The following is a 56,482-nucleotide window of genomic DNA, read 5'->3' as shown; positions in this document are numbered from 1 at the left end:
CGATCGGGTGATTCGGTCCTCGAACAGCAGTTTGGAATCCCCGCGACAACCGCGATCCGCGGCGCTGGCTAGGGTGCCGCAGGTGACCGCATCGGACTCCGCAGCACCCGCCGCCACCGAAGTGCTCCCTGTGGAGCAGTACGTCGCAAGCTTGCCTAAAAAGCGCATGGCAGCCGGGGTCTTGTTCCGGGACAAGGCAGGCCGGGTGTTGTTGCTCCAGCCGTCGTACAAGCCCAACTGGGAGATTCCTGGTGGTGCGGTGGAGGCTGACGAGTCGCCGTGGGAGACCGCGGCCCGTGAGCTCACCGAGGAACTTGGATGGGAACGGCCGCTGGGCCGCCTGTTGGTGGTGGACTACGTGCGCCCGCAGGACTCTCGCCCAGAGGGCGTGGTGTTTGTATTCGACGGTGGCGTGCTCGACGAGACCGAACTGGTGGGCATGGTGTTCCCGGACGGCGAGATCCTCTCTGCCGGGTTCCACACCATGGCCGAGGCACGGGAAAAGCTGAAGCCTCTGCTCGCGGACCGTCTGGTCGCCGCGTTGCGCGCCGCTGAGCAAGGCACGACCGCGTTGTGCGAACAGGGACAGCGCGTCGCCTGATCAGACCCGCTGTCCCTGTACGCGTTGCTACGCGGTCATCGCTACCGGCTCCAACCGAGCGCGTGGAGTGGGAACCACCGGGCTCTCACCTGCCGCGTGGTGCTTCCCCGCGGTTCGGTAGAGGCTGTCGTGAATGCCGTCGGCGAAGAGCAAGCCGCTCAAGTCGCGGCGGGTCTTGGACGTCTGACAATCAGCACGGAAGCCTGACGCCCCGAGCAACAACGCGAGTTCGCCGGCGACGGAGTTGGCGGTGTCGATGCCATGGGCCTTCGTCGCCGCGCCCCACAGCTCCGCCTCGACATGGCCGGCTTCGGCGAAGCCGGCAGCCATAACGGTGCCGAGCAGAGAAGTCACGAGCTGAACGTGCGCGCTGCCAAGGCTGATCAACGCTGAATCTCGCAGGCGTGACAGCTCCCCGGAAGCCTGCCGCGCGGACAACCTCTCGACAACGGCGTCGAAGACCGCGCCCGCACCTCCCAGAGCGGTAGCGGTGACCAGCGGCCGGTACCCGGCGAAGTGCTCGCGCAGCAGGGCCATTCCATTCCCGTGCAGCACGTCCTCCTGACGAACCCTGACGGCGTCGAGTTCGAGGACACCCCACGTCCAGCCGGCCAGTCCGGTCGGCGGGATCGGCCGCCGGTGCAGACCTGGTTGGGTTGCGTCGACTGCGGCGGCAGCCAACTGCCCGTCCGGAGCCCGGAAGAACACCACGAAGACGGCTGCTTCCGTCAAGCGGCTGATCCAGGTTTTGCACCCGCTCACCAACCACGTGCCGTCCTCTCCCACAACCGCGCGAGTGCGGGTCTCTGCCGGCCTCGATCCGCCATGCGGTTCAGTGACGGCGATCCCCGCGAGCTCGCCTGCCCGGAGCCGTGAGAGCCACCGTTTCCGGGTCTTGAGGCCGCCATGGCGAGCAATCAGGGTTCCGTGCCCGAGTCCGGTGGCGTCACGCAGGTCGACGTCGCAGTAGCCGCAGATGAACTGCGCCAAGAGCTGGAAGAGAGCTGGTTCACCAGTCGAGTCCGGGCGGCCCCGAGCGGCCAGCTCCCGCCGGACTGCACCAAGCCGGCGGCTGCGCTCGATTCCAGCAGGCAGGTCCGCGCCCACTGGATGGATTGCCAGCACCTGGTCCAGCTCATCGCCCAACGCCGTCAGTCTGGCCCAGTTCATCCGCTCACAGGGGTCGAGTACGGGCCGCAACGGCTCCAGCCAGGTTGTGATCGCCTTGCTCGCGGATTCGCCGGTCACGATGCCTCCCCATGAACCCGTGCGGGATGACCGAAGGCGAGGGCACCAGCCGGAATGTTGCGGGTGACCAGGGATCCGGCTCCGACCAGCGCCTTTTCTCCGACGGTGACCCCTGCCATGACCACGCATCCGCTGCCGACCTTGGCGCCGGCCTCGAACCGCGGAGCCATGAGGACCGGTTCCCGGCTCGGGTCACGCCAGGTCAACGTCTTGTCGTTGATGGTGCGGACGCCTGCGCCGAGGAACACCTTGTCGGCCAGCACCGTCGAGCTGGTGATGTGCGAGCCGGGCGAACAGCGCACGTCACGTCCGATGCGGGTCTCGCGTTCGACGGTGAGGTGATGGCCGAGCTGGGTGTCCGCCCCGACCTGTACGGCGGTGCGCAGCAACGTGTGGTGTCCGATCAGCGAGTTCACGCCGATTTCCACCTCGGCGTACACGACAGCGCCGGACCGAACGGTCACCCCTGGCCCGATCACCGTGTCGGCGCCGGTGCCTGGGCGAAGCTTCCCGACGGCGTAGCCAAGTTCGGGCTTGCCGACGACCGCGTGCTCTTCGATCCGGGCCTGCTCACCGATCCTGGCTCCGCCGTGCACAACGGCGAACGGACCGACCACAGCTCCAGCCTGGATCGTGACCGGTCGTGGCATGCCCAGCTCGTCGAACGGCATGAAGATCGCGTACCTGCTGATCACGACATGACGGTCGACGTGCAGCAAGCCTTCGCGGTCCAGCTCGGCCGCGGTCATCTCCTGGCCTGCCGGTGGAGTTCGGACGCGACGAGCTTGTGCCTGCGCGCGGTGGGGCACCAGCTGAAGGCTGAACCAGAACTCGTTGAGCAGACCCTGGACCTCATCGTCTCTCATGATGACGAACAGGTCCTGGTCTCAGCCGCCGGCCTCATGGCGAAGGTCTTGCTCGACGGCGTGCCTCGTGACCAGCTGCGGTCACCGGTCAGGTTCCCGATGTCGTTCGCCCTCCCCGACGACCTCGATGACGAGGATCGTCAAGCGTGGCAGCAGAATGTGATAGCCGCGTCGGTTCTCGTCTCCGCGTACGCAACAGGAAACCCTGCCGCGATTGAGGCTGCCATCACCGTCCTGCACGGCGAAGGCAAGTTCGAGGTGCTCGTCGTCCTGGTTGCTGCTGCGGCCCGAAAGCTGGAGAGACATGCAGCCTGGTTCGGCGAAGCCTTGCGCTGCGCCGAGATACCCAACCAGGATCCAACGGTTCCGCGCGAGGCAGGAGAGGGCCGATGAAGCTAGTCGATCGAGTCCTGCCGATCCTCGCCTTTCCTGGAACCGCCGAGGTGGTCTAGTGCTGACGGCGATGCTGGAGCGAATCGACCACGAAGTGACGTTCACGAGGTTGGTCGAACTGACCGACCTCAGGGCCGAGGACGTGCTGAAGCAGATCCGGCGCTTCACCACCATGAGCTTGGTGGCACGGCGAGTGGACGTCGACAAGTACCCGGCCCAGGACTACTTCGAGCTGCCCGAGGCCAGCGTTGTCCGTGCGCGCTCCCTGCTGCAGTTGGCAGACGACGCGACGCTACGAGATCTCGTCGAGGAGCGAGGGCTAGACATCGACGTCGCCTACGGGCGTTTCCTTGAGCGACAGCCGTACCCGGTCGCTCTTGGCAAAGCACTGCGCGAGGCTCGCTCGGATCGCGGCTGGAGTCTTCTCGAAGCGGAGAAGGCCACACCCGTTCCAGCGCAACGCTCTCGAACTACGAGCAGGGCCTGACAGTTCCCAGCTTGATCATGTTGGCGGAGCTGGCACTTCGGTACAACGTGGACGCAGTCGACCTGATCAAGTACGCGGCCTGCCACTCACGGCCCGACAAACGAGTCCAACGGTTGAAGATCGCCGATCCAACACTTCGTGCGACGCTGACGCACCAGTTCCTGACCTATGACCAGAGCGAGCGCGCTCGGCAACAAGCGCGCCGAAACCAACCGCCTCGCAAGAAAGCCAGCTAGCTGCCGACGAGGTCCGGTCAGGTCATCTTCGGCTCGAAAGGCTCCGCCCGCGGCAACTCTGGTGGCGGCGGCTCGTGCATGCCGATCAGTTCGAGCAACCGCCTGGCTGCTTCGGCCACCTCAGGCACGGCGGTACGCACGCGCGCCATGTGGTCGGTCTCGGGGTCCCTCAGCATCTCGCAGGCGATGTAGAGAGCCCTCGTGCCCACCTCCTTCTCAAGGCTTCGCATCACAGACAGCGCATGACTGGTCAAACGTTCTTCGCGCTCATCAGTGGGCGTTGGCCTTGTCGCGATCGACGAGAGATCGGCTGGACGGCCTCGCCGGTGTTCGTCCAACGACGTCACGTCGGCGAGGTGCTTCGCATCGCGAGATCTGGTCATGCCTCCACCCTCGCGCAGGTGGCGGAGGTCCGCCGATCGCCACCCTGCGGCAGGTCGACACGCTCAACACAGAAATGCCGCACGGTTCAGCTCGACAGCCTGTTCGCCCCTCCGCCTGGTGCCGTGAGGCGCGTCATTCCCACTGGCCTCGACCTGACCGGCACGGCCAAGGGAGTGATCCACGGGCGTTTACCCGGTGCTGAGGGCGAGTGGCTCGGCGTCGCGAACTACGAAATCGGCTATGCCGACGGCCGCCGGAACAAGCTTTACGTGGTGGACCAGCTGGTGCCGTTCTGGGCGCTGACGAAGCGTTGAACCGAGTACGCGGCTGCGGCCGTCAGGCCGGGTAGGTGTGCGTTTCGGTCGCTTTCCCAGCCGCCCACAGCACCGTTGCCCTACACCGTCGTGCGCCGCCTGGCCGACCCCAGGCAGCGGTCTGTCGTGGATGCCGGCCGCAGCGAGGTGCTCACCCGCACCGACGGAGTGGACCTCGCCCTGTTCGTCGACTCGACCGCGCTGGGCGTGATGCGGCGCCTGCATCCCGAGCTGCGGCTGGAGTCCCTCGTCGCGGGGACGGACGACTGACCGTTCGTGGCTGGCGCATGAACGCGAGCGTGAACCGCGATGACCTCTCTCGCGCTGAGTCGCTCCGCGACAAGCACTCCGGGCGCACCGTCGCCGACGACCGCAGGAGTTCTGCGGTGACCCACGATCCTCCTGACGGCGTGCGGCTGCGCCCTCAGATATGTGCACCTACCAGCCGGAGCGCGAAGTCGACGTACTGCCAGACCACCTCGTTCTCCGTCAGCTCGGCGTCCTCGCGGTACCAGGTGGCCACGCCCATTCCGAGGTCGAGAATCGCATAGGACGCCAGCTTCGCGGACTGGACGCGGAACCGGCCGGCTGCCACTCCGTCCTCGATCAACGTGCGGAAAGACCGCTCGTAGGAGGCTCGCCTGTCCAGTACGGCGGTCCGGTGCGGCTCCTCCAGACTGCGCAGCTCACGGTTCCCGACGAACGCCTCCAGCCGGTTGCGAGCGTGGTAACGCACGTGCGCCTCGACAGCGCGGCGCAGCCGATCCACGTGCTCGTCGACTCCGGCGATCGCGCGGTCGTGTCCCTCCAGCAGCGCGTCCATCGTCGCGACCATGATGTCCGCCAGCAGGATCTGCTTCGATCCGACGTGCTTGTACAGGCTGGGCCCGCGCATTCCCACCCGCGCGCCGATGTCGGCCATCGTTGTCGCCTCGTAGCTTCGCTGTGTGAACAGCTCCAGCGCGGCCAGCCGGATCTCCGCCAGGCGTGCGGTGGTCGCAGCGGGCACGGAGGCCTCCTTCGTCGAATCAGCTAGTCATCGCTAGCCGTGACCCCGTGTGGGTCTGGTCTCGCGGCCTTGACTTCGCATACTAGCTCAGGTTCATCATGGCTAATGACTAGTAGCCAAGGGGGCCGTCATGGCTGTTGAACTCGTCCAGGACCCGGCGGTGGCAGACCTGGCGGAACGCACTGCGAAGTTCGTCCGGGAGATCGTCATTCCGGTAGAAGAGCGCGACGGCGGCGTCGTGCGATCCGAGGACGTGCGGGTGAGCCTGCAGCAGGCCGCCAAGGAAGCGGGTGTCTTCGCGCCCCACGTCGGCGAGCGCTTCGGCGGTCACGGGCTGGACATGCGGTCACGCGCTGCCGTTTTCGAAGAGGCCGGGTACTCGCTGCTCGGGCCGCTCGCGGTGAACATCGCGGCGCCGGACGAGGGCAACATGCACATGCTGGAGCTGATCGCGACGGAGGAGCAGAAGGAGCGCTACCTGGCGCCGCTCGCCGCCGGAGAGATCAGGTCGTGCTTCGCCATGACGGAACCGGCTCCCGGAGCCGGATCGGATCCGGCTGCCCTGACCACGACGGCGGTCGAGGTCGAGGACGGCTGGCGGATCGACGGCCGGAAGTGGTTCATCACCGGCGCGGACGGTGCCGGGTTCGCGATCTGCATGGCCCGCACGGCGGGCGCACCCGGTGACTCGGGCGGAGCCACGATGTTTCTCGTCGACGCCGGGAACCCCGGCATGAAGATGGTGCGGCACATCGACACGTTGGACGAAAGCCTTTACGGCGGACACATCGAGATTCTGTTCGAGAACTGCGTTGTGCCACCGGAGGCGGTGCTCGGTGAGGTCGACGAAGGCTTCCGCTACGCCCAGGTGCGGCTCGGCCCGGCGAGGATGACCCACTGCATGCGCTGGCTCGGCATCGCTCGCCGTTCCCAGGACATCGCGGTCGGCCGCGCCGCCGAGCGGCGGCTGTTCGGTTCGAGACTGGGCGATCTCGGGATGGCGCAGCAGATGATCGCGGACAACGAGATCGACATCGCCGCCGCGCGCGGCCTCATCCTGCGCGCGTGCTGGGAGCTGGACCAAGGCAGGTCCGCCTCACAGTCGACGTCGATCGCGAAAACCTTCACCGCCGAAGCCGTGTGGCGGGTTGTCGACCGGTCTCTGCAGCTCTGCGGCGCCCTCGGCGTCTCAGGGGATGTTCTGCTGGGCCGGTACCTGCGCGAAGTCCGCCCGTTCCGGATCTACGACGGTGCGTCCGAGGTGCATCGGTGGTCGATCGCGCGCCGTGCTCTGCGCCTGCACGAGGCAGGTGACCGGTGATGACCTCCGCCGAGCAGCTCGCCGGACTGGATCTCCCCGCCCTCCAGGAGTACTTCGTCCAGAAGGTGCCTGGTGCCGGTCGCCTCACAGCGCAGCTGATCCAGGGAGGCCGGTCCAATCTGACCTACAGGCTCACCGACGGCTGCTCGTCCTGGGTGCTACGGCGGCCACCGCTCGGCGGGTGGACGCCCTCCGCGCACGACGTCGCCCGCGAGTACCGCGTTGTCGCCGCCTTGGCGGGCAGCCGGGTTCCGGTCGCCCGCCCGACCTTGCTCGAAGAGGATCCCGGCTTGTTGGGAGTGCCGTTCGCCGTCGTCGAGTTCGTCGACGGCAACGTCATCAGGACACGGGAGCAGCTCGACGAGCTGTCAGACCAGGACGTCACGCGATGTGCCTTCGCGTTGCTGGACGTCCTCGCGGAACTCCACTCCGTCGACGTGGCGGCGGCCGGCCTCGGAAACCTGGGCAAGCCGCACGGCTACCTGACCCGGCAGCTGCGCCGCTGGCGAGACCAGTGGGGCAGGGTGGCGACCCGGCCGCTGAACGATCTGGAAACGCTGCATCGACGTCTCGAGGATGCCTGTCCTGCCGAGAGCGGAGCGTCGATCGTCCACGGCGACTTCCGGATCGACAACGCCATCCTCGCCACCGGCGACGTCGGAGACGTTCGCGCGCTCGTGGACTGGGAGATGGCCACTGTCGGCGATCCGCTGGCCGACCTCGGCCTGCACATCGCCTATTCGGATCCCGCGTTCGACCCGGTTCTCGGTGGGGCCGCCGCGTCCACGAGCACCCGGTTGCCCGGCGTGGCGGCCACCGTCGAGCACTACGTCGCCACGTCCGGGCGAGCCGTACCCGCCATCGAGTTCTACATCGGACTCGGCTATCTCAAGGCGGCTGTCATCGCAGAGGGCATCCATGCCCGGCACAGGCAGGGACTGACCGTGGGCAAGGGTTTCGAGACGGTCGGCGACGCCGTTCCCCGACTCGTCGCGGCAGGGCTGAGGGCGCTGTCGGATCGAGCCTGAGGACGCGCCTGTCGATCTGCCGGCGTGTAGCGCCTTGGGACAACCTCACCGCCTCGCCTGCTCCTAGGTTCAGGTCACCGGGAGGTTTCACCCCCTGACGAAACGGGAGCAGTCGCCACATGAGGTCAGCAGTGATCGTCGACGTCGTGCGGACGGCGTCGGGCAAAGGCAAGCCCGGAGGCGCGTTGTCGAGCGTGCACCCGGTCACCCTCCTCGCCGACACGATTCGCGCGTTGCTCACACGCACGAACGTGGACCCGGCGAGCATCGACGACGTGATCGCGGGCTGCGTATCGCAAGCCGGAGACCAGGCCTTGAACATCGCCCGCACCGCCGTCCTCGCCGCGGGCATTCCGGAGGCGGTGCCGGGCACGACCGTCGACCGGCAGTGCGGTTCGAGCCAGCAGGCGGTCCACTTCGCCGCTCAGGGAGTGCTGGCCGGTGCTTACGACATCGTGCTGGCCTGCGGCGTGGAGTCCATGAGCCGGGTCCCGATGGGGTACAGCTCCGTCGACCAGCACCCGACGGCACCGCTGGCGACCCGCTACCCGGAGGGACTCGTCGGCCAGGGCGTTTCCGCCGAGCTGATCGCGGCCAAATGGAAGCTCGACCGAGAAGTGCTCGACGCCTACTCGGCTCGCTCACACCAGCGAGCGGCGAACACGGCTGCCGAAGGTGGCTTCGCCGGCGAGATCGTTCCGATCGAGGTGGACGGCACCGTTCACGACACCGACGAAACGCTGCGGGCCTCGACCACGGTCGAAAGCCTGGGCGGGCTGAAGCCGTCGTTCGTCGACGACCGGCTCGCGCGGCGTTTCCCCGAAATCGAATGGCGGATCACGCCCGGCAACTCCTCGCCGCTGACCGACGCCGCCTCGGCCGTGCTGATCATGAGCGAGGAGAAGGCGGTGCAGCTGGGCCTGCGGCCCCGTGCACGGTTCCACGAGTTCGCCGTCGTCGGCAGCGACCCGCTGTTCATGCTGACCGGGGTCATCCCGGCCACGCAGAAGGTGCTGGCCCGCGCCGGCCTGAAGATCGACGACATCGACGTGTACGAGGTCAACGAGGCGTTCGCTCCGGTGCCGCTCGCCTGGCAGCACGACCTGCAGGCCGACCCGGAGAAACTGAACCCGCGCGGGGGCGCGATCGCCCTGGGCCACGCGCTGGGCGCCTCCGGGATCCGGCTGCTGGGCACGATGCTCAACCACCTCGAAGCCACCGGCGGTCGCTACGGGTTGCAGACGATGTGCGAGGGCGGCGGCATGGCCAACGCGACGATCATCGAGAGGCTCTGATGGCAACAGGCACCGTCAGCGCGGACTTCGCCGGAGCCAGCGTTCTCGTCACCGGCGGCGCCCAGGGCATCGGGCTCGAGATCGCCCGGTACTTCGCCGGCGCCGGTGCGAAGGTCTCCGTGCTCGACCGCGACGCCGCACAGCTCAAGTCGGCCTGGGACGGCGTGACCGGCGTGCGGCAGGTATCCATCGACGTCTCGGACGCCGAAGCGGTCGCCGACGCGGTCGCCGGCATCGTCGGCTGGGCCGGGGGGATCGACGTCGCGGTGAACAACGCCGGCATCACCCGGGACGCCGTCGTCTGGAAACTGACCGCCGAGCAGTGGCGGGCAGTCCTCGACGTACACCTCGGCGGCACCTTCGCGGTGACGCGGGCCGTCATCCCGCACATGCGCGCCGCCGGCTCGGGCCGGATCATCAACGTCACCTCCTACACCGGCATGCACGGCAACGTCGGACAGGCCAACTACGCGGCGGCCAAGGGCGGGATCATCGCCTTCACCAAGACGGTCGCGAAGGAGGTCGCCCGGTTCGGCATCACGGTCAACGCGATCTCGCCGAACGCGTCCACCTCGATGGTCGCCGCCGTGCCGTCCGAGCGGCTGGCCGAGATGACGGCGTCGATACCGCTCGGCCGCTTCGCCGATCCCGCGGAGATGGCCCCCGCGGTCGCGTTCCTCGCCTCGGAGCAGGCGTCATACGTGACCGGCGTCGTGCTGCCTGTCGACGGCGGGGTGGCGATGTGACCCGCCTGAACCCGTCCTCCTCCGCGGTCGACCCGATCGTCGTGCTGGGACTCGCGGCGACTCCACTGGTTCCCGAGTCCGACGCCGTGCTCGACGAACTCGTCTTCGACGCTGTCTCGGAGGCCTTGCGCGACGCCGGAATCCGCAAGCACGAGCTCGGGTTGTCGGTCACCGCGTCGCTGGACGTCTACGACGGCCGCAGCATCTCCAGCGGACTGACCAACGCCGCGTCGGGCGGCTACCTCGCGGAGTCCTACCGCATCGAGGGCGACGCAGGCCAGGCGATCATCGCCGCGGCACAGGCGATCGCCGCGGGCGACGCAGACCTGGCGTTGGCGGTGGGTGTGTACAACCCCGAGGTGTCAGCGCCGGATCGTCGCGCGTTCCTGCAGCAGATCTCGAACCACGGCTTCGAACCGCACGCCGACCGTCCCGTCGGCCTTTCAGCCGAGACCGTGCTGGGGTTGCACGCGGCGCTCACGGTCGATTCGGGCGAGCTGACAGAGGAGCAGCTCGCCGATCTGGCCGCCCATGCCATCACCCGTGGCGCGAGCAGTGCCCGTGCTGCTCGACGGACACCCGTCACCGCGGCCGACGTGCTGGCGTCCACTCCGGTCAACGGTGTCCTGCGCGAGCTGATGCTTCCCGCTGAGTCGACCGGGGCGATCGCCGTCGTCCTCGGGTCCCTGGCGCGAGCCCGCCGGGCTCTTCGCCCGCGCGCGGTGCTGACCGGGTGGGGTCAGGCCACCGGCGACACCACTGCCGGTGGGCAGTGGCTCCACGATCCGGCGGCCGCGGCCCGGCGAGCCGCGCACGAGGCGTACCGGCGGGCAGGAGTCACCGATCCTGGTGGCCAGGTGGCGGCGGTCGAGCTGACGGCCGCCACACCGGCTCTGCTGGCACCGATGCTGGACGCACTCGGACTCGCCAAGGGCGGCATCGAAGTGTCGCCCTCCGGCGGAGCTTTGAGTTGTTTTCCCGGCATCGCCAACGGCGCACTCCGCCTGCTCGAAACGGTGTCCTGGTTGGAGATCCACGGCGGGCAGGCGGTTTCGCACTCGACCGACCTGCTCACCGGCACCGTCGCGGACACCGCGACCGTCCTCGTGGTGGAGGGAGTCTGATGGCGACTCGAGCACTGATCGCGGGTGCCGGAATCACGTCGGCGACCTCCCCTCGCAGACAGCAGTCATCCTCACTCGAGCTGGTGCAGGAGGCGGTCTGGGCGGCACTCGAACACTCGGGCGCTTCGCCCTCCTCGCTCGACGGAATCGTCATCGGGAACATCGACGGCTTCGAGGGCACCGTCCTCGGGGCCAAGCACGTGGTCCGGAGGCTCGGGCTCGGCAGCGAGCTTCCCGCGTCGATCGTGAACACCGGCGGCACCACCGGCGGCAATCTCATGCAGGTGGCAGCACGTCAGGTGCGTTCCGGTGACCGCCATCGGGTGCTCTGCGTCGGCGGGCCGACCTTCTTCGGCGTCCAGGACCTGCAGTCGGCGATCAACACCAACTCGCCGATGGTCGTCGAGCAACCGCTCGGCATGGGGGCCTACCACATGGGTGCGTTCTACCCGAGCGCGTACCAGGAACGCTTCGGTGCGACGGTCGAGGACTTCGCCGTGAGCGCCGTCCAGGACCACGAGCACGCGTCGCGCAACCCCTATGCGCACCTGCGCAACGTCATGACCATCGAGGAAGTCGTCGCGGCGAAGCCGCTGTCGACACCCATGACGATGGCCATGGTGTGCCCGGTGTCGACGTCGGCCAACGCGCTGCTCGTGACCTCGGAGTCGGGTGCCGAGGGCCTGACCCCGGTTCCGGTGGTCATCCGGGCCATGGGAACCAGCAGTGACCCCTACCTCGGCGGTGGCAAGAACGACTTCGCCGCCATGGAGAACCTCGCGATTCTCGCGCACAAGGTTTACCGGTTGGCCGATGTACGGGATCCTCGCAGCGAGATCGACGTGGTCGAGGTCTTCTCGCCCTACGCCCCCATGCAACCGATGCAGCTGGAAGCGCTCGGATTCGCCCCGCCCGGCGGTGGCATCGACCTCATCCGGTCCGGCGCGACCCGGATGGACGGCGATCTGCCGGTGAACCTCTCTGGAGGACCGTTGTGCACCAACGCCGGCGTCGCCGGAGAGCTGGCACCTTACGTCTACGTCGCCCTGCAGCTGATGGGTGACGCACCGGCGGAGATGCAGGTACCCGGTGCGCGCAGGGGCCTCGCCCATGGGACCGGTGGCACCTTCTTCCAGTTCGAGAACCTGGCCATCCTGGAGAGGCAGGACCGTTCATGACCACCACTCAACGGGTGCACTGGGACCTCGTCTACGACGTCCATCTCGGCGCGACCTGGGGCCGCTTCATGGCTGGGCTCACCGAGCAGAAGATCCTGGCCAACCGCTGCCCGGATTGCTCGCGTGTCTTCGTTCCCCCGCAGGCGTACTGCGAAGCGTGCTTCGTGCGCACCGACGAGTGGCTCGAGCTGCCGTCCGAAGGCGTGGTCGAGGCGTTCACCGTCGCCTGGCAGGGTTTCCGGGGTGGACCGACACCGCCGTACGCGATCGCCGGGATCAGGCTGACGGGCGCGAGCACGCTGCTGATGCACTACGTCCGCGGCCTCGACCTGTCCGATCCGGCCGGGGTGCGTGAGCAGTTGCCCACGGGGACCAGGGTGCGGGCCGTCTGGAGCGAGGAGCGCACGGGACAGATCCTCGACATCGCCCACTTCGAAAGAGCCTGAACGACGAAGACCGCTGTGCGAAACCGGCCTGGGACAACGGTTCCAGGCCGGTTTCGCTTGTGCGGCTGATTCGGACGGTGACCGGCCGAATGTAGCGGGATGGGACAACTCTGCCCCCTTGTTCGCTGCGACTCTGTTCTCGCACCCGGCACCGTGAGGCCGATCACACGACCGGGACGCCGGCGGGGTCTCCGCCGCGGCCACTGCGGCGGAGACCACGGTCGTATTCCTACCGAGAACCGGCGTGTGTCGTCGGAGTGAAGAGGAGGACACGTGAAGGTCCACATGACCAACCTGATCCAGAACTACAACAACGCGTCGTCGGACTACGACATCTTCAAGGACCAGATCGCGCTGTCCGTCCGGGCCGACGAAGACGGGTACGAGAGCATCGGCTGCGTCGAGCACCACTTCGACCCCGGCTACTCGATGTGTCCCGACAACACCCAGTTCCTGTCCTACCTGGCGGCTCTCACCAAGACCTCCAAGCTGCACACGACCGCGGTGATCCTGCCGTGGAACGACCCGTTGCGAGTCGTCGAGAAGATCGCGCTGCTGGACAACCTGTCCGACGGGCGGGCGATGTTCGGCATGGGCCGCGGGCTGGCCCGGCGCGAGTACGAAGGCTTCGGGATCGAGATGGGCGAGTCGCGCGAGCGCTTCGACGAGGCCGCCGACATGGTGATGCGAGGGCTCGAAGACGGTTTCGTGGAGAACGACGGCAAGTTCTACCCCCAGACCAAGGTGGCGATCCACCCCAAGCCGCTCGGGACCTTCAAGGGCCGCACCACCATGGTCGCGATGAGCCCCGACTCCGCGATCGTCGCCGGCAAGCTCGGTCTGCCGATGATGGCGTTCATCCAGGGACCGATGGAGCTCATGCACATGCCCATGATCGACGGGTACCGCAAGGCCTACCGCGACACCCACGGTGGCGAGGCCCCGCCGCCGCTGATGATCGACCTGACCTACTGCCACCGCGACTCCGAAGAAGCGCGGCGGGTCGCCTACGAGGCCTGCGTGAACTACTACCTGTGCTGTGTGGAGCACTACGAGTTCGGCGGCCGGCATTTCGAGTCGACCAAGGGGTACCAGTCGTACGCGGCGGCCAAGGAAGCCATCGACGCGATGGGCATCGAGGCCGTCTGCGACACCTACGCCAACGCGCAGATCTGGGGCACCCCGGACGAGCAGATCGCCAAGCACGAGGAGCGCAAGGCCATCGTCGGCGACTACGAGGTGATCTCCGTCTTCCAGTACGGCGGTCTCAAGGGCGAGAAGGCCGCAGCCAGCTACGAGCTGTTCACCCGTGAGGTCAAGCCCGTGCTCGAGAAGCTGTGACTGATCAACGACGATCCACAGGAGACTTTCATGGCGAGTCCTGAACTGGGCCGCGCCCGCGAACTGCTGGCGCATCTGGTCTCTGAGCCCGAAGCCACAATGGACGACTACCGCAGGCTCTACGACGAAGTCCTGGCCAACTTCACGTTGCCCGACGACGCCGAGGTCGAACAGGTCGACGCCGGCGGCACTCCGGCGATCTGGATCGGCGCGCCGGGTACGGCACGCGACCAGGTGGTGATCCTCGTGCACGGAGGTGGGTGGTGCATGGGAAACGCGACCGGGTACCGCGAGTTCGGCTACCGCATCTCCAAGGCCGCCGACGCCAGGGTGCTGGTCGTCGACTACCGCCTGGCACCGGAGAACCCTTTCCCCGCACCACTCGACGACGTCGTCGGTGCCTACCGGTGGGCGCGTCGACAGGAAGGCGTGCGGCGAGTCGCGTTCGTCGGCGACTCCGCGGGCGGCGCCCTCGTCGTCTCGGCTCTGGTGAAACTGCGCGACGACGGGGACCAGCAGCCGGACGCCGCGGTCGCCTGCTCGCCACTCGTCGACCTCGCCGGTGAGGGCGCGTCGCTCACCGAGCGGGCGAGCGTCGACCCGCTGCCGGCCGCCGCGCTGGTCAGTGCCATGGGTGGTGCCTATCTGGGCGGCAAGGAACCCAATACCCCACTGGCTTCGCCCCTGTACGCGGACCTGCACGGGCTACCTCCAGTGCGGGTGCTCGTCGGTACGGACGAAGGCCTGCACGACGACTCCATCCGGCTGGTGGACAAGATCCGCGCGGCCGGTGGGGAAGCCGAACTGGAGATCGGCGAGCAGATGGTGCACATCTGGCCCATCTTCAACTTCCTGCCCGAGGCTCAGGCTTCGACGAACCGGTTCGGCGAGTTCCTGCGCAAACGGTTCGCCTCCGCGGACTGACACGATCGGCCGGAGCGCCTGCCCTGGTTGTCGCGCATTGCGACAACCAGGGCAGGCGCTTTCTCCATACGGTCAAAGGAACCGTGGTGCTGACGCACCGCAAACCCTGCTTCCCCAGAGAAGGGCGACCGGTGACCACCACCAACGCGACGAACCGCACCGCGGACGACATCGCGTCCCAGGCTCGCGAGTTCCTGAAGTTCACCCCTCCGGCCACGACCGGCCGCATCGAGTTCCTCCGCGCCCGGTTCGACGCCGGACTCGCCTGGGTGCACTATCCCGAAGGGCTAGGCGGAATCGGTGCCGACCCGGCTCTGCAGCCCGTCGTCGATGCGATCTTCAGCGCTGCGGGCGCACCCGGCAACAAGCCTCACACCAACATCATCGGCCTTGGCATGGCCGCTCCGACGATTCTGCGGTTCGGCACGCCCGAGCAGAAGCGGCGCTTCCTGCGTCCACTGTGGACCTGTGAGGAGATCTGGTGCCAGCTCTTCAGCGAGCCGGGAGCCGGGTCGGACCTCGCGAACGTCGCCACGAGCGCCAAGCGCGACGGAGACGACTGGGTCGTCAACGGCCAGAAGGTCTGGACTTCGCTGGCGCACGAAGCCACCTGGGCCATCGTTGTCGCGAGGACCGATCCGGCTCAGCCCAAGCACCGCGGCCTCACCTTCTTCGTGTGCGACATGCGATCCCCCGGCGTGGACGTCCGCCCGTTGCGGCAGATCACCGGCGAGAGCGAGTTCAACGAGGTCTACCTGGACGACGTTCGCATCCCGGACGACCAGCGCCTCGGCGAGGTCGGGCAGGGCTGGGCGGTCACGCAGAACACGCTGATGAACGAGCGCGTCGCGATCGGAGCCGGCACCGTCCCGCGAGAAAGCGGTGCGATCGGCGAACTGCTCCGGGTGTGGCGCGATCGGCCGGATCTCCGCACGCTGGGGGCTTTCGACGAGGTCATGCGGTTCTGGGTCGAGGCCGAGGTTGCTCGCCTGACCGCTGAACGGCTGCGCCAGCAGCAAGCCGCGGGGCTGCCGGGACCGGAGGGCTCCGGTGCGAAGCTCACCTACGCCCGGCTCAACCAGGAGATCTCGTCACTCGAGCTCGACCTGCTCGGCACCGAGGCTCTCCGGTACACCGACTACAGCGCCAGGCGGCCCGTTCTGGTCACCCATGCCGAGAACCCGGCCGGATGGCGGTTCCTGCGGGCCAAGGGCAACTCCATCGAAGGTGGCACCTCGGAGATCATGCGCAACATCATCGCCGAGCGCGTGCTCGGGCTGCCCGCCGAACCGCGTGCCGACAAGGACGTCGCCTGGAAGGACCTGCCGCGATGAACCAGACGCCGGCGACGCCGGATACCGGTGACCTGCTGTACTCCGAGGTCGAGGAGGACCTCCGGGCCAGCGTCCGAGCACTGCTCGAGAAGCGCAGCCCGTGGGACGTGGTGCTCGCCAGGACGGAGAGCGCGGAGACCACGGACCGCGAGCTCTGGGCCACCCTCGCCGGTGAGATCGGTTGTGCCGCGCTCGCTGTGCCCGAGGCGGTCGGAGGTGCCGGCGCGAGCTGGCGTGAAGCGGCCGTGGTGGCTGAAGAACTCGGCCGCGCCGTGGCACCTGTCCCTTTCCTCGGCTCGGCCGGGATCACCGTGGCCCTGCTGCTGGCACTCGGCGAGCACGAACTGCTCGCCGAGGTCGCCGCGGGTTCCGTCGCGGCTCTGGCGCTGCCCTTCGGGACCGCGCCTGGCGACACCATCGGCTTCCTCGACGTCTCCGGCGGCCGGGTTTCGGGTGCGGTCGACGGTGTCGCGGATGCCGCGGCGGCGGACACGCTCCTGGTCGTGGCTGAGGACGGGGTGTACCGCGTCGACGCGAACGCGACCGGCGTCCGGCGAACCGTGCTCGTCTCGTTGGACATGACGCGGCCGCTGGCGGACCTGGTCTTCGACGGTGCCCCCGCGTACCGGCTGGAGTCGAGCCGGCCAGTCGGTGAGGCCGTCACAGCGGCTTTGCGCACAGGGGCGGTTCTCCTGGCCGCCGAGCAACTGGGCGTGGCCGAGCAGTGTCTCGCCATGACCGTGGACTACCTGGCGATCCGTCGCCAGTTCGGCCGGATCCTGGGCTCGTACCAGGCACTCAAGCATCGGCTGGCCGACCTGTGGGTGCTGATCACTCAAGCCAGGGCGGCCGCCCGGTACGCGGCGGACTGCGTTGCGGCGGGGTCGCCGGACCTGCCTGTAGCCGCCTCGTTGGCGAAGGCTCACTGCTCTGCGGTGGCGCAGCTGGCGGCGGAGGAATGCATGCAGATGCACGGCGGGATCGGCTTCAGCTGGGAGCACCCGGCGCACCTCTACCTCAAGCGGGCCAAGAGCGCGGCCATCGCCCTGGGCACACCGGGCCGGCACCGCACGATCCTGGCCGAGCTGGTGAACGTCCCGCGTCCGACATCGGTGGAAGGGTGATCATGGATCGCACACTGTCCGGCCTCACGGCCGTGGTGACCGGCGGCAACAACGGCATCGGCAAGGCCATGGCCATGGGCCTGGCCAAAGCCGGCGCGAATGTGGCGATCTGGGCGCGCAACACCGAGCGCAGCGCCGCCGTGGTTGCGGAACTCGAAGCCGAAGGAGTGCGGGCGACGGCGGTCGCGTGCGACGTCGCCGATGAACCCTCGGTCGCCGCGGCCATGGACCGCACCGTCGATGAGCTGGGACCCCTGGGCTGCTTCATCGCCAACGCCGGCATCGCGGAGGCCGCTCCACTGACCGAGATGAGCCTTGAGACCTGGCGCAGGGTGCTGCGGACCAATCTCGACGGTGGCTTCCTCTGCACCCGTGAGGCCGCCAGGAGGTTCGTCGCGCAGGGCTCCGGAGGGTCGATCATCGTGGTGTCCTCGACGATCAGCCGCTACGGCGCCGCCGGGCAAGCCGCCTACTCGACCAGCAAGACCGGTCTGCTCGGGCTCGGACGCACGCTCGCCGTGGAGCTGGCCCGGCACCGGGTGCGCTGCAACATCCTGATCCCCGGCTGGACCCGCACGTCGATGAACCTCGATCTGCAGGCGGACGAGCGCTTCGTGAAGGCGACGACCGCTCGCACACCCGCCCGCCGCTGGGCAGACCCCGAAGAGTTCCACGAGGTCACCACCTTCCTGGCGAACCCGGCGCTGACCTACCACACGGGCAACGAGGTCGTGGTCGACGGTGGCTACACGGTCTTCTGACCGTGCAGCCACCCAAGCTCGACCGGCTCGGCTCAGGCTCGCCAGAGATGCGGGCCGGGCCGGGTCATCACGATCTGCGGGATCACGGCTGATCCGCCGAGCCGGGTCAGCGACACCGCCACCTCGGCAACGTCGACGGGGTCGATCATGAGCTCCGTCGCGACCTGATCGGCCAGTGGAGCGGTCATGTCCGTGGCCACATAACCGGGGCAGACCGCGGTCGCGAGAACACCGCCCTCCGACTCCTCGGTGTTGAGCGTCTCGCACAACGACGTCAGCGCGGCCTTGGTGGCGCCGTAGGCCGAGTTCAGGGGTTCTCCCGCGATGCCGGTCATCGACGAGACCGCGATCACGCGGGCAGTCCCGTGCTCCGCGGCGGTCCTCCGCAGCAGCGGCAGGGTTTGCTGGATCAGCACATAGGCGGAGCGCAGGTTGACCGCGAACAACTTGTCAAGCCGCCTCGGCGGGAAGTCGGCGAACGGGCCGATCGCCCCCATCCCCGCGTTGAGGACCAGCGCGTCGAGCCGGCCGAACGAATCGGAGTGCGCCTGGGCGAGGTGGCGCAGTTGGTCCTCCTGCGCCATGTCCGAGGCGACGGGCCGCACGGTCGATCCGTAGTCGGTTGCGAGTCGGCCGGCGAGTTCCTCGAGCGGTCCGGTGGATCGCGCGGCGAGCGTGAGATCCCAGCCCGCGGCGGCGAACCGTTGGGCGATAAGGGCTCCGATGCCTCGCGAGGCCCCTGTGACGAGCGCAGCACGTCGCTGAGATGTCGAGGTCATCGTGGGGCCATCCGCATCGCGCCGTCCAGCCTGATGACTTCGCCGTTGAGCATGGGGTTGGAGACGATGTGCTCGACGAGAGCCGCGTACTCGTCGGGCTCGCCGAGCCGTGACGGGTGCGGAATCTGCGTCTCGAGCGACGCACGTGCCTCATCGGAAAGGCCACGCAGGATGGGAGTGGCGAACATGCCGGGTGCGACGGTCATGACGCGGATGCGGGAGCCAGCCAGGTCCCGCGCGATCGGCAGGGTCATCCCGACGATGCCGCCCTTGGAGGCGGAGTAGGAGGCCTGGCCGATCTGCCCGTCGAACGCGGCGACCGAGGCCGTGTTCACGATGACGCCGCGTTCCCCGTCGATCTCGTCGGTCGCGGCGATGGCGGCCGCCGAGAGGCGGATGACGTTGAACGTGCCGATGAGGTTGATCTCGACCACCCGCGCGAACCTGGTGAGTTCTTGGGGACCTCGCCGGCTGAGCGTGCGGACCGGATCGCCGATTCCAGCGGCGTTGACGACGATGCGCAGCGGGCCGCGATCAGTGGCGGCCGTCACCGCGGCCTGGACCTCGTGGGGGTCGCGAACGTCCGCCGGAACGAAGGTCACCGAGCGGCCCAGCTCGGCTGCCACCGCGGCGCCGTCAGAGGTGGGGAGGTCGAGGATCACCACCTCGGCGCCGGCTGCTGAAAGCCGCTCGACGGTGGCCCGGCCGAGACCGGACGCTCCACCGGTCACGAGCGCGACCGATCCTGCTGTGCGCATGGAATTCCTTTCGCGATGATCAGGCGAGAAAGCGGTAGACCGGACGAGCCACGCACGCGGGCTTCGTCTTGCCCTCGATGCTGAGAACCGCGTCGGCCACCAGTTGCACGCCGCCGTCGACCTCGGTCACGTCAGCGACGGAAGCGGCCAGCCGGACGCGAGAACCGACCGGAACCGGCGCGGGAAAGCGCACGCGGTCGAGGCCGTAGTTGACCACCATCGCCGCCTTCTCGACCACGAGCAGTGGCGCGAACAGCGGCCCCACGAGAGCAAGGGTCAGGTAGCCGTGGGCAATCGGGCCGCCGAACGGACCGGCTCCGGCACGTTCGACATCGACGTGGATCCACTGCTCGTCACAGGTGACCCGTCCGAAGTCCTTGACGTCGCCCTGGCTGATCTGGTGCCACGGGCTGGTTCCGAGCGACCGGCCGACGAGGTCCAGCAGGTCGGCCGGCTCGTCCACGGTTGTGGTCATGAAGTTCTCCTCGGCAGAGCGTGAGCCGGCACTACTGGGCTGTGTAGCCGCCGTCGACGGGAAAGACCGCGCCGGTGACGAACGCGGCGGCGGGCGACGCGAGGAAAACGGCGACCGCGGCGACTTCCGCCGCCGTTCCCAGACGGCCGAGTGGATGTGCCGCTGCCAGCCGGTCACGCGTCACCACGTCGGGATCCCGCAGCAACGGAGTGTCGATGAAGCCCGGTGCGATCACGTTGACTCGGATGTCCTTCGCGGCGTACTCGAGAGCCGCGGTCTTCGTCAGGCCGAGCAGGCCGTGCTTCGACGCGACGTAGGGGCCGGCACCCGCGGTGGCGACCAGGCCCATCACCGAGGCCACGTTGACGACGGCACCTCCCGCGGCCATGACGGGCAGTTCCGCCCGCATGCACAGGAATGTCCCGTCGAGGTTGACGCTGAGGACACGCCGCCACTCCGCCACGTCGGTCCGGCCGGTCGGCGCCTTGACCGGCATCCCCACCCCGGCACTGTTCACGGCGATGTCGAGCTGACCGAACTCGGCCATCACCGTGTCCACCATCGCAGCCACGTCGCCGGGGCTCGTGACGTCGGCACCGAGCGGAAGTGCCTCTTCCAGTTCGGCGGCCACGGCCGTCGCGGAGTCGAGCGAGATGTCCGCTACCACGACCCGTGCGCCCAGCGCGGCGAGCTCCCGTGCACAGGCGGCACCGATGCCCGAGCCGCCTCCGGTGACCAGAGCGATCTTGCCCGCCAGGTTCAAGTCCACGTTCGCTCCTCACAGGATTAGGCGCGTGGTCGTCGGACGGCGCCTTGGTGTGTCGAGGCTAGGACGGACTTTCGGCGTCTGGATGTCGCTTTTCGCTACGGCTCGCGGCTGCCGGGCGTTGCCACGGCGCGGCCTCGGATCTGTCCCCGCTTGAGCCGTTCGTAGAAGAAAGGGGCTTCTTCGAGGGAGCACTGCTCGACCTCGACACGAAGGTGACCGGAGCGAGCGAGTTCCACGACTTCCCACAGCTCGTGCCGGCTTCCCCAGAACGGCGCGCGGATGGAGGCGTCGAACGGCAGCGTCCGATAGCCGACGGGAATCGCACCGACGCCGGCACCGACGACGGTGATCTCGCCTTCCGTGGCAATGGCACGCGCGGCGAGTTCGATCGTCTGCTGGGCGCCGACGAAGTCGAAAACCGCCATGGCACCGAATCCGCGGGTGAGTTTCCGGATCACCGCCGGTGCGTGCTCATCACTGGGAACTGCCTGATGTGCACCGACTTCGAGAGCGAAGCCGAGCTTGTCCTCGCTGACGTCCACAGCGATCACCGTGGCAGCGCTGAGCGCGCGGATGATCTGGATCGCGATGTGACCCAGTCCACCGGCCCCGATGACGACCGCGTGACTGCCCGCGGTGAGCTTCGGCAACGACTGTTTGACGGCGTGGTAGGAACTGAGGCCCGCATCCGTGAGGGACACGGCCTGCACAGGGTCGAGGCCGCCGAGCGGGACGAGGTGTCGTTCGGCGTCGACGAGCACGTAGTCGGCCAAGGCGCCGGGCACGGCGATGCCAGGCGGGCGCACTCCGTCGGGGTGGGTGCAGTAGTTCTCCTTGCCCTGGGCGCAGTGAGGGCACTGGCCACAGCCCCACGGCCCGTACACGAGCACCTGGTCACCGACCGAGAACTTGTCGGCGCCCTCTCCCAACGCGGCCACCACACCCGCGGCCTCGTGGCCGAGGGTCAGAGGTAGCGGACCGAACCGGTATTCGGACTCCGTGGCCTCCATGATGTGGAGATCGGAGTGGCACAGACCCGCGGCGGAGACGCTGAGCAACACCTGCCCGGGCTCCGGTACCGGCACGGGTACGTCCACGACCTCGGGGAGCGCACCGAACCGACGGTACTGCAACGCCTTCACAGCCGAGCCAGCCCGTGCGCACGAGATGCGGACGGGCCGAGCGCGAGCAGCACGTCCAGCAGCCAGTCCACGGTGTCCAGCTCGATCAGTTCAGCGGGCAGCACCCAGCGGTATTCGTCGTGTTCCCAGTTGAGGCTGAGACCGCTGTGGGTGGCGTGGAAGAGGAAGGGGTGGACTCGCCACACCACGTCGTCGTCCGGGCACGGCAGATCCAGGCAGGCGCCCCGGCGGACGAGCAGTACGTCCGGGCCGCCGAGCCCGGTCTCCTCGCCGATCTCGACCCGCGCGTGGTCGAGTGGATCGGTGCCGGCAGGCAGGTAACCGGTGATGCAGTGCCAGCGTCCGGGGTCGCCGGCGACCAGGTGGCTCCGTTTGAACAGGCCGATCCGGTCCTCGTTGATGAGGATGCCCGCGACGACGTCCGGCATCAGCGGTACGCCTTCTTCAGCGTGGGCCGGTCGATCTTGTTCGTCGCGGTGCGCGGGATCGCGTCGACGATCTCTATGCGCCGCGGACGTTGCAGACCGCGCAGGTTCGCGTCGCCTTCGCAGTAGGCAGCGATGTCCTCGGCGGTCACGGTGGCATCTCTCGGGACGACGATGGCGGTGACCTGCTGGCCGAACCGCTCGTGCGCGGTGCCGATCACGGCGACTTCACGGATCAGGGGACACGTTGCGAGGTGGCCCTCGACCATCTGCGGATAGACGTTCTCCCCTCCGCTGATGATCATGTCATCGGCGCGGTCGACGAAGTAGAAGTAGCCGTCGGAGTCCACGCTCACGAGATCGCTGGTCCGGAACCAGCCGTCGGAGGTGATCCTCGTGGCGTTCACCTCCGGAAGCTGCCAGTAGCCCGGGGTCACGGCGTCGCCACGGACCCACAGCTCACCGACCTCGCCATGTTCGGCGTCCCGCTCCTGGCCTTCCAGCACGACCCGGGTCTGGACGATCTGCTGCAGCGGCGTGCCCAGTGAGCCCTCCCGGCGCGGTCGGTCCAGCGGTTCGGTGATCGACAACCCGCTCTGCTCGGTTTGCCCGTAGATGTTCACCGCGACGATCCCGGTCGCGGTGGTCAGGGCCCTGAGTTTCGCTTGGGGGAGGGCGGAACCACCGATCGCGCAGACCCGGACCGAGTCCAGGGACATCTGACCGTCGCCGAGTGAGTTGACGATGTCGAACATCATGGCGGGGACCAGCGCGAGAACGGTGGGCCGCAGCGCCACGACGTCGTCGAGCCACTCCTCGACCTGCCACCGCCGCAGCGTGACCGATCCGCCGGCCAGGAGCAGGGGCAGCGTGAGCAGCTGCAGGCCGCCGACGTGGAACAGGGGAGTGCAGACGAGAGCGTGATCGTCGGGCGTCAGCGACCACGTGTCGATGGTCGCCTCGCACACCGCCGTGGTGTTGCGGTGGGTCTGGCGCACGCCCTTCGGTTGCCCGGTCGAGCCGCTGGTGTACATCAGCAGCGCGTCGTCGTCGTCCATCCGCGGCACGATCGTTGCGGCCGGCGCCGTGGCGACGGTGTCCTCGAACGACAAAGCGGCGCCTTCGGCCCTGCCCACCGAGATGATCCGCTCGGTCACGGCGAGCCCGTCGAGCGTGTCGCGCAGCTTCTCGACGTCGGTTGCCGGGGTCACGATCCACAGCGCGTCGGAGTCGACGGCGGCGTGACGCAGGGCAGAAGGGTGGAAGAGGTAGTTGAACGGGACCGCGACCGCACCGGCCTGCCAGATGCCCAGCAGGGCGATCATCCATTCGGGCTGGTTGTGCATGTAGATGCCGACCCGCTGACCAGGCTCCACCCCCTCCGACCGGAGGAAGGCGCCGAACCGGGCGCCCTGGTCGAACAGCTCGGCATAGGTCAGCACAGCTCCACGGTGGCTCAGCGCAACCTTGGCAGGCTGGCGTTCGGCGACCCTTCTCAACGACGTCAGAACGTTCATGGTGACCTCCATCGGCCGGCGAACCTCGGAGCGCGGAGCAGCTATGGGCCGAGACGGTAGGTCTTCCCGAGCGGGCCTGGTTGTCGCAAGGTGCAACAGCTCGGGAGATGCCAGGCAGCTCGCGCTACCGTCGGCGTATGACACGTTCCGCAGGGGTGCGAAGCATGAGGTCGGACGGGGAGGCGCGGCGCGAGCAGATCCTCGCGGCAGCCCAGCTCCTTTTCGCCAAGCGGTCGTACCACGAGGTGTCGACCTCGGAGTTGGCAGCTGCTGCGGGCACCACACGCACGAACCTGCACCACCATTTCGGGACCAAGCGCGATCTGTACCACGAAGTGGTGCGGCGGTTCGCCCAGCTGCGTGAACCGCCTTCGATCTCCAGCGAGACCACCACGACCGAGGAAACCGTCAGGCGCATGTTCGACCGCTGGCTCGACTCGGTGGAACACAACCGCGAGACCTACCTCAGCATGATCGACATGACCTCGTCGCGACGGGATCCAGAAGTCGAGGCCGCCCTGCACACCGGGATGCGCGCGTGGGAAGACCGGCTGCTGGCGTCGCTGGCAGTGTCCGAGACCGAACGCAACAGAGCACTGGTCCGTTCATTCCAGGCCATGGTCAGCGCCGCGACCGACGAGTGGTTGCGACGAGACACCCTGACCCGGTCAGACGTTCTCGGTCTACTCACTCGGGCCCTGTTGTCCCTGCGTACAGGCCTGGACGCCTTAGCTTGACAGGCTGTCAGTCTTCGGTCATCCTCGCCTGACGGCGACGGTGCCGAGCTTCGCCACGGCTCCGCTGACCGGTGTCGAACCCAACGGAGGGTGCGCGGTCTTGAACACGATGCCTCGTCATGCGCGTGGAGCTTTCATTCCCGGTCCGTCCGCGCCGCAGGGGTTGGTCCAGCGCGGCGATCTTCGTCCGGATCGGGCCCGGCGAGTCCGCGACACCTTTCTCACCACCGGGACCGCCGACTTCGCCGCGGTCGAGGCCGCCGGAATCTCGCCTCACGTGTTCGACTCCTGGCGTCGCTGCCTGCGCTACGGCCTCGCTGGGGATGATGTCCGCCCCGTGAGGCGAACCGCGATCGATCTCGAAAGCCAGTTGACCACGGTGGTTGACGCGGTGGTGAGCCGGCGTGACGCGGTGCTCGAGCAGTCCATGTGCGGGCTCTCCCTCACCGACGGGGAGGGCACGGTGCTGCGGCAGTGGGTGCGCGACCGGCGGATCGGCCGCTGGCTGGAGCGCAACGACATCGTGCCGACGTTCGTGGTCGACGAAACGAGCGTCGGCACCACCAGCGGCATGTGCCTTCTGAGCGGCAAGCCGACCATGGTGCGCGGGCCCGAACACTTCTTCGAGAAGTACGACAGCGTGACCTCGGCCGGCGTACCTGTCGTGCACCCGGTCACCCACCGAGTCGTTGGTTCGCTGAACCTCACGAGCCGCTTCGAGGACACCAGCCCCGTTCTCCTGTCGTGGGCGATGGACCTCGTTCGCGATGTGCAGTGCGCCTTTCAGGAGTCCGCCACGAGGCGAGAGCGGATCCTGATGAACGCCTACCTGTCCGAGAACCGGGACGTTCGGCACCCCTTGGTCGCGCTCAACGAACAGACGATCATCACCAACGCGACCGCGGCGAGGCTGCTCACCTCAGTCGACCAGGCACTGCTGTGGGAGCACACCTCGCGAGCGATCCACGATGGTGGTCAGGAAGCGCGCCGGCTGGTCTTGAACAACGGAACCGTCGTGTCCGTCGAGTGCAAGCAGATCACCGACGGCGGTGTAGCCGCGGGCGCGGTTCTCAGCATCCGGCCGGTCGTGGAGCGGTCGACCCGCACGGAGCCCGCGCCGCCGGTTCCCGCACTGGGACAACTTGCCGGAAAGGGCCCGCGGTGGCGCGAACTGTGCCGCCGGGCCCACCACACAGGGACAGGGCCGGTGCTGGTCACCGGCGAGCGCGGTACCGGCAAGCTGGCGGTGGCACGCGTGCTCGCGGGCGGGATGCCCGTCGCCGTGGTCGATGGCACCGACGCGGCGGCGGACGGTGGTCGTTCGTGGTTGCGCGGACTCGAGGACCACCTGAGTCAGCCGGCTCCCGCCGTCGTGGTGATCCGGCACTGCGACGAGCTGGACCTCCCGACGTCCACGGCGGCGGCCAAGCTCGTGCGGGCCTGTCACGACGGGCCGGTACGGGTGATCGCCACGGCGAAGAACTCGGCACGGCACGGTGATCTTGCTCCACTGCTTGCCGAGTTCACCGCGGTCCTGGAGGTTCCGACGCTGCGTGACCGGCTTGAGGACCTTCCCGACCTGCTGGCCGCACTGACGAAGCCGGCCTTCGAGCGCCTTGGCCGCACCCCTCACCCGGTCCGGTGGATGCCGGATGCGGTGCAGACGCTCGCGCGACTGGACTGGCCCGGCAACGTCGCCTCCCTCGAAACTGTCGTGGTCGAGGTGCTCCGCACGAACAGCAACGGCTACATCAGCGCCGGAGACCTGCCCGTCGACGTCGTCTCCACCGCTTCACGGCGGAAACTCGCGGGTTTGGAGCAGGTGGAGGCGACCGCCATCATCACGGCCCTGCGCGAAGCGCGAGGCAACAAGAAGAAGGCCGCGGACGCCCTCGGAATCGCCCGTTCCACCTTGTACCGCAAGACTCGCGCGCTGGGAATCGACCTCTCGACAGCGGCCTACTGAGCGCCTCGCGGTCCTCGGTCACGTCGACCAGCCACCGCCAGATGTGTTCCACGATGCGACAACCACAAGGCTTGCACCACCTCTAGCGTTCGGGAAGAACGAGGAGGTGAGGCCGGTGCCGGCCAGCGAAGACGGTTCAAAAGCCAGGATCGTGGCCCCAGCCACCATCGCGGAAGGCGATGTCGGCTATGCCGTCGACGGCCCGGTCGCGCTCATCACGCTCGACCGCCCATCGGCGCACAACGCGCTCACCATCAAGATGATCAGGCGGCTGGCCGAAGCCACCGACGCAGCGCGCCAGGACGACGACGTCCGTGCCATCGTCCTCACCGGCGCGGGCGAGAAAGCCTTCAGCGCCGGCGGCGATCTCGGAGAGCTGATTCCCCGGCTCACGCGCGGCGAACTCGACATCCTCATCCCGGACCCGTCCAAACGCTTCTTCTCCGACGTGTTCAAGCCCGTCATCGCCGCCGTGAACGGTCTGTGCCTCGCAGGTGGCCTGGAGATCCTCCTCGGCACCGACATCAGGATCGCAGCCGACCATGCGATCTTCGGGGTACCCGAAGTCCGTTGGGGACTTGTTCCTGGCGGCGGTACCCACGTTCGCCTTCCCCAGCAGATCCCCTGGGCCATCGCGATGCGGTTGCTCCTCACCGGTGACCACCTCGATGCCGGAACGGCCGCTCTGCACGGGTTGGTCACCGAGGTGGTCCCCGCTGCCGCAGTGCGGGAACGAGCGTTCGAGGTTGCGCGCGGGATATCCCGCAACGCGCCGGTAGCGGTCCGCACTGCCAAGGAGATCGCCGTCCGCGCACTGGGCAACGAATCCCGCTTCGCGCTGGAACTCGCGCTCAACGAACGCGTGCTCCGCACGGACGACGCTGTCGAAGGGCCCCGGGCGTTCGTCGAAAAGCGATCTCCCATCTACCGCAACCGATGAGCACCCGGGAGGCAGACATGAACGACACGCACCTGCGTACAGTGCCGCCCGACAGCCGCGAGCTCGTCGCATCGATCTACGAAGCAGTCCGCGGTGTGGCCGCGGCATTTCCACGCTCACTGTTCCTCCAACGTGCTCGCGAAGGCGGCCACGCCAGGGAACTGTGGGACGCGCTGGTCGCCGCCGACCTGCTCGCCATCGGTGTTCCCGAATTCCTGGGAGGAGCCGGCGGCGGGCTGACCGGCACCACCGCGGTCATGGAAGCGCTGGCGAGGGCCGGGGTACCTCCGCTGCAGTACTCGCTCACCACGTTCTCGCGCGAGGCGATTCTGCGGCACGGTTCCGAGCAGCAGATCAAGGACCACGTCATCGCCACCATGACGGGCAAGCGGAAGATCTGCCTTGGTGTCACGGAACCGGAAGCGGGCACGAACTCCTTCGCGTCCAGGACGACCGCGCGACGCACGGCGGACGGCGGCTATCGGATCTCCGGTCAGAAGGTCTTCATCTCCGGTGCCGACGAATCGGACCACATCCTCCTCCTGGCACGGACCGCTCCCCAAGGAGAAGAGGTCGGTCGCCGCAAAGGCTTCGGACTGTTCATTGTGGACATGTCACTACCTGGCGTCGAGCTGCGCCGGCTCGACATCGAGTGGTACGCGCCGGAGAACCAGTACGAGGTGTTCTTCGACGACGTCGAGGTGCCGGCCGAGGCGTTGGTCGGGCAGGAAGGCGCCGGATTCGACCATCTGCTGTCCTGCCTCAACCAGGAGCGCGTGACAGTTGCCGCGTGGGCACTCGGACTGGGCCACTACGCACTGCAAAAAGCTGTCGACTACGCCAAGGTGCGCGCTCCGTTCGGCAAGCCGATCGGTGCGCACCAAGCGGTTCAGCATCCGCTTGCGCTGGCGACGGCCGAGATGGAGGCGGCGCGACAGGTCATGTACTCGGCTGCGGCCGGCTACGACAGCGGCCACGATGCGGGCGACCAGGCCAACATGGCCAAGCTCCTCGGCAGCCGCGCCGCACTGGCCGCCGTCGAAGCTGCCATCCAGGCACACGGCGGCTCGGCCTTCGTGTACGAGACGGACGTCGTGACCTTGTGGCCGATGGTGCGCGTGCTCCAGATCGCGCCGTTGAACAACGAGTCGATCCTCAACTACATCGGCGAACGAGTGCTCGGGTTGCCACGCAGCTGAGACCCTCCTGGAGGCTATCGTGATCATCGTCCAATCGATCGACGACCGTGCGACGGTCCTGCGCCAGGCCTTTGCCTGCTTTCCCAGCGGCGTGACGGCGATCTGTGCGTTGTCCGTCGACGAACCGGTCGGGATGGCCATCAGCTCGTTCACCTCGGTGTCGTTGGATCCCGCGCTGTTGTCGATCTGCGTGCAGAACACTTCGGCCACCTGGCCGAAGCTGCGGGCATATCCGCGGCTTGGCTTGAGCGTCCTCGCTGAGCACCAGACCGCTGCGGGCCGCCGGCTGGCCATGAAGAACGGTGATCGGTTCGCCGGGGTGGAATGGCAGACGAGCAACGACGGCGCGCTTTTCGTCCTGGGCGCCTCCGCCTGGTTCGACTGTTCGATCAAAGCCGAGGTTCCGGCGGGCGACCACACCGTCGTGCTCCTGGAGGTCCACGGGTTGCAGGCGAAGCCCGACGTTCCTCCACTGGTCTTCCACGGCAGCAGGTTCCGCCGTCTGGAAGTCGACGAACTCACCGTGGGGGCGTGATGGATCTCCGGCTCATTCCCGACCCGCCCGCGACCGAGTCGCCGATCGGCCGGGCACTCACCGCCATGGCCGCGGGCGAACCAGTCGTTCTGATCGACGATCGCGCGAAGGTACCGGCTGGTTTCCTGGTGGCGGCCGCCGAGGCGGTCAGCACCAAGACGGTCGCGTTCCTGGTCCGCCACTCGTCCGGGCTGCTGTGCGTGGCACTTTCCGGCTCGGAGTGCGACCGTCTGGACCTGCCGCCGATGCCCGGCGCCGGACAGTCGCCGACACAGTTCGACGCGTGTGTCACGGTCGACGCGGCCAACGGCATCGCGACGGGTATCTCTGCTCACGACCGCGCTCGTACCGTAGCGCTGCTCGCGGCCGCGGACTCGTGTGAAGGCGATTTCACCCGTCCTGGCCATGTGATTCCGGTGCGCTACGCCGCAGGTGGTGTGCTCCGGCGCATCGGTGTGGCGGAAGCGACGGCCGACCTGGCTCAGGCTGCCGGAAGGCGCCCTGCCGCGCTCTTCGACGCCGTCGTCGGTCTCCGTCGGCCCACCGAGCTCGCCGACCCGTGCGAGCTCCGTGAGTTCGCCGAGTCCCACGATCTTGTGACGGTGTCTGTCAGCGAGCTGATCGCTCACCGGCTGAGCCTCGAGCCGCTGGTATCGCGTCGCGCGACGACTCGGTTGCCCCTGCGCGCGGAGACGATGCACGCGATCGGCTATGCCACCGTGTTCGGGGAGGAGGAGCACCTCGCCCTGGTCACCGGCGACCCCGCCGGGCTCGACGACGTTCCTGTGTACGTCCACCGCGAGTGCCTCGTGGGAGACGTGTTCGGATCGCTGCGCTGTGAGTGCCGCCACAGGTTGGACAACGCCTTGGCGACCATCACGGCCGAAGGTTCCGGCATTGTCGTCTATCAGAAATCCAACAGCCGCCACACCGCAGACGCTTCGTCACCGGCACAACTGTCCGAAGAAGAGCTCTTTCCCTTCCTTGCGGCGAACATCGTCCAGGACCTCGGCGTGCGATCCGTGCGGTTGCTGGCCGATCAAGAGCCGCATCGGAACGCGTTCCGGCTCCGAGGCCTGCCGACCCGTATGCACCGGCTTGCCGTCACCGCGATTTCCTGAGAGCCGATGGAGGCTGTTCACCGATGACACGTCAGGACGCGTCGTTGCCACTTCGCCCCAGCGAGGAAGAGGTCGCTCTGCGGACGACCGTGGCGAGCATCGTGGGGAAGTACGGCCACGAGTACTACCAGCGCTGCGCCCTCACTGGTGATCCCATGGCGGAGCTGTGGTCGGATCTCGGCCGCAGTGGCTTCCTCGGGCTCAACATCCCCGAGGAATACGGCGGCGGCGGCGCCGGATTGACCGAACTGGCGATCGTTCTCGAGGAACTGGCAGCCGGAGGGTGCCCCGAACTGGCCATGGTGCTGTCCCAGGGCATCGGTGGCAGCGTGCTGGCCCGCCACGGCAGCGCCGAACAGAAGGAGCGCTACCTGCCGGGGATCGCGGACGGCAGCGAGAAGTTCGTCTTCGCCCTCACCGAGCCGGACGCCGGATCGAACTCCCACAACGTCACCACGTCGGCCAAACGGGACGGTGCCGACTGGGTCGTGTCCGGGACGAAGTACTACATCTCGGGTGTCGACCACTGCGACCATTTCCTGCTCGTCGCGCGAACCGGGACGGATGACAGCACCGGTCGCGGCAAGCTCAGCCTCTTCATCGTCGATGATCCCAACGGATCCGGCCTGAGCCGGCAGCCCATCCCCACCGCCCTGCAGGCGCCGGAGCGTCAGTTCACGCTGTTCTTCGACGACGTCCGGCTACCGGCAGATGCCATCGTCGGAGAGGTCGACCACGGCCTGACCGCGCTGTTCGACGGGCTCAACCCCGAACGGGTCCTGAGCGCGGTCATCTGCACAGGAGTAGGGCGCTACGCGCTCGAGAAGGCGGTTCGCTACGTCAACGCACGCAACGTCTGGGGCGTACCCGTCGGGACGTACCAAGGAGTGCAACACCCTCTCGCCGAGGCGGCGATCGACCTGGCCGCCGCGCGTGACATGACCTGGCGTGCCGCCGCCGAGTTCGACGCCGGCCTGCCCGCGGGTGAAACGGCGAACATGGCCAAGTTCCTGGCGGCTCGGGCCGGTCACAAGGCGCTCGACACCGCCATCCAGATGCACGGCGGAAACGGGATGGCGCACGAGTACGGGCTGGCCGATCTCTGGGGCATCGTGCGCTTGCAGCAGGTGGCTCCGGTCTCGACGCAGATGGTGCTCAACTACATCGCACAGCACACGCTCGGCCTGCCCAGGTCCTACTGAGGAGCGACATGACTGTAACGCTCGACCACCTCAAGCTCTTGGAGGGCAAGGCACTTCCGGGCGCTGAGCTGGTCATCGAAGCGTACGAGAACTCCATTCTCGAACACGCCGTCCGCGCCCCCGAGTGCGCCGAAGAGTCCGCGCATCCCGTGTGGTTCGTGGTGATCTCCCTGCGCTGCCTGGGTGTCAGCGTGGACGAACTGTGCCGACTGGCCGGGAAGTCCGATGGCGACACCCTGCTGTTCGGTCACTGCTCGATCGAGCAAACCTCGGCGCTGCGGGTCGGAGCGCGCTACCGGGGCAAACCCGCCATCGTCACCGTCGGATCGCGAACGACCCGTGACGGGGCCCGGCTGGACAACGTGGACGTGCGCACCGAGGTGATCTCCGAGGATGGCGATGTCGTCGGCGCTGTGACCAGTACCTACCTGTTCAAGAGGGTTGATCGATGACGGCGCGGCAGATCCAGGTCGGCACCCGGCTTCCGGAGCACAGGGTGGTGGCGGTCGATGCCGAACACATCAGGCAGGTCGCACTCATCCTCCGCGACACGAACCCGATCCACTTCGACGTCGGCGCCGTCTCGGCAGCCGGGCTGGGCGATCGGGAGATCAACCAAGGTGGCACGACCATGGCCTACGTGCTTGACCTGCTGACCAAGTGGGCCGGTTCGCGTGAAGCGCTGCGGACGATCTCGTGCTCGTTCCGCGCCAATGTCTTCCGAGGAGACGATGTCGTGGTCGGTGGCGAGGTCACGGCAGTGACGCGACGCGACGACGAACTGCTCGTCGAGTGCGAGGTCTGGGCGGATGCGAACGGGCGGCGGGCCATCAAGGGCACCGCCACCGTCGTCCTGGCGAACTACGCCTGATCAGTCGGGACGAGGCTGGTGCGGGGCCCTCGGGAGGTGTGGTGGCCCGAGGACCCCGCATCGTTCACAACACTCCCAGCTTGCCGTTCCCCGCGGGCAGCGACCGCAGGACGGTAGCTGCCAACGGCTCTGCCAGCAGACCGCCGACAGCGGCGGTCAAAGCGGCGAAAGCCTTCCCCGCCCCGTGAGCCTGCAGCTCATCCGCCGACGACCACTTCTCGATCACCACGAAGCCTGCTTTGCCGCGGATGCTGCGATGCGCGGCGTAGAGCTCACACCCGCGATCTTGTTCGTGGGTTGCGGCGACCGCTTCGAGCAGGGCCGTCTCGACTTTCTCTTCCTGTCCGGGAAGAGGCACGAGGGTCGCGACCACGACCACCGATTCGAGGTTGTCCACAGGAACTCCCGATTCCGCGCCGCGAGCATGGCGGCGATGGTGTGCTCGCCCCTGAAGCTACCCGGGTAACGGGTGGCCTGATGTCGCATTCCGAGACAGTGCCTTGTGGCCACGCGTCCTCGCCGCTCGATGTCGTTCGCGATAGGTGACGGCTTCTGTTGGAGGTGCGGGTGAGCGTCGACCCTGCATCAGGCCAATGCCGGCCATAACTTGTCCAAAGCGGATGGCACAGACTGTCCACATTGGAACTTCTGGGCATTCTGGAGGCATTTGGCGTCGGGGACCAATGGGCTCTATGGGTCCGAACAGGCAAACATGCCGATGAGGCCGCCTCCAGGAGATATCCCGAAAACAGCCCCATCCTGACCCGTCAGGTCTGGTCGGACCACCACTTCTGGCCGGCCTCGCCGAGCGTGGAGATCGGGTCGTAGTAGGTCTTGACGGCGTCCGTGGTGGGCGACATGTGCCTTCTCCTGACGTTGAGGCGGTCGGCCGGCGCGGAGCGCGGAGGCCGGGCTGGGTAAAGCTGTCCGGGCACAAAACCGGTGCGGCGACTGCCCATCGCGCAGTCCGCAGGGCTCGCGTGTGCGGGTGGTGCGCAAGGGCGGGCCGTGTTCACAGCAGTCCAGCGCGCCTTGCGGGGCTGTGAGGTGGCCGGCCGGGGTGTCGGCCTGGCCGAGCGGAACGCTCAGGCGGGCAGGTTCGTCTCGGGGGCGGGGATGTCGAACGCGTTGAGCATGGCGGCCTGCGCCGCGTACATGGCGATGACGTGGACGGGATCGATGACTTCGTCGCGCCCCAAGGCTTGCAACGCGTGGTTGTACGTGGTGTCGCTGATGCGGTGCGTGGTGAGGAGCTCGGTGGTGAAGCGGTGGGTCAGTTCGTGCTCGCCCTCCAGGGCGACGGAGTCGCCGGCGAGGAGGCTGGTGACGGCGGCTTCGGAGAGACCGGCCGATCGCGTCAAGGCGACATGCGCATAGGTCTCGTAGTCGCAGTTCCAGTGCGCGCAGACGGTGAGGATGGCGACTTCACGGGATCGCCCTGGCGACGCACCGTGCGGCTGGCGTGATCTGGCTCCGGCTGGAGGTGGCAGGGACCGAGTCGGCCCTGCCGGACGGTCGCCCCGCGCCACGCTGGCATGCCGACGTGCTCTACTCGCCCGCCGCACTCGGCAAGCACGATGCCAAGGCCGTCGACGACCGCCGAGTCTTCTTCACCTGCGAGTCGCTCCCGTTCGAGGAGATCATGCCCCGCTGGTGCGAGGCGCACGGCCGTCTCAAGGCTGCGACCAACATGATCCTTGGGCTGCGCTACGCGCCAGCCAGCTTCGTCGAGAACAACCTCCTGACCGCGGTGGGCGCTGCCGAGGTGCTGCACCGCAGCCTCCGCATCGACGAGAAGCCGTTCCCCAAGGAAGAGTTCAAGGCGATGCGCGACGCGATGCTCGCGCAGGTCCCCGAGGAGTTCCAAGACAGGTTTCGTGGCGCGATCCGCAACGATCCGACGCTGCGGGACAGGCTCCACGCCCTCGCCGCGCGCCCAGACCAGGACGCGATCGCGCTGCTCATGCCGGACGTAGGCCACTGGGCGAGGAGGACAACGCGAGCCCGCAACGACCTCGCGCACGAGGGCAGGACGCCGAACCACCCGGTCGAGGAGCTGATCGCCATCGTTGAGGTAACCACGGCGGTCGTAATCCTCAACGTGCTGCACGAGCTAGGCCAGCCGGCTGGGCGGCAGCGAGAAATCGTGCAGGAGCACCCTCAGCTGAGAGCGACTTCGCGGACCGCGAGCGAGTCGCTGATCGCTCCGAGGAGCGACCTCTGAGCTTCGCCTTCTGCCACCGTCTGCAGAACATCCCGCTACGGTCTCGCTGTAGCGGGACGCGCCGTTCTCCCAGCGCATTCCTGACTTCGCCTTTCTCGGCGCATCGCAGCGACGCGTGATCGCATCTGATGACAACAGGACCTGGACGACCACGGCATGCAAGAGGTACTGGTCGTCAGGCCAACAAGATCGGGTCAACGGTCTCTGGTTGTCTGGACGCGTCGACACCCGTTCCACGCGCCTGCTGGCTCTGAGCCTCAGCACGAACGATCTTGACGAGCTGGCGAGCGGCAGCAGAGCCGATTGCCAGCCGGGCGCGGAGTACTTCGGCGGAGATGGGCTTCTGGAGTTCGGCTCGGTGAGCTGCATCCTCCTGTCGCGCTTGGTTCAACAGCTGCTCCGAAGAACGTCCCCGAGAACCAACACGACGACGAACCGACAAATCCTCCGGCACGTCGACATGTCGGCGATCGAGGGTTGCCTTCAGCGACACGGTGGACCCGATCGCTTGCAAGAGTCCGGGGCCGACCTCGGCCCAACCGATCAGCAGCAAGGGACCAACCGCGTCGAACGCGGCCTTGCCGTACTCGCCGGCAACGATCGGATCAGCCACGTTCAGGGCGAGCGTGACCAAACTTGCAAACATCAACAACCGACGCGCCGGTCGCAGCACTTCGAGGGGAGCCCCGGCGAGCGCGAGGTGCCGGATACCGAGCAGGAGGCCGAGGATCGACAGGTCCACCGCGGGCGCGACGAGCGGCGCCACCCAGACGGGCACGCCCAGCCGGAGACCCAGGCTCAGCACGTTGCCGAACCCAAACAGGAAGGTCAGCCCCACGACCGCGGCCATGATCACCGTGACCGCGCGGACGACCAGGTCGCCTGCGCCGCGTTCCGCCTGGCCGCTCATCGCCCACCACGCGGTTCGTCCACGACGAAGCTGCTCTCAAGCACCAACTTGCCGGTCAGACGCGTGGCCGAAGTGGTGAGCAGGTCTGCGTGGTGCCTTGCCGGGGGCACCCAACACGCCCGAGATCTGTCCGCGGAAAGCGCGGACCGGATCTCGGGCGTTGTGGTTTTCGGGACCAGGCTCTCAGACCTCATGCTGCGGCATACACCCAGGACCCCAATCGGTGACCAGGATCGTCTCCGGCCCGAAACGACGCAGAACCGCAGGAGTGCCCGTGAGCGACGCGACCTGGATCTCAATCAGTGGGACGGGTGACGGACACCGCTGTTGGGCGACCACGCCGTACACCTGGTGGCCTGAGGACGAACACGCGAAACCGACCGCCCGCCGGCCACACTTGGCCGCTGAGGTCGGCTCAACCTGGGACCAGCACCGGCAGCTGACTGAGCGGCAATCACGATCTTGGCGATCGCATCTGACAGACAGGCGCGGGTCAGGGTGTCGAAGAGTTCTTGTCCCAGTTCGGTTGTGGCAACTGCCAGCGCTAGCCGCGTCTTGACCGGTAACGTCCTCGGTGCGGCGTATGCCCGGTTGGGATCGGTGGGGACGGATGGCTGGCGAAGCTGTGCGGTTGCTGGACGGGTTCGGCCGCCGTTACGCCGTCGCCGTCCGCGTCGCGACCCTGCCGCCCATCGGAGCGGTCGCCCTGCTGCAGGCCTCGGGCGGCAAGTTCACGGCTACGGCGCTGGCGGTTGCCGTCGCCGTGATCTGGACGTGTGCGCAGGGGTGGCTGGGGCGGACGACCACGGTGCCGGTTGCCCTGGATGTGGCTGTGTTGCTGGGTTTGTGCGTTAGCTCCTTCTGGACGGGCGCGGTTGAGGACGGCAACACCGCGTGGCTGCGGCTGCTGATCACGTTCGCGTGCGTGACGTGGCAGTGGTACACCGCGCCGCTGCACGGCATCGTCGCGGCGCTGGTGACCGGCGGCTCGATGCTCGTCGTCTTTGCCGTGGCCGGACAGAACCCGACGTCGTCGCTGATATGGGTGCTGGTGATGGCGGGCATGTCCAGGGCGGCCTGGACGGTCGTCGTTCGCGCGGCGGAACGCGCCGACCGCATGGGCGCCGAGGCCGAACGGGCACGTCGCGAGGCTGCGGTGGTTGCGGCCGTTCGTGCCGAGGAGCGTGAGCTCGCGAACTCCCTGCACGACACGGCGGCCACCACGTTGCTGATGGTCGGTACCGGGCAGGTGCCGGCGGGTGCCAGTTGGCTGGCGCCCCAGGCCCGCCGTGATCTGGCCCGGCTGCGTTCCTCCGCCGGTGGGCGCAGGCCGGAACAGGCCGATCTCGTCGACCTGTTGCGCGCCGGTCTCGACGCCGGCCATCTGACCGTCGAGCTCGACGCGCCGCGGACGTTGCCGTTGCCGTTCGACGTGGCGGGTGCGATCACCGGCGCGGTCGGAGAGGCCCTCAACAACGTGCGCCGCCACGCCGGGACGGACCGGGCGCAGGTCCGGCTGCACGGCGATCCGAGCGCGCTGCGTGTCGAGATCTCCGACGACGGCAAGGGGTTCGCGGTCACCGAGGGGGCGTCGGCCGCCCGCCGCGGGCTTCGTGAGTCCGTGCACGGCCGGATGGAACGGGTCGGCGGCAAGGCCACGATCATCTCGGCTGAGGGGGCGGGCACTGTGGTGTGGCTGGAGTGGCGGTCCGATGAGTGACGACGAGACGAGGGCACAGCTGCAGCGCGGTCTGCGGATCGCCACCCTGATCCTCGCCGTGCTGACGGTGAACGTGCTCGGCCTGATCCACCTGGTGCACGGCCTGGAGTTCCACGACTACCCGGCGGCCCAGTTCGCCGCCTACGCGGCACTGACCGCGGTGCTGGCGACCGAGGCGGTGCTCGTCGTGCGGCGGCGACCTTGGCGTAATGGGCGCCGGATTGCCATCGCCGTGGTGCTCGGCGCGTCCGCGCTGTCCTACCTGACCTTGCCGGACGGCATGACGTCGACCACGGTGGACTGGCTGTTCGGAGCAGCGAACTGGGCCGGGGCCGTGGTTCTGCTCGATCGTCCTTTTAGGACTTTTCTGGCGTTCCTGGTGACGCACGAACTGCTCGCGCTGGCAAACCTGCTGGTGTTCCACGAGGTGGACCGGGCGGCGCTGGTGCGGTTCACCACGGGGTCGGTGACGGTGTTCGGGTTGCCGCTGCTCATGGCCGTGGTGGCGGCCGTGCTGGGCGGGATCGCCGCCGAGGCGGCCAGGGCCGCCCGTGAGCTCGAACTGGCACGGACCGCGGAGGCTGCCGCGTCGGCCGCGCATCGACGCCGCGCCCAGCGGTTCGCCGAGTTGAGCGGCACGGCCGTGCCGCTGCTGACCGGTCTCGCCGACGGGTCGCTCGAGCCGTCGGATCCGGTGGTGCAGCGCAGTTGCGCCACCGAGGCGGCCCGGATGCGCCGGCTGTTCGCCGAGACGGACACGGTCGGCAACCCGCTGCTGCACGAGTTGCGCCACTGCGCGGAGATCGCGGATTACAAAGGGGTCGAGGTCGAACTGGATGCGCGCGGCCAGTGGCCGACGCCGCCGGTGGCCGTCCGGCGAGACCTGACCGACGCCGCGCTCACCGCGCTTGCGACGGCGGGCTCGTGGGCGCGGGTCACTGTGGTCGGCAGCGCCGATTCGGTGTCGGTCAACGTGGTCGCGGACTGCGCCGAGTACACGGTGCCGTCGCCGGCGACGCCGGACGTGCGGATCGAGATCTTCGGCAATGGGGGAACGGTGTGGATGGAGGCCCAGTGGCAGCCGAGTTGATCAAAGCCGTGATCGTGGACGACCACGCGGCGATCGCGGCGGGCGTGCGTTACTGGTGCGATCAGGCCGATCCGCCGATCGGTCTGATCGACGCGGGCGACCGCCTCGCCGGTGTGTGGACCGGCCAGGGCGCCGACGCCGACGTGGTGATCTTCGACCTGGAACTGGTGCCGGGCAAACCGGACTTCGGTGAGCTGCGCCGGCTCGTCGACAGCGGACGGCGTGTGGTCGTGTACTCGCAGCACGCCGACAACGTCACGGCGATCAAATGCATCGACCTCGGCGCGTTGGCGTATCTGACCAAGCGCGAAGGCCCCGAGCACCTCGTCCCCGCGGTCAGGGCCGCCGCCGAGGGCCGGGGCTACACCGCGCCGTCGCTGTCCGGCGCGCTCGCCGCGGACGACACCCCGGACCGGCCGCGTCTGTCGCCGCGCGAGACCGAGGTGCTGCGAGCGTGGTTCGCCTCTTCCTCCAAAGAACTCGTCGCCGCGAAGCTCCACATCACCGCGAAGACCGTCGACACCTACATCGCCAGGGTCCGGGTGAAGTACGCGAGCGCCGGACGTGCCGCGAGCACCAAGAGCGAGCTCATCACCCGAGCGCTGGACGACGGCGTCATCACGCTGGCCGAGCTGAACGAGACCGCGCCGTGAGGCGGGTCAGGCGGCGGGCGGAACGGCCGCGCCCCGCACGTTGAACTCTATGCCGAGCTGTTCCGCCAGGCCTGGCACGGCGATCTCGGTGACCAGGTTTCCGGTGGCGCGGTCGAACTTCTTGATCCTGATGGGCGTCTCGCCGTCGAACGTCTCCTGGATCAGGTGAATCGACCGGTCCGTGAAGATCGCCTGACTGGACGAATCGCTGCCCGAGACGAACCTGGTGTCGAACCGCGGCCTGGTGATTCCGGAGGCGATTTCGGTGCTCATGATCCGGCCATCGGCGGCGAGCCATTCGAGGTGGCCATCGAGGACCGCCAAGTCGTCGTAGGACTTCTGGGAGAACGTCTCGGGGTCGATCAGTTTCTCGGCGATGGGTCGTCCTTGGACGTCGACGAGAGGCTGTTCGGTGTACTCGCCATTGCCGGTGTTCCACGACACGATGGTCAGGTGGGGCTTGCCGTCGGCGTCGGCATAATCGGAGAGGAACGGGATGACACCGTCGTGGCATGGCACGTGACGGTTGTGGTCTCCCGCATCGAAGACTCCTCGCCAGGCGAGGGCCTTTTCCTGTCCTTCGGTTGCCGGATACAGCTGGGAAAGCAACTCCGGCTGAGCACCGGGCTCAACCTTCGAGCGCATGCCGGGAATCTTGGCCGAGTCGGCGAAATGAGCGCCGCTGTCGGTGGCGATTCCATTGAGGACGCCGTCGCACAGCGCGTTCATGAAGTAGTTTCCTTCGACGTTGTAGAGCAGTGAACCGGTCGAAGTGGTGACGGCTACCTGGTTGGTGTAGCCGGATTCGGAGAAGCCTTCGTTGTAGACCGCGACAAAACCCTTGTTGCCGGGCAGCGCGAAAGCCGACTGCTGGTGCCCTGCCTTCTTGTTCTCGAAGCGAGCCAGACCGTCCTTGCCGAGGATGTAGTCGCGTGCGTCGTCACTGAAGAACAGCCCGGCGTCCGACCACGCGATATGCGGCTCGGCCATGCCGCTAGTCTCGATCAGGCGTGTGCTGCCGTCTGCCTGTACCAGGACCAGGTAGGCGGGCCGCTTTTCCTTCGGTTTGTCGACGGAGGTGTCCGGGCTGAGGTAGAACGCGACGACGGTTTCGCCGAGCTTCACGACATCGGGATCTGCGATGTTCACCTCTGCCCCACCGCCCGGCGAGGTGCAGGCCGTCACGGCCAGGATTGCGCAGGCAGCGAGCGCAACGAGTCGGGGAAGGCGCACCGGGCCGAATCCTCTCAGGCGGTGGGCGGTGCGGCCCGCACCCGGCAGGCCGCACCGCTCATCGAAGGTCGTTACTTGATGGTCGCGTAGACCACGGTCTTGCTGTGATCCTTGATGTTGTTGGGGTAGACGCCTTCCCCGCCGTTGCTGTCCAAGTCGATGCCCGCACCGTGCTTGTACGCCTTCCAGACCAGCTCGGAGCAGTTCAGCTTCCCGTTGCTGTTGTCCTTGTTGTCAAGGAAGTTCCCGTCGTACGGCAGGTCTCGGAACTTGTTGTAGGCGTGGTTGGCGGCCTTGTCGCGGTTGGCCTGCTTGGTGTCGACGTACATCTTGTAGATCGGGCCACACTTTTTCAGCGTGGATGCCGTGACGGACTTGCTCTTCTGGTCCTTGCCAGGCGCTTCCACGATCGTCTTCGTCGTGTAGTAGATGCCGACGTGGTTGTGTGCGACCACGTTCTTGGCGTAGGAGTGGAAGATATCCCCCTTGTTCCTCGCGTTTCCGACCGCCTTCTTCGTGCAGTCGCCGCCACCAGAGGAAGCGGTGCCGACCTCACTCGTCGGGTCCGTCTCTGCGGCTTGGACGGGCGCGACGAGCAGGCCGGCCATTGCCGTTCCTGCCACGACGGTGGCCACCATGGACGAGGCGAGAATTCGCCCGATTCTGGACATGCTTGACCCCACTCTGTAACCGGTGGACAGTGACCCCAAGGAAAAGGCGCGAAACGCGCACAAATCCACTGATCGTGACCACATGGGTGGCTACGATCAGACCCCTCTAGTCCTGGAACCTGCAGTCCGTTTACAAGGATTACATTAAGACGCCCGGCCGCCCTCGCATGTCGGGTGTTCACCTGACACGGCCACCTGCGTTATCTCAGCCCGCAGCCCGATGACGTTTCAGTCGTGGGCGAACGTCCGGCCTGTCTCCGGGCAGGTTCGCTAGGCTTGATCGGCTCGCCTCAACCACCTTGCCCGGGAGAACAGTGCAACGTTTCGCGGCCAGTCCTGCCCTGGCGCGGCTGGAATGGATTCTCGACGGCCTGGATGGGAAACCGGGCTGGGGAACTGACGCGTCCGACGTGCTCGCGGCTGCGTTCACCGCTGTCGTCCCGCCCGAGCGGTACGTCGAGGTCACCCGCGGTCGAGCTGCCGACTACGCGCCGGTCGTCGTGGTCGGTCTCGACGTCGGCGAGACCACCGCGCGGGCACGGATCCGCCATCACGACGGCACCGTTGATGTCGTTTCCTGCGTCGTCGAGGCCGCACGGCCGTATCGAATCGCATCCACGTGGGTTGCCGGACTGGTGCCGACCGATCTGACACCGAGATTGCCGGCCGATTTCACCGACTACGACCTACCGTCCGTCGCCACGGATGCCCGGCTGGTCGTGTTCTCCGGGTTGCCTGGCAGCGGAAAGAGCACCCTGGCCGACGCCGCGGGCGCCGAGCTGGGGATTCCGGTCTTCGCCACCGACTGGCTGCTCGGCGCGCTGACCCCGTTCGGCGGCCGTCATTTCGAGGATCCACTGGCGATAGCCGAAGAGGTACTGACCACGCTCGCTCTCCGGCAACTCGTCGCCGGACAGTCCGTCATCCTCGATCACCCCACCGAACAGGTCGCGACCAGGGAACGCTGGCGTAGCCTGGCCCGCCGGGCCGGTGCGGAGTTCCGTGTGGTCGTGTGCCGATGCTCCGACCCGCAAGTCCACCGTGCCAGGCTCGAAGGCCGCAGCCGCGGCATCGCCGGCTGGCACGACTCGGGCGACTGGCACAACGTGCAGCAGCGACTGGCAAGCTTTCCCTGCTGGGCCGGGGAAGCGCTCTCACTGGATACCGTTCAACCACGTGAGCGGTCCCTTGCCGCAGTCATACGGCACATCATCGCCTGACGGCAGCCCACGCAGGATCTGAGACATCGTCAAAGCCTCACTCGCGCTGACGCATTTCGAACACGGCCGGCTCACCTGAAATCCGTTGAGATCAACCCGCTGGACGAGGGGTAGTTATGATCGTCGATCGTGTTCACCGCACGGCCGACGGCCGTTCCTGATGCCGCCGTCGATCCCGTTTGGACCACGCGCCGACCCGAACGAACGGTGCTCGGCGTGGTGCACAACGTCACCTCCGCGACCAGGCTCTTCGACGTACTGCCCTTGCTGGCGACGGACCATCGGGTCGAGGTGATCTTCGCCTGCACGGGCTCGTCCCCGTTCGGGAGGGATGTCGACCCGCACCTCGACAGGAATCGAGTGCACCAGGTCGGGTGGTCAGAGCTCGCGGAGCGCAGGGTCGATCTCACGATATCGACAAGTCACGGCGGTCCCCTGCACGAGCTGGACAGCCCTGTTGTCATTTTGCCCCACGGAATGGGGTACAACAAATATCTGAGTGCGGAAACGCGGAAATCCGAGAATCCGGTATTCGGCCTGGCACCTGAGTGGTTGCTGTCAGGGGGCGTACCCATCGCCTCATCACTGGTGTTCTCGCACGACGAGCAGGTCGAGCGGCTGAGAGACTCCTGTCCGGCAGCGCTCGACGTGGCCGTTGTCGCGGGTGATCCGTGTTTCGACCGGATGCTCGCGAGTGCGCCGCTGCGCCGCACGTACCGCGACGCGTTCGGTCTGCAGCCGGGACAACAACTGGTGTTCGTCTCGTCCACCTGGGGTCCGGAGTCGCTGTACGGCACCGCACCGAAGTTGGTGCGCGAGCTGCGCGATGAACTGCCGCTGGACGAGTTCGCGGTCGCGGTTGCCTTGCACCCCAACATCTGGGCGCACCACTCCCCCTGGCAGGTCGAGATGTGGCTCGACGACTGCCGTCGTCGCGGGGTGGTGCTCGTTCCTCCGGAGGAGGGCTGGCGTGCGGGATTGATCGCATCCGATCTGGTGGTCGGCGATCACGGCTCAGTGACGTTCTACGGAGCCGCGCTGGGCAAGCCGACGTTGCTGGCCACGTGGCCGGAGGATGCGGTCGATCCTGCTTCCCCGGTCGGCATGTTCATCGCCGCGGCGGACCGGCTCACCCCTCGTCGGCCGTTGGGCGAGCAGGTGCGCGCCGCGATCGAGCGCGGCCGGACCCACCAGGAGATCACCAGGTTCACGACGTCGGTGCCCGGTGAGGCGGCGCGGTTGCTTCGCGCGGAGTTCTATCGCCTGCTCCACCTACCAGAGCCCGAAGCGCCGGCTCTCACCCGTGTCGTTCCGCTGCCCGAACTGTCGCCGCGACCTCCGGCCGTCGAGATCGTGCGGGCGGACCTGCGGATTGCCGAGGATCAGCTGTCCGCTGCCCTGGTGCGGTACACCGCTGACGTGGCGCCGTTGCCGGCGGGCGCGGGATTGATGGTCAGCACCGGCGAACCCTGCTCGGCTCAGTTGGAACTGGCCGACATAGTGGTGCACGACCAGCCGGGCGACGCGCATGGCTGGATCGCGGACACACTCGACGCGTTTCCGGGTGCTGTGCTCGCCACCATGCCTGTCAACGGGAGCACCTGGGTGGTGGGTACACGGGACGCAGGGTTCGTGGAGTTCACGTCGGCGGGTGGTGACGGCAGGGTCTGGTCGGTCGTCGTGCTGGCCTGGTTGCGGGAAGGCCGGCGGGTCGCCGACTTCCCTGCTCTCGTTCGCCTGCAAGCAGGTCAAGCCGGCTCGGCCAGCCTCTGCCGGGTCGCCAGCGCGGAATGGAGCAGCCCGCGCTCCTCGTAGATCGTCAACGCTTCGCGGTACAGCTCGACTGCGACGTCGCGGTCGGTCTCGAGCTGCGCCAGTGCTTCCAGGATCTCCGCCCGATCGACCTGGTGCTTGTGCTCGGTCGCCAGGGCGAGTGCTTCCCGCAACCGCGGACCACCTTCGGCGCCGAGCTTGCGGCCCTGCCACAGCAACACTTTCGCCAAGTTCTGCGGCTCAGCCACAGGTAGCGATCGGAATCCCTCGTAGGCTCGTTCCAGCAGCACCAGCGCCTGCTCGGACGGTTCAGGCTTGGCTCCGTGCAGGCACGCCAGCGCAATACGTCGCGGGTCGCGGGTCGTTTCCGCCAGCTCCAGGTTGCGCCTCAACCACGACGCCGACCTGGTGAGATCGCCGCCGTCGAACGCGGCCAAGCCGGCGCCTTCCAGCGCCGTGGCAACCAGTTCCACGTTGCCGGCCGCCTCCGCGAGCTGGATCGCCGCGGTGCACGAGTCGACCGCGTCACGGAACCGGCCGAGGCTGCGATACGCGAAACCCTGTTGCACCAGCAGAAGTGCCTTCTCCCGATCGGCGCGCAGGTGGTCTGCGGCGCGAAGGCCGAGCGCGTGGGTGGCCACCAGGTCATCGGCGTACTTCTCCGCCAGGAACAACCACCACTGCGAGACACACAACCGCAGAACGGATTCGAGCTCACCTAGCTCGAACGCGACGGTCACCGCCGCCCGCAGGTTCACCCGCTCGGCCCGCAGCCACGCGCCAGGATCGGCCGAAGCTGGATGTGCTCCGTCCACAACGGATTCGGGAAGGAACCCGCCACGCCACGACCGCGGTGGCAACAACCCGATGGCCGCCGTGACCGCTCCTGTCACGTACCACCCGACCATCGAGCGGGTAGCGGCAAGACGGTGCGCTGCGTCGTCGACGGTGTCGGCCACCAGACGCGCGTGCTCGTGCACCAGCTTGTGGACGGTCAGCCTGCCGGTGCGAGGCTGGTCGATCGTTCGCATGTCCCGAAGTTCGCGGATCACCGGACGCAACTCCGCCGGGGAGATCCCCAACGCGGCCGCCAGCACCGCCACAGACAGGTCATCGACGTACGGATGAAGGCCGATCGCCCGGTAGCAGCGCTGGCCGAGGCGGCTGAGCCTGCGGTATCCGGCGTCGAACACGGTGCCCAGCGACGGCTCGCCGCCCACGGTCACGCGCGTGATTCCCGTCGCCGGGTCCTTCAGTTCGTCCAGCAGTTCCGCCAGCGGCATGTCCGGTGACTCCGCGAGCAGCACGCCGACCACGCACAACGCGGCAGGCAAACCCGCGCACATGGCCACCAGGGCATCACGAGCGGAGACTTCACCATCGACGCGATCCCCCGCGAAGACGCGCAGCAGTTCTACGGCCATCTCGGCTTCGAGCGGCTCGACGTCCACGAAAGCGGCGTTGTTCTGCAACAGGGTGCCGAACGCCCCGTGACCGGTGACCACGACCAGCGAGGCGCCCTTGCCCGGTAGCAGCGCGCGCACCTGGGCAGGCGTCACGGCGTCGTCGAGCATCACCTGGAAGCGCTTGCCGTGGGTCAATGTCCGGAACATGTTGTGCCGCGCCTCGAGGTCCGCGGGGATCTGTGCCCGGTCGACCCCGAGCGCGCCCAGGAATCCGGCCAGCACCTCGCTCGGCGCGCTCACCTGATCGGTCCACGCACCAAGGTTCGCGTAGAGCTGCCCGTCGGGGAAACGATCCGCGCGGTCGTGCAGCCAACGCACAGCGACTGTCGTCTTGCCGCTACCGCGCTGGCCGCGCAGCACCCTGATCACCGGGCCCTCGGAGGTCACCGCGGCCAATGCCTCGTCGAGCGCACGGAGTGTCCGCTTCTGGTTGACCAGCTTCGTGATCGCTCCAGGCAGCTGACGCGGTCGTGGCAACGTCGATCCTTCCACCATGTTCGTCACGTCGGGCTCGCCCGCCATGCCGCGCCTCCCACGCTCCGGCAAAGATCGATCCAGTCAGCCTATCGCTCGCGTGACGACGACGGCACGCGTTGTGATCATTCGCTGGCGAGGTCGTTGCGCATGAGATCGCGCATGGTGCGGACAGCCTGGTGGAACTCCTCATCAGCCTCTTTGATCACCGGAGCGGTCGCCGGACTGGTCAGCACGAGCTCAGCCCACCGTTCCCCCGAGTCGAGCACCGCCGCGAGTGCCCTGTCGGCGAGTTCGGGAGCGTTCAGCTCGATGTAGGCGGCGGCGTCGCGGAGTGCGGCCAAAGCCGCTTCGCCGGTGCCGGCGGCGGAACGCAGCGCAGGACGCAGGGCTCGGGCCGCGACCAGGAACTTCGCATAGGTGTCTTCACGGTTCTGCTGGTGGCGTTCCTCGCGCTTGGCGCGTCGTTCGATTTCGGCGAGACGGAAGGCGCGCATCGTGTTGAGCCACTGGGCGCCAAGCGCGCCGAAGACACTCAGCACGGCCACGAGCATCGTCACCCAGATCGGAGTCACGTGAGCACCGTACCGATTTCGTGATCACGTCGTGGGATGCCAGGTACGGTGAGCGGGAGTTGAGCCTCTGCGGGAGTGGATTGTGTCGTCAAGCCGGTGGCTGAAGGTGCCGCTCGGACCTCACGGTCCCCGGTGGCGGACGGTGGCCGCCGAACGGTCGGTGCTGGCCGTCGCCCATACCGTGACGGCCCTCAACCGCCTGGCCGACATCGTGCCCGTGTTCGACAGCGACCAGCGGGTCCAGATCATCTACACGTGTCCGCAGGCGTCTGCGGTGACCAACGGCGTGGAGGAACACCTCGCCGCGATGGGTGCGCTGGTCATGCCTTGGGAACAGGCGACCGTAACCGAGTTCGACCTCGCACTTTCGGTACACAATAGTGGGAACCTGCACGACATCACGGCTCCGCTCGTGATTCTTTCGCACGGAATTGGCTACACTAAATACTCACCCGGAAACCGGAAACCGGAAACCGGAAACCGGAAACCGGAAACCGGAAACCGCTCCGTCTACGGCCTGTCACGCGACGGGTTGGTGCGTAACGGCGCGGTAGTCCCCCGCGCTGTCGTCCTGTCGCACGACGAGCAGTACGCCCGCCTGGCCGATGCGGTTCCCGAGGCGCTGGACGCCGCGATAGTGGCAGGCGATCCGTGCTTCGACCGGATGGCGGTGAGCGAACCGCGGCGCCGCGAGTACCGAAGCGCGCTGGGCGCGGACGACGACATGACGGTCGTCGTGGTGTCGTCGACCTGGGGCCCGGACTCCCTGCTGGGGCGAAACCCGAATCTCATCGCGCAGTTGCTGGCCGAGCTGCCGAGTGACCGGCATGTCGTGGCCGCCGTGCTCCACCCGAACGCGTGGTTCGCGCACGGACCCGCGCAGATCAGGTTGTGGCTCGGCGACTGCCTGCGCGCGGGTCTGCGGCTGGTTCCTCCCGCCGAAGGCTGGCAGCAGGCAGTGCTGGCTGCCGACGTGGTGGTCGGAGATTTCGGCGCGGTAACCGGATACGCGGCCTGTGCTGGGCGGGCGACGCTGCTGGCTTCGTTTCCTGAGGACCAGATCGCCGAGAGGTCCGCGATGGGCGAGCTGGGACGCACAGCGAGGCGGCTCGACCCCGTCTCGGCCTTCCTCCCGCAGTTCGACGCCGCGCTCGCAGACGCCGGCCAGCTCAGCAAGGTGCGCGAGCTCGCGACCTCGCTACCGGGCTCATCGGCAGCCGTGCTGAGGAAGGCCTTCTACGACCTCATGGCGCTGACCGAGCCGCCGCGAGCGCCGTTGGTCCCACCGTATGCCGCGGACGCACTGCTGCCCGAGCGGATCCCGGTCGCCGCGTGGTGGGCCGCCGTACAGTGGCACGGCGACCACGAGGCCGAGGTGACGAGGTGGCCGGCGGACGTCGACGCCCGTGACGAACAGCCCCCGAACACCACCGACCGGCACCTGGTGGTGGAGCAGGCGCATCCCCGCCGAGATCTGCACGGCAACGCGGCCATCGTGATGCTCAAGGATCTGGGCGAGGCCGGCGAGACGTTCACTCGCCGGCCGACGTGCGGGTTCGTGGTAACGGGCGAAGAAGTCGTACACCGCGACAAAGGCGTTGTCGCACACGGTCTGTCCGATGTGGACGAATCCGTCGCCTGCGCGTCCGCGATCTATGCCTGGCTCTCCGCCGGCCGCACGTGGGAGGCACTACCCGGCAGGGCAACGCTACGGATCGGCAGCCGCCAGATCGAGGTAGCGCTCAGCCCTCCCGGCCTTCCTCCTCCACCTGCCTCAGAAGTGCGTCCACCGCATCCGTCTCGGCGTCCCCCAGCATGATGTACAGCTCCATGGCCGACCGGAGAGCTTCGGCAGCGCCCCGGAAGTCGCGCCCGGCCTGCAAGGCAGCACCGAGTTGCCGCAGGGCGCCGGCCTCGGCACGAACGGTCTGGTCGTGGGAGAACAACCTGGCAGCCTGGCGGTAGTGTCGTGCGGCTTCGGCAGGGTCACCGGTGCCGAGGGCGGCGTCCCCGAGTACGAGCAGGCACTTGGCGTGGTTGTCGGTCTCGTGGGCCGACTCGAAGTGCTCGATCACCGCGGCCGCCACGCTCGCCGCGCGGTCCCAGGCCCGCAGCTTCACCCATGCCCTCGCGCGGTGCAGGGCCAGCAGCGCCCGCATCCGGATCCGTTGCTGTTCTCCGATCGCCTGCCCGGATCGGTCGACAACCGCCTCGGACTCGTCGAAGCAGCGGAACGCCATCTCCAGATCGCGCTCCGCGGCAGCGGTCTTGCCGAGCCACTCCCACGCGCTCTGCTCGCCGTGGCTGTGTCCGGCCTTGATGGCAGCACGCAGCGAGGCCTCGAAGTCCTGTCGCGCGAGCGTCGTGTTCCCGACGGCGAGCTGTGCGGCGCCCCGCTGTGACGTGACCTGCATCAGACCCGCCACATTTCCGCTCGCCTCCGCGGAACGCACTCCGAGCTGATGGCTGTCGAGCCACACGTCGACGTGCCCGTGCAGGTGCAGATACTTGAAGACCGCGACACAGAGCTGCCACGCGACGTCATGCAGATTCTGCTCGTGTGCGGCGCGCACGCACGCAACGACCGAAGGCCATTCGACATCGAACCAGGCCGTGGCGTCTTCCCGCGGCAACGGAACCGGCTTGGCCGCGACATACCTGTCGAACTCGGGACCGACTCGCCACCGGTTCGCCAGTGCCGCATCCCGCGGGATCGCCTCGCGGAGATACCACGTCGTGATCCTCTCGACCGCCGACTTCACGACCTCGGGACCGTCGACCTCCTGCGCGAGACGCAGAGCGTGCGCACGCACGACCCGGTAGAACGAATACCTGTCCCGATCCCCGTCGTAGACCAGCAGGTTGAGATCGGAAAGCTCGTCGAGCACCTGTTCGGCCCGATCGCGGTCGACGTCCAGCGCCACCGCCGCAGCGTCGGCCCCGAACCTCGGGCCGGGCAGCAACGCCAGGCGGCGCAGGGCGAGCTGCAGGTCGCGCACCAGGCTGAAGGTGGCGTTCAGGAACCTCGTCACACGCTGCGAATGGTCCATGGCCAGCAGCGCTTCATCAGAGGTTCGCAGTTCCCGCAGATACCGTTCCACGGCGCGCTGCGGCCGCCTCGTGAGCTGCGCTCCGAGGATCCGGATCAACAACGGGAAGCCGTCGCAGATCTCGGTCAGCTCATCGATGACCTCGGCAGGCAACTCGGCCGCGCCCGGACCGATGGCGGCCAGGAGCAGTTCCCTCGACTCCGCACGCGGCAACCTGTTCAACGGCACGTCCGCGAAGTCGTGCTGGAACAACTCGCGCAACATCACCCGAGCCGTCACCACCACCGCGGCCTCCGGTGACGAGTTGGGGATCAGCCTCGTGACCTGCTCCGCACTCGCCACGTCCGTGATCAGCATCAGGAACCGCTTGCCCGCGGACAGCCGCTGGAACGCCTCCGCACGGGCAGCGTCCGAACTGGCCAGGTCCGCGTCGGCCACACCCAGACCTCGCAGCGCCTGTCCGAGCATCTCCCCCTGCTGCACCAGCTTGCCGTCAGGCTGACGAGCAGCGACCTCGATGTAGGCGTCGTCGAACGCCGACCGGTGCTCGTGGAAGAACTCGCTGGCCAAGCTCGTGCGCCCGATTCCGTCCGGGCCGTGCAAATACACCAGGCAGGGGCGTCCCTCCGCCCGCCGCTCGTCGAACAGTTTGCTCATTTCCGTCCGTGCGCCGACACGGTTCAGAAACGGATGCGCACGACGCGGACCGACTACGACGCTCCCCACTTGGCCCTCCCCTGAGCAACATCATCAGAACGGCCACAGTAACGTCCGAACGGAGTCAGCGTCTTTTCGCCGCGGAGCTGCTGTTGGCCGTCCGGGTGAAGAACAGGTCTGGGTCGGCGTGTTCTGGCAAGCGGTGATCACGGTCGTGATGGCTCCTCCCCGGACGAGCTCCTGACCTTCACGACGACCTTGCCCTTGGCGCGTCCTGTTTGGACGTACGCCAAGGCGTCGTTGGTCGCCTCGAAGGGAAAGATCCGGTCGACGACCGGTTCGATGATCGCGGCGTCGACGAGCGAGGTGATCTCACCCAGTTGCTTCCCGTTCGCCCGCATGAAGAGGAACGAGTAGCTGACCTGGCGGCGCCGTGCCGCTTTCCGGACGCGGTGGCTCAGGGCGCGCATCACCGGTCGCAGGATCCACGGCTTGCCGAGCTGCCTGGCGAAGGCGGGGTCCGGCGGGCCGGAGATCGAGATGAGTTTTCCGCCGGGCTTCAGTACGCGCAGTGACTTCTCGAGAGTCTTGTTGTCCAGGCTGTTCAGCACCACGTCGTAGTCGCGCAGGACGGTTTCGAAGTCGTCTTTGCGATAGTCGATCACGACATCGGCGCCGAGCCGCTTGACCAGGTCGACGTTGGCGGCGCTGGTCGTCGTGGCCACGGTGGCGCCCAGGTGCTTCGCCAGTTGGATCGCGAACGTCCCGACCCCGCCGGCACCGGCGTGGATGAAGACCTTCTGGCCCTTCTGCAGGTCGGCGATCTCGACCAAGGCCTGCCAGGCGGTCAGGCCGACCAGTGGGATGGCGGCCGCCTCCTCCATCGTGAGCCGGCTCGGCTTCAGCGCCAGGTCGTCCTCGCTGATGGAGATGAGCTCTGCGAAGGTGCCGATCCGGTCCTTGTCCGGTCGCGCGTAGACCTCGTCACCGGGCTTGAACTTCCGCACTCCGGCACCGATACGGAGCACGACGCCGGCGACGTCGTTGCCCAGGACGAACGGCGGGCGGTAGGGCAGGACGAGCTTGAACTCCCCGTCCCTGATCTTGAGATCCAGGGCGTTGACGCCCGCCGCGTGGACCTGGACCAGCACGTCGTGCTCACCCACCTCCGGCTCGGGCATGTCGCCCGCTCGGAGGGTGTTGCCGCTCTTCCCGTAGCGGTCGACGATGAACGCCCGCACGTCAGCCCGCCATCCGGTTGAGCTTGCGGACGCTCCTGTCGAAGGCCCACGCGGGGGCGACGCGACGGAGCACGCTGACGCGCGCGGCGGTCGAGCCCGCGGTGTAGCGCCGCTTCGGCTTCGCGTCGGTGGCCGCCGTGGCGATCACCCCGGCGACGAGCGCGGGATCGTCGCCGCCTCGCATCGACTCCGCCATGACGTCGTCGTAGACGCGGCGCCGGTGCGCGTAGACCGGCAGCGGGCTGTCCGCCTGCACCATGTTGGCGTCGAACGGGCTGTTGGTGGGGCCGGGCTGGACGAGCGCGACATGAACGCCGTGTTCGCGGACCTCGTGGTCCAGGGATTCGGAGTACCCCTCGACCGCGTGCTTGGTCGCGACGTAGACCGCCATGAACGGGTTGGGGACGAACCCGGCCACCGACGAGACGTTGATGATCCGGCCGCTGCAACGGGCGCGCATGTGCGGCAGGACGGCCCTCGTCATGCGCATCAGGCCGAAGACGTTGACGTCGAAGACCGTCTGCGCCTGGGCCACGGAGATCTCCTCCGCGGCGCCGTTGGCACCGACTCCGGCGTTGTTGACCAGTACGTCGAGGCGCCCGAACCGTTCGAGCACCTGCCCGACGACGGCGGCGACCGACTCGTCGCTGGTGACGTCGAGGTCCAGGAACGTCACGCCGTCGGCGGGGGTGATCCTCGAGGTGTCGCGACTCGTGCCGACCACACGGAAGCCGGCGTTCGCCAGTGCGAGCGTGGCGGCCTTGCCGATGCCTGAGGACGCGCCCGTCACGAGCGCCACCTGCGGTGCTGCTGTCATCGTGAGCTCCTTTGCATTATGACCGTACGACCATAAGATGGGACTTGGGTCCGAAGCAAGAGATCCGGCAGATTTAGATTATGATCGTACTAACATCGAGGCCGGAGGAGCACATGGCGCGGTACGGCAAAGAGCACAAGCTGGCGACGAGGCAGCGGATCATCGAGACGGCGGGCCGCCGGTTCAAGCGCAGCGGCATCGACGGCTCCGGCGTCGCCACGCTCATGGCGGACGCGGGACTGACCAACGGTGCCTTCTACGCGCACTTCGAGTCCAAAGAGGACTTGGTCGCGACCGCGGTCTCCGACCAGCTGCGCGACCAGCGCGAACAACTCGCGGCCGGCGCACCCGGCCGCGCCGGAGTGGAGCAGATCGTCCGCGCCTACCTCTCCCCCGAGCACCGCGACAACCCGGAGGAGGGCTGCCCGTCCGCGGCGCTGCTCGACGAGATCGGCCGGTGCGGAGAGCCGACCAGGCAGGTCTACACCGACAGCATGCTCGCGATCATGGACGACTTCGCCGCCCGCCTGGCACCAGCGGATCCGCAGTCGGCGCGCACCACGGTTCTCAGCGTCTACGCCCTGATGGTCGGCACGTTGCAGCTGTCCCGCGCTCTGACCGACCGGCAGCTCGCCGATGACCTCCTGGAGCAGGGCATCCGCAACGCGCTGGCGGTGCTGGACGGCGAAAGCGCCACCTCCGGGAAGTGACGCGCCTCCATCCCGTACCACCACTGAGTGCACTTGGGCGTGTGCGGCGCCACGCGACCGGCGACTGCCAACAGACTGGGGTGCGTGGACACCAGGAAGCGAGTCGATCCCGTCCGGCGCGGTCGCACCATCCTGGGGGCGTCGTTGCTGCTCACAGCCGTCGCCGCGGGGACAAGGGCCGCCGTCGGGTTCAGCTACGCGCCCGAACTGGAGTCCGTGATCCGCGCGGACGACGGGCTCGACGTCACCATCGCGCTGCACACCGGGCTGACGTACGCGTGGCTCGTGTTCGCGGTCCTGACTGCGGCAGCCGCGGTGCCGTTGTTGGTCAACGGTTCGGGCCGGACGTTCGCGGCCGGCGTCTGCTACGCGCTCGGCATGCCGTTGCTGCTGTTCAGCATCGGCGTGATCGCCCCGATCTCGACGGTCCAGACGCTGACGTGGCTGACGTGCGGCACCGTGCTGCTGACGGGGTGCTTCGTGATGCTGACTTCCGGACCGGTTCCCCAGCAGCGGGTAGCTCCGGACCGGCGGAGGCCGGCCCGGAGCCGTCACCGCTAGCGGCCGGTCACCGTGCAGGTCGCGGTCGCGGACCTGCCGGGGTTGCTCTCCGACACAGCCGTCAAGGTCACCTTGGACATGATCGGCCCACCGTTGCGCTGGGCGTGCACCGGAACGTCGACCCGCCCGCCGAACCTGGCCGTGGCCAGCGCGTTCGGCACCGAGACCGTCCAGCCGTCCGCAGCCTTCGCCGTCACGCGGTAGACGTCACCGTCGAGGTACTGGTCGACGGGCTCCGGGTGCTGTCCACCGGGAGGTGCCGTGCGGCCGGTGTTGGTCAGCGGGAAGCGGCAGGTCGCCACACCTGACGAGTCGGCACGCGCCGCGGTCGGGTTGACCCGCACGCCGCGCTGCTGCGGTCCGGCACCGTCGAGCGACCGGATCGCCACCGTGTACGACAGCACGCCTCGAGCGTCGCGTTGCAGCTCCAGCACGTAGAAGTGCAGGCGGTTGGCCGTGTCGACGAACTCGAACTCGCTGCCGGAGTTCGTGCCCGCGTGGAACAGCGCGTCGGACAGCTGGCGGTAGTCGCCGATCGTGATCGGGACCTTGGTGCCGTCGGGCAGGACGTAGTCGGTCATGCCGATGTCCTGCGGGTTCGCGTCGATCACCCACGTGAACGGTGCGGCGTCGACGTTCTTGGTCTTGGCCAGCATCACGCCGGAGTCCGGGGTGAACGAGTCGGCGCCCATCCGGTCCACGACTTCGAGCGTGTAGTTGTGGTAGCCGCCGCCGTCGCAGAACGGATTGGTGGAAACGTTGCAGGACGGGGACTTGTCGCCGGTGCCCAGCGCGAGGTTGATGCCGGTCAGGCCGGTGGCGCCGGGGTTGACCTCGCGGGCGGTGATCTTCGCGATGACCGTGCCGGAACTGGCGAGGGCCTCGCGCGACAACCGCAGGACGTTCTTCTCGTCCACGATGCCGAGCTTGATCTTGTTGCGCAGGGTCTGCTGCGCACCGAGCGATCCGCCGCCGGTCGCCGGGATCGTCCACCGGGAGTGCGGGCCGCCAGGGCCGTTGAACGAGCCGCGCGACAGCATGTCCCACGGGCCGCTGTAGTCACGGCGCGGCGGGCTGCCGTAGGGGTTGTTGTAGTTGTCGCCGATGCCGAGGATGTGGCTCAGTTCGTGCGCGTACACGCCCTGGCCGGAACTCTCGGCCTGGGTGGACGAGCCGCCGCCCGCGTTGGGCCAGATCGACGAGCCCGCGGCCCACGACGTCCAGTCCACGTAACGGGTCTTCGACCAGTTCGGCAGCGCGGGATCCGGCGGGCCGAAGGCGTCGGTCACGTCCTCCTTGGTCCGGAACTTCATCATCCCGAACTCCTGCCAGGTGCCGGACTCGTCCTGGCCCGCCGACAGGTAGTAGACGAAGTCGTAGCCCGCGGGCACTTCCGCGCCGACGTCGGCCACCCACGCGGCACGGCCGTCGGTGCGGATGTTGCGGTTGCAGGAATCGCCCGCGGGGCAACCGGTTCCGCCCTGGAACTCCATGGCGTACTCGTGGTCCTTGCCCGGCATCAGGTACGGGCCGAACGCCTTCAGATCGACGCCGTAGCGCCCGCCCGAGGTCTCCATCCAGTACTCGTGCACCGTGTGACCGCGGTTGAGGCCGTTCGGCTTGTTGAGGAAGTCCTGGTAGAACTGCCCGACCTGCGCACGCGGCACGTCGCCGGCCTCGGCGCTGGGGTTGCCGAACACCGTGGAGTTCTTCGCCTGCGTGACGACGAACGGCTGGTTCGGATAGTCCAGCAGGACCAGCGCGCCCTTGAAGGTGCGCACCGAACCCTTGACCGACGGGTCGGCCCAGTTCGTACCGGGAATCTTCTTGTAGTCCCGTTCCCACGTCATGTGGTCGGGGTTGACCCAGTTCTGCGGGTCGATCGGGCCGGGGAAACCGGCCTGCGCGAGCACGCGGGCGGAGTCCCTGGACTCCTGCCACGGCTGTTGCTGCGGCCAGTGGTTGTACTGCCAGTGGTTCGACGGTTCTTCCGGAGGAGCTGCGGCCGAGTTGCCGGCGTTGAACATCGCGATCGAGAGGAGCGCGGTGATCAGCAAGGCAGGGCGCCGGTGTGTGCGTTCCATGCCCTCACCGTGGTGCAGAGCAGGCCACGGCAACCACCGTCGATCGTCTGCCAGTCAACGGATTTCGGGCAGATCGACGCGAACGGACGCACCGCGCGGCCTCGGCACGAACCGCACGCTGCCTCCGTGCACCGCCACGACGTCCGCCACGATCGCCAGCCCCAGACCGGATCCGGGCAGGCCACGGGCGTCGGGCGCGCGCCAGAACCGCTCGAAGGCCGAGCTCCTGTGCTCGAACGGCACTCCGGGCCGCTCGTCGCTGACGGTCAGCCAGCCAGGCTTCGAGCGAACGGTGATCGTGGAGCACGCCGGGGAGAACTTCACGGCGTTGTCGAGCAGGTTGAGCACGCTGCGTTCCAGCGCGCCCGCGTCACCGACGGTCGACCACTCGGCGCGGTCGACGTCGAAGAGGTGGTCGTGGGCACGGCTGCGGGCGCGCTCGACCGCCCGGTCGATCACACGGGCCAGGTCGACGGGTTCGCCGGCCAGTTCCCGGTCGTCGCGGGCGAGCACGACGAGTTCGGTGACCAGGTCGCTGAACTCCTGGCTCTGGGCCTGCAGGCGGTCGAGGACCTCCGCGCGCTGCGGTAGCGCGCGGCCGGTGCGTTCGCTGCGCACCAGCAGGTCGATGTTGGTGCGCAGGCTGGTCAACGGGGTGCGCCTCCGTTCTCGCCGTGGGCCTCGTGGTCGCGCTGGTCGCCGGGATCGTGTTCGTCGCGGCGGTTTCGGTGCAGCGCCTCGGTTCTGTCGCCGCCGG

General features: G+C 67.8%; 59 protein-coding genes. 36 read left to right on the top strand and 23 right to left on the bottom strand.

Going from position 1 to position 56,482, the window contains the following annotated elements; translation table 11 throughout:
- The first annotated feature begins 82 nt into the window (after window positions 1-82).
- Window positions 83-601, top strand: coding sequence for an NUDIX domain-containing protein (locus IG04_RS0139885; protein ID WP_245815951.1), 519 nt, complete (start codon window positions 83-85; stop codon window positions 599-601).
- A 27-nt stretch (window positions 602-628) separates the two neighbouring features.
- Here IG04_RS0139885 and IG04_RS0139880 read toward each other — a convergent pair whose 3' ends face one another.
- Together IG04_RS0139880 and IG04_RS0139875 are read right to left on the bottom strand one after the other, a co-directional pair.
- On the bottom strand, window positions 629-1,747 hold the full coding sequence (locus IG04_RS0139880) for an acyl-CoA dehydrogenase family protein (RefSeq protein ID WP_169746038.1): 1,119 nt from the start codon (window positions 1,745-1,747) through the stop codon (window positions 629-631).
- A 98-nt stretch (window positions 1,748-1,845) separates the two neighbouring features.
- On the bottom strand, window positions 1,846-2,544 hold the full coding sequence (locus IG04_RS0139875) for an LbetaH domain-containing protein (protein ID WP_159460437.1): 699 nt from the start codon (window positions 2,542-2,544) through the stop codon (window positions 1,846-1,848).
- A 3-nt stretch (window positions 2,545-2,547) separates the two neighbouring features.
- Between IG04_RS0139875 and IG04_RS47455 the strand changes: the two genes are divergently transcribed.
- The 3 genes from IG04_RS47455 to IG04_RS0139860 are packed head-to-tail and all read left to right on the top strand — an operon-like array spanning window position 2,548 to window position 3,831.
- Window positions 2,548-3,108, top strand: coding sequence for a hypothetical protein (locus IG04_RS47455; RefSeq protein WP_159460436.1), 561 nt, complete (start codon window positions 2,548-2,550; stop codon window positions 3,106-3,108).
- Window positions 3,109-3,166: 58 nt separating this feature from the next.
- Window positions 3,167-3,595 (top strand): hypothetical protein, encoded by a 429-nt coding sequence (locus IG04_RS0139865; protein WP_030481947.1) that lies wholly within the window; start codon window positions 3,167-3,169, stop codon window positions 3,593-3,595.
- An 11-nt stretch (window positions 3,596-3,606) separates the two neighbouring features.
- Complete coding sequence (locus IG04_RS0139860) at window positions 3,607-3,831, top strand: hypothetical protein (protein ID WP_030481946.1); 225 nt, start codon at window positions 3,607-3,609, stop codon at window positions 3,829-3,831.
- A gap of 17 nt (window positions 3,832-3,848) precedes the next feature.
- Here IG04_RS0139860 and IG04_RS46985 read toward each other — a convergent pair whose 3' ends face one another.
- A complete protein-coding gene (locus IG04_RS46985) occupies window positions 3,849-4,214 on the bottom strand; it encodes a hypothetical protein (RefSeq protein ID WP_144065222.1) in 366 nt (121 codons plus the stop codon).
- Window positions 4,215-4,337: 123 nt separating this feature from the next.
- On the opposite strand from IG04_RS46985, the gene IG04_RS0139850 reads away from it, so the two are divergent.
- Both IG04_RS0139850 and IG04_RS0139845 read left to right on the top strand, forming a co-directional pair.
- A complete protein-coding gene (locus IG04_RS0139850; RefSeq protein WP_051771834.1) occupies window positions 4,338-4,529 on the top strand; it encodes a hypothetical protein in 192 nt (63 codons plus the stop codon).
- Window positions 4,530-4,619: 90 nt separating this feature from the next.
- On the top strand, window positions 4,620-4,799 hold the full coding sequence (locus IG04_RS0139845) for a hypothetical protein (RefSeq protein WP_211257901.1): 180 nt from the start codon (window positions 4,620-4,622) through the stop codon (window positions 4,797-4,799).
- A 154-nt stretch (window positions 4,800-4,953) separates the two neighbouring features.
- On the opposite strand, the gene IG04_RS0139840 is transcribed toward IG04_RS0139845, so the two are convergent.
- On the bottom strand, window positions 4,954-5,538 hold the full coding sequence (locus tag IG04_RS0139840) for a TetR/AcrR family transcriptional regulator (protein ID WP_030481942.1): 585 nt from the start codon (window positions 5,536-5,538) through the stop codon (window positions 4,954-4,956).
- Between the two features lie 130 nt (window positions 5,539-5,668).
- Here IG04_RS0139840 and IG04_RS0139835 point away from each other — a divergent pair, with 130 nt between their 5' ends.
- From IG04_RS0139835 to IG04_RS0139775, 12 genes are all read left to right on the top strand, one after another.
- Window positions 5,669-6,859 carry an acyl-CoA dehydrogenase family protein gene (locus tag IG04_RS0139835; RefSeq protein ID WP_030481941.1) on the top strand — a complete coding sequence of 397 codons (1,191 nt, stop codon included), beginning with the start codon at window positions 5,669-5,671 and terminating at the stop codon, window positions 6,857-6,859.
- Window positions 6,859-7,887, top strand: coding sequence for a phosphotransferase family protein (locus IG04_RS0139830; RefSeq protein ID WP_030481940.1), 1,029 nt, complete (start codon window positions 6,859-6,861; stop codon window positions 7,885-7,887). The genes IG04_RS0139835 and IG04_RS0139830 overlap by 1 nt, the downstream gene beginning before the upstream one ends.
- Window positions 7,888-8,006: 119 nt before the next feature.
- Window positions 8,007-9,182, top strand: coding sequence for a thiolase family protein (locus tag IG04_RS0139825; RefSeq protein ID WP_030481939.1), 1,176 nt, complete (start codon window positions 8,007-8,009; stop codon window positions 9,180-9,182).
- A complete protein-coding gene (locus IG04_RS0139820; RefSeq protein WP_030481938.1) occupies window positions 9,182-9,928 on the top strand; it encodes an SDR family oxidoreductase in 747 nt (248 codons plus the stop codon). The genes IG04_RS0139825 and IG04_RS0139820 overlap by 1 nt, the downstream gene beginning before the upstream one ends.
- The gene (locus IG04_RS0139815) at window positions 9,925-11,052 is read left to right on the top strand and encodes a beta-ketoacyl-[acyl-carrier-protein] synthase family protein (RefSeq protein ID WP_030481937.1); all 1,128 of its coding nucleotides are present in this window, start codon (window positions 9,925-9,927) and stop codon (window positions 11,050-11,052) included. Before IG04_RS0139820 ends, IG04_RS0139815 begins: the two co-directional genes overlap by 4 nt.
- Window positions 11,052-12,230, top strand: a complete 1,179-nt coding sequence (locus tag IG04_RS0139810; protein ID WP_030481936.1) for a thiolase family protein — start codon at window positions 11,052-11,054, stop codon at window positions 12,228-12,230. Before IG04_RS0139815 ends, IG04_RS0139810 begins: the two co-directional genes overlap by 1 nt.
- Window positions 12,227-12,676, top strand: coding sequence for a Zn-ribbon domain-containing OB-fold protein (locus tag IG04_RS0139805; RefSeq protein WP_030481935.1), 450 nt, complete (start codon window positions 12,227-12,229; stop codon window positions 12,674-12,676). Before IG04_RS0139810 ends, IG04_RS0139805 begins: the two co-directional genes overlap by 4 nt.
- Before the next feature lie 273 nt (window positions 12,677-12,949).
- The gene (locus IG04_RS0139795) at window positions 12,950-14,017 is read left to right on the top strand and encodes an LLM class flavin-dependent oxidoreductase (RefSeq protein ID WP_030481934.1); all 1,068 of its coding nucleotides are present in this window, start codon (window positions 12,950-12,952) and stop codon (window positions 14,015-14,017) included.
- 30 nt (window positions 14,018-14,047) lie between these two features.
- On the top strand, window positions 14,048-14,941 hold the full coding sequence (locus IG04_RS0139790; RefSeq protein ID WP_030481933.1) for an alpha/beta hydrolase: 894 nt from the start codon (window positions 14,048-14,050) through the stop codon (window positions 14,939-14,941).
- Between the two features lie 131 nt (window positions 14,942-15,072).
- Window positions 15,073-16,275: an acyl-CoA dehydrogenase family protein gene (locus IG04_RS0139785; RefSeq protein ID WP_030481932.1), complete on the top strand. Its 1,203-nt coding sequence runs from the start codon at window positions 15,073-15,075 to the stop codon at window positions 16,273-16,275.
- Window positions 16,272-17,399, top strand: coding sequence for an acyl-CoA dehydrogenase family protein (locus IG04_RS0139780; RefSeq protein ID WP_030481931.1), 1,128 nt, complete (start codon window positions 16,272-16,274; stop codon window positions 17,397-17,399). The genes IG04_RS0139785 and IG04_RS0139780 overlap by 4 nt, the downstream gene beginning before the upstream one ends.
- Window positions 17,400-17,401: 2 nt before the next feature.
- Complete coding sequence (locus IG04_RS0139775; RefSeq protein WP_030481930.1) at window positions 17,402-18,160, top strand: SDR family NAD(P)-dependent oxidoreductase; 759 nt, start codon at window positions 17,402-17,404, stop codon at window positions 18,158-18,160.
- Between the two features lie 32 nt (window positions 18,161-18,192).
- Here IG04_RS0139775 and IG04_RS0139770 read toward each other — a convergent pair whose 3' ends face one another.
- The 7 genes from IG04_RS0139770 to IG04_RS0139740 form a co-directional block, all read right to left on the bottom strand.
- Complete coding sequence (locus tag IG04_RS0139770) at window positions 18,193-18,939, bottom strand: SDR family NAD(P)-dependent oxidoreductase (protein ID WP_030481929.1); 747 nt, start codon at window positions 18,937-18,939, stop codon at window positions 18,193-18,195.
- Window positions 18,936-19,697, bottom strand: a complete 762-nt coding sequence (locus IG04_RS0139765; RefSeq protein ID WP_030481928.1) for an SDR family NAD(P)-dependent oxidoreductase — start codon at window positions 19,695-19,697, stop codon at window positions 18,936-18,938. Before IG04_RS0139765 ends, IG04_RS0139770 begins: the two co-directional genes overlap by 4 nt.
- Window positions 19,698-19,716: 19 nt before the next feature.
- Entirely contained in the window at window positions 19,717-20,172 is a 456-nt protein-coding gene (locus IG04_RS0139760; protein WP_030481927.1) for a MaoC family dehydratase, read from the bottom strand.
- A 31-nt stretch (window positions 20,173-20,203) separates the two neighbouring features.
- A complete protein-coding gene (locus IG04_RS0139755) occupies window positions 20,204-20,941 on the bottom strand; it encodes an SDR family NAD(P)-dependent oxidoreductase (RefSeq protein ID WP_030481926.1) in 738 nt (245 codons plus the stop codon).
- 95 nt (window positions 20,942-21,036) lie between these two features.
- Window positions 21,037-22,083 (bottom strand): NAD(P)-dependent alcohol dehydrogenase, encoded by a 1,047-nt coding sequence (locus IG04_RS0139750; RefSeq protein WP_030481925.1) that lies wholly within the window; start codon window positions 22,081-22,083, stop codon window positions 21,037-21,039.
- Window positions 22,080-22,511, bottom strand: a complete 432-nt coding sequence (locus IG04_RS0139745) for an NUDIX domain-containing protein (protein WP_051771831.1) — start codon at window positions 22,509-22,511, stop codon at window positions 22,080-22,082. The genes IG04_RS0139750 and IG04_RS0139745 overlap by 4 nt, the downstream gene beginning before the upstream one ends.
- Window positions 22,511-24,025, bottom strand: coding sequence for a class I adenylate-forming enzyme family protein (locus IG04_RS0139740; RefSeq protein WP_030481923.1), 1,515 nt, complete (start codon window positions 24,023-24,025; stop codon window positions 22,511-22,513). The genes IG04_RS0139745 and IG04_RS0139740 overlap by 1 nt, the downstream gene beginning before the upstream one ends.
- Before the next feature lie 164 nt (window positions 24,026-24,189).
- Between IG04_RS0139740 and IG04_RS0139735 the strand changes: the two genes are divergently transcribed.
- From IG04_RS0139735 to IG04_RS0139690, 9 genes are all read left to right on the top strand, one after another.
- Window positions 24,190-24,762 carry a TetR/AcrR family transcriptional regulator gene (locus tag IG04_RS0139735; protein WP_051771828.1) on the top strand — a complete coding sequence of 191 codons (573 nt, stop codon included), beginning with the start codon at window positions 24,190-24,192 and terminating at the stop codon, window positions 24,760-24,762.
- 337 nt (window positions 24,763-25,099) lie between these two features.
- Window positions 25,100-26,728 (top strand): sigma-54-dependent Fis family transcriptional regulator, encoded by a 1,629-nt coding sequence (locus IG04_RS0139725; protein ID WP_159460435.1) that lies wholly within the window; start codon window positions 25,100-25,102, stop codon window positions 26,726-26,728.
- Between the two features lie 43 nt (window positions 26,729-26,771).
- The gene (locus IG04_RS0139720; RefSeq protein WP_245815950.1) at window positions 26,772-27,668 is read left to right on the top strand and encodes an enoyl-CoA hydratase/isomerase family protein; all 897 of its coding nucleotides are present in this window, start codon (window positions 26,772-26,774) and stop codon (window positions 27,666-27,668) included.
- 17 nt (window positions 27,669-27,685) lie between these two features.
- Entirely contained in the window at window positions 27,686-28,867 is a 1,182-nt protein-coding gene (locus IG04_RS0139715) for an acyl-CoA dehydrogenase family protein (protein WP_030481919.1), read from the top strand.
- 19 nt (window positions 28,868-28,886) lie between these two features.
- The gene (locus tag IG04_RS0139710) at window positions 28,887-29,402 is read left to right on the top strand and encodes a flavin reductase family protein (protein WP_030481918.1); all 516 of its coding nucleotides are present in this window, start codon (window positions 28,887-28,889) and stop codon (window positions 29,400-29,402) included.
- Window positions 29,402-30,523, top strand: a complete 1,122-nt coding sequence (locus IG04_RS0139705) for a 3,4-dihydroxy-2-butanone-4-phosphate synthase (protein ID WP_051771822.1) — start codon at window positions 29,402-29,404, stop codon at window positions 30,521-30,523. Before IG04_RS0139710 ends, IG04_RS0139705 begins: the two co-directional genes overlap by 1 nt.
- Window positions 30,524-30,546: 23 nt before the next feature.
- Window positions 30,547-31,725 carry an acyl-CoA dehydrogenase family protein gene (locus tag IG04_RS0139700; protein WP_030481916.1) on the top strand — a complete coding sequence of 393 codons (1,179 nt, stop codon included), beginning with the start codon at window positions 30,547-30,549 and terminating at the stop codon, window positions 31,723-31,725.
- 8 nt (window positions 31,726-31,733) lie between these two features.
- Window positions 31,734-32,177, top strand: coding sequence for a hypothetical protein (locus tag IG04_RS0139695; RefSeq protein WP_030481915.1), 444 nt, complete (start codon window positions 31,734-31,736; stop codon window positions 32,175-32,177).
- On the top strand, window positions 32,174-32,596 hold the full coding sequence (locus tag IG04_RS0139690) for a MaoC family dehydratase (protein WP_030481914.1): 423 nt from the start codon (window positions 32,174-32,176) through the stop codon (window positions 32,594-32,596). Before IG04_RS0139695 ends, IG04_RS0139690 begins: the two co-directional genes overlap by 4 nt.
- 64 nt (window positions 32,597-32,660) lie before the next feature.
- On the opposite strand, the gene IG04_RS0139685 is transcribed toward IG04_RS0139690, so the two are convergent.
- Both IG04_RS0139685 and IG04_RS43390 read right to left on the bottom strand, forming a co-directional pair.
- The gene (locus IG04_RS0139685) at window positions 32,661-32,993 is read right to left on the bottom strand and encodes a putative quinol monooxygenase (protein ID WP_030481913.1); all 333 of its coding nucleotides are present in this window, start codon (window positions 32,991-32,993) and stop codon (window positions 32,661-32,663) included.
- Between the two features lie 688 nt (window positions 32,994-33,681).
- On the bottom strand, window positions 33,682-33,957 hold the full coding sequence (locus IG04_RS43390) for a carboxymuconolactone decarboxylase family protein (protein ID WP_051771820.1): 276 nt from the start codon (window positions 33,955-33,957) through the stop codon (window positions 33,682-33,684).
- 101 nt (window positions 33,958-34,058) lie between these two features.
- Between IG04_RS43390 and IG04_RS0139670 the strand changes: the two genes are divergently transcribed.
- Window positions 34,059-34,820 (top strand): HEPN domain-containing protein, encoded by a 762-nt coding sequence (locus IG04_RS0139670; RefSeq protein ID WP_211257900.1) that lies wholly within the window; start codon window positions 34,059-34,061, stop codon window positions 34,818-34,820.
- Window positions 34,821-34,995: 175 nt separating this feature from the next.
- Here IG04_RS0139670 and IG04_RS0139665 read toward each other — a convergent pair whose 3' ends face one another.
- Window positions 34,996-35,730 (bottom strand): hypothetical protein, encoded by a 735-nt coding sequence (locus tag IG04_RS0139665; protein ID WP_036016829.1) that lies wholly within the window; start codon window positions 35,728-35,730, stop codon window positions 34,996-34,998.
- A 610-nt stretch (window positions 35,731-36,340) separates the two neighbouring features.
- Here IG04_RS0139665 and IG04_RS44655 point away from each other — a divergent pair.
- The 3 genes from IG04_RS44655 to IG04_RS0139650 are packed head-to-tail and all read left to right on the top strand — an operon-like array spanning window position 36,341 to window position 39,193.
- Window positions 36,341-37,450 (top strand): sensor histidine kinase, encoded by a 1,110-nt coding sequence (locus IG04_RS44655; protein WP_144065219.1) that lies wholly within the window; start codon window positions 36,341-36,343, stop codon window positions 37,448-37,450.
- Window positions 37,443-38,540 (top strand): hypothetical protein, encoded by a 1,098-nt coding sequence (locus IG04_RS0139655; RefSeq protein ID WP_051771812.1) that lies wholly within the window; start codon window positions 37,443-37,445, stop codon window positions 38,538-38,540. The genes IG04_RS44655 and IG04_RS0139655 overlap by 8 nt, the downstream gene beginning before the upstream one ends.
- The gene (locus IG04_RS0139650) at window positions 38,525-39,193 is read left to right on the top strand and encodes a response regulator (RefSeq protein WP_030481907.1); all 669 of its coding nucleotides are present in this window, start codon (window positions 38,525-38,527) and stop codon (window positions 39,191-39,193) included. Before IG04_RS0139655 ends, IG04_RS0139650 begins: the two co-directional genes overlap by 16 nt.
- A gap of 6 nt (window positions 39,194-39,199) precedes the next feature.
- Here IG04_RS0139650 and IG04_RS0139645 read toward each other — a convergent pair whose 3' ends face one another.
- Both IG04_RS0139645 and IG04_RS43385 read right to left on the bottom strand, forming a co-directional pair.
- A complete protein-coding gene (locus IG04_RS0139645; RefSeq protein ID WP_169746037.1) occupies window positions 39,200-40,378 on the bottom strand; it encodes a hypothetical protein in 1,179 nt (392 codons plus the stop codon).
- 119 nt (window positions 40,379-40,497) lie between these two features.
- Window positions 40,498-41,097, bottom strand: a complete 600-nt coding sequence (locus IG04_RS43385) for a hypothetical protein (RefSeq protein ID WP_159460433.1) — start codon at window positions 41,095-41,097, stop codon at window positions 40,498-40,500.
- 314 nt (window positions 41,098-41,411) lie between these two features.
- Between IG04_RS43385 and IG04_RS44650 the strand changes: the two genes are divergently transcribed.
- Together IG04_RS44650 and IG04_RS43380 are read left to right on the top strand one after the other, a co-directional pair.
- Complete coding sequence (locus IG04_RS44650) at window positions 41,412-42,317, top strand: AAA family ATPase (RefSeq protein WP_051771800.1); 906 nt, start codon at window positions 41,412-41,414, stop codon at window positions 42,315-42,317.
- Between the two features lie 129 nt (window positions 42,318-42,446).
- The gene (locus tag IG04_RS43380; RefSeq protein ID WP_084400938.1) at window positions 42,447-44,132 is read left to right on the top strand and encodes a hypothetical protein; all 1,686 of its coding nucleotides are present in this window, start codon (window positions 42,447-42,449) and stop codon (window positions 44,130-44,132) included.
- Here the strand turns inward: IG04_RS43380 and IG04_RS0139625 are convergent.
- Together IG04_RS0139625 and IG04_RS0139620 are read right to left on the bottom strand one after the other, a co-directional pair.
- A complete protein-coding gene (locus tag IG04_RS0139625) occupies window positions 44,066-46,078 on the bottom strand; it encodes a tetratricopeptide repeat protein (RefSeq protein ID WP_030481902.1) in 2,013 nt (670 codons plus the stop codon). The two genes, IG04_RS43380 and IG04_RS0139625, sit on opposite strands and share 67 nt — an antisense overlap.
- Window positions 46,079-46,155: 77 nt before the next feature.
- Window positions 46,156-46,605 carry a hypothetical protein gene (locus IG04_RS0139620; protein WP_030481901.1) on the bottom strand — a complete coding sequence of 150 codons (450 nt, stop codon included), beginning with the start codon at window positions 46,603-46,605 and terminating at the stop codon, window positions 46,156-46,158.
- Between the two features lie 106 nt (window positions 46,606-46,711).
- Here IG04_RS0139620 and IG04_RS43375 point away from each other — a divergent pair, with 106 nt between their 5' ends.
- On the top strand, window positions 46,712-48,424 hold the full coding sequence (locus tag IG04_RS43375) for a hypothetical protein (protein WP_169746036.1): 1,713 nt from the start codon (window positions 46,712-46,714) through the stop codon (window positions 48,422-48,424).
- Here IG04_RS43375 and IG04_RS0139610 read toward each other — a convergent pair.
- The 3 genes from IG04_RS0139610 to IG04_RS0139600 all read right to left on the bottom strand — a co-directional run bounded on the left by IG04_RS0139610 (window position 48,348) and on the right by IG04_RS0139600 (window position 52,370).
- A complete protein-coding gene (locus IG04_RS0139610) occupies window positions 48,348-50,312 on the bottom strand; it encodes a tetratricopeptide repeat protein (RefSeq protein ID WP_030481899.1) in 1,965 nt (654 codons plus the stop codon). The genes IG04_RS43375 and IG04_RS0139610 overlap by 77 nt on opposite strands.
- A 206-nt stretch (window positions 50,313-50,518) precedes the next feature.
- Window positions 50,519-51,553, bottom strand: coding sequence for an NADP-dependent oxidoreductase (locus tag IG04_RS0139605; RefSeq protein ID WP_030481898.1), 1,035 nt, complete (start codon window positions 51,551-51,553; stop codon window positions 50,519-50,521).
- A gap of 1 nt (window position 51,554) precedes the next feature.
- Window positions 51,555-52,370: an oxidoreductase gene (locus IG04_RS0139600; RefSeq protein WP_030481897.1), complete on the bottom strand. Its 816-nt coding sequence runs from the start codon at window positions 52,368-52,370 to the stop codon at window positions 51,555-51,557.
- A gap of 80 nt (window positions 52,371-52,450) precedes the next feature.
- On the opposite strand from IG04_RS0139600, the gene IG04_RS0139595 reads away from it, so the two are divergent.
- Both IG04_RS0139595 and IG04_RS0139590 read left to right on the top strand, forming a co-directional pair.
- A complete protein-coding gene (locus tag IG04_RS0139595) occupies window positions 52,451-53,080 on the top strand; it encodes a TetR/AcrR family transcriptional regulator (protein ID WP_245815949.1) in 630 nt (209 codons plus the stop codon).
- 84 nt (window positions 53,081-53,164) lie between these two features.
- Window positions 53,165-53,641, top strand: a complete 477-nt coding sequence (locus IG04_RS0139590; protein WP_030481895.1) for a hypothetical protein — start codon at window positions 53,165-53,167, stop codon at window positions 53,639-53,641.
- Here the strand turns inward: IG04_RS0139590 and IG04_RS0139585 are convergent.
- Both IG04_RS0139585 and IG04_RS47855 read right to left on the bottom strand, forming a co-directional pair.
- Window positions 53,638-55,725, bottom strand: a complete 2,088-nt coding sequence (locus IG04_RS0139585; RefSeq protein ID WP_030481894.1) for a M6 family metalloprotease domain-containing protein — start codon at window positions 55,723-55,725, stop codon at window positions 53,638-53,640. The genes IG04_RS0139590 and IG04_RS0139585 overlap by 4 nt on opposite strands.
- A 54-nt stretch (window positions 55,726-55,779) precedes the next feature.
- Complete coding sequence (locus IG04_RS47855; RefSeq protein WP_051771793.1) at window positions 55,780-56,376, bottom strand: sensor histidine kinase; 597 nt, start codon at window positions 56,374-56,376, stop codon at window positions 55,780-55,782.
- Window positions 56,377-56,482 lie beyond the last annotated feature (106 nt).

Source organism: Lentzea albidocapillata, from assembly GCF_000719115.1.
GTDB lineage: Bacteria > Actinomycetota > Actinomycetes > Mycobacteriales > Pseudonocardiaceae > Lentzea > Lentzea albidocapillata.
Note: the sequence above shows the minus strand (reverse complement) of the source record. Positions and strands in the feature narration are given on the sequence as shown.

Coding starts and splice junctions, on each gene's coding strand:
- IG04_RS0139655 (WP_051771812.1), top strand. CDS start 37,443: ATGAGTGACGACGAGACGAGGGCACAGCTGCAGCGCGGTCTGCGGATC.
- IG04_RS44655 (WP_144065219.1), top strand. CDS start 36,341: ATGGCTGGCGAAGCTGTGCGGTTGCTGGACGGGTTCGGCCGCCGTTAC.
- IG04_RS0139790 (WP_030481933.1), top strand. CDS start 14,048: ATGGCGAGTCCTGAACTGGGCCGCGCCCGCGAACTGCTGGCGCATCTG.
- IG04_RS0139695 (WP_030481915.1), top strand. CDS start 31,734: ATGACTGTAACGCTCGACCACCTCAAGCTCTTGGAGGGCAAGGCACTT.
- IG04_RS0139585 (WP_030481894.1), bottom strand. CDS start 55,725: ATGGAACGCACACACCGGCGCCCTGCCTTGCTGATCACCGCGCTCCTC.
- IG04_RS0139780 (WP_030481931.1), top strand. CDS start 16,272: ATGAACCAGACGCCGGCGACGCCGGATACCGGTGACCTGCTGTACTCC.
- IG04_RS0139820 (WP_030481938.1), top strand. CDS start 9,182: ATGGCAACAGGCACCGTCAGCGCGGACTTCGCCGGAGCCAGCGTTCTC.
- IG04_RS0139830 (WP_030481940.1), top strand. CDS start 6,859: ATGACCTCCGCCGAGCAGCTCGCCGGACTGGATCTCCCCGCCCTCCAG.
- IG04_RS0139665 (WP_036016829.1), bottom strand. CDS start 35,730: ATGAGCGGCCAGGCGGAACGCGGCGCAGGCGACCTGGTCGTCCGCGCG.
- IG04_RS0139745 (WP_051771831.1), bottom strand. CDS start 22,511: ATGCCGGACGTCGTCGCGGGCATCCTCATCAACGAGGACCGGATCGGC.
- IG04_RS0139705 (WP_051771822.1), top strand. CDS start 29,402: ATGGATCTCCGGCTCATTCCCGACCCGCCCGCGACCGAGTCGCCGATC.
- IG04_RS0139810 (WP_030481936.1), top strand. CDS start 11,052: ATGGCGACTCGAGCACTGATCGCGGGTGCCGGAATCACGTCGGCGACC.
- IG04_RS46985 (WP_144065222.1), bottom strand. CDS start 4,214: ATGACCAGATCTCGCGATGCGAAGCACCTCGCCGACGTGACGTCGTTG.
- IG04_RS0139700 (WP_030481916.1), top strand. CDS start 30,547: ATGACACGTCAGGACGCGTCGTTGCCACTTCGCCCCAGCGAGGAAGAG.
- IG04_RS43385 (WP_159460433.1), bottom strand. CDS start 41,097: ATGTCCAGAATCGGGCGAATTCTCGCCTCGTCCATGGTGGCCACCGTC.
- IG04_RS0139740 (WP_030481923.1), bottom strand. CDS start 24,025: ATGAACGTTCTGACGTCGTTGAGAAGGGTCGCCGAACGCCAGCCTGCC.
- IG04_RS47455 (WP_159460436.1), top strand. CDS start 2,548: ATGACGGTCGACGTGCAGCAAGCCTTCGCGGTCCAGCTCGGCCGCGGT.
- IG04_RS0139765 (WP_030481928.1), bottom strand. CDS start 19,697: ATGCGCACAGCAGGATCGGTCGCGCTCGTGACCGGTGGAGCGTCCGGT.
- IG04_RS0139595 (WP_245815949.1), top strand. CDS start 52,451: ATGATCGTACTAACATCGAGGCCGGAGGAGCACATGGCGCGGTACGGC.
- IG04_RS0139835 (WP_030481941.1), top strand. CDS start 5,669: ATGGCTGTTGAACTCGTCCAGGACCCGGCGGTGGCAGACCTGGCGGAA.
- IG04_RS0139770 (WP_030481929.1), bottom strand. CDS start 18,939: ATGACCTCGACATCTCAGCGACGTGCTGCGCTCGTCACAGGGGCCTCG.
- IG04_RS0139825 (WP_030481939.1), top strand. CDS start 8,007: ATGAGGTCAGCAGTGATCGTCGACGTCGTGCGGACGGCGTCGGGCAAA.
- IG04_RS0139735 (WP_051771828.1), top strand. CDS start 24,190: ATGAGGTCGGACGGGGAGGCGCGGCGCGAGCAGATCCTCGCGGCAGCC.
- IG04_RS0139690 (WP_030481914.1), top strand. CDS start 32,174: ATGACGGCGCGGCAGATCCAGGTCGGCACCCGGCTTCCGGAGCACAGG.
- IG04_RS0139625 (WP_030481902.1), bottom strand. CDS start 46,078: ATGGCGGGCGAGCCCGACGTGACGAACATGGTGGAAGGATCGACGTTG.
- IG04_RS0139775 (WP_030481930.1), top strand. CDS start 17,402: ATGGATCGCACACTGTCCGGCCTCACGGCCGTGGTGACCGGCGGCAAC.
- IG04_RS0139610 (WP_030481899.1), bottom strand. CDS start 50,312: ATGAGCAAACTGTTCGACGAGCGGCGGGCGGAGGGACGCCCCTGCCTG.
- IG04_RS0139715 (WP_030481919.1), top strand. CDS start 27,686: ATGAACGACACGCACCTGCGTACAGTGCCGCCCGACAGCCGCGAGCTC.
- IG04_RS0139805 (WP_030481935.1), top strand. CDS start 12,227: ATGACCACCACTCAACGGGTGCACTGGGACCTCGTCTACGACGTCCAT.
- IG04_RS0139760 (WP_030481927.1), bottom strand. CDS start 20,172: ATGACCACAACCGTGGACGAGCCGGCCGACCTGCTGGACCTCGTCGGC.
- IG04_RS0139600 (WP_030481897.1), bottom strand. CDS start 52,370: ATGACAGCAGCACCGCAGGTGGCGCTCGTGACGGGCGCGTCCTCAGGC.